The sequence below is a fragment of the Enterococcus salsurae genome (assembly GCF_054784955.1).
Map to the genome: position 1 here is coordinate 1 of NZ_BAAHWY010000007.1, position 57671 is coordinate 57671.

The following is a 57671-nucleotide window of genomic DNA, read 5'->3' on the forward strand; positions in this document are numbered from 1 at the left end:
CAATTGAATAGTGTGGTGGCGATAGCAAGAAGGATACACCTGTAACCATGCCGAACACAGAAGTTAAGCTTCTTAGCGCCGATTGTAGTGAAGGGTTTCCCTTTGTGAGAGTAGGACGTCGCCACGCTGTATCATTCCGGCATAGCTCAGTTGGTAGTAGCGCATGACTGTTAATCATGATGTCGTAGGTTCGAGTCCTACTGCCGGAGTTCTCTAATAGAGAAACAAACAAGGGTATTGAGCTTCTTTACGCCTGGAGAGTTGTCCGAGTGGCCGAAGGAGCATGATTGGAAATCATGTAGATGGCTAACGCTGTCTCAAGGGTTCGAATCCCTTACTCTCCGTTTAAACATTGGTCCGTTGGTCAAGTGGTTAAGACACCGCCCTTTCACGGCGGTAACACGGGTTCGAGTCCCGTACGGATCATTACAATTTAATGAACAACCCTGGGGGTTTAGCTCAGCTGGGAGAGCATCTGCCTTACAAGCAGAGGGTCAGCGGTTCGAACCCGTTAACCCCCATTACGGTTTGGTAGTTCAGTTGGTTAGAATGCCTGCCTGTCACGCAGGAGGTCGCGGGTTCGAGTCCCGTCCAGACCGTTTTTCATTATTTTTGTAAAGCTTATCTTATATATATACTATATGGCTCGGTAGCTCAGTTGGTAGAGCAATGGATTGAAGCTCCATGTGTCGGCAGTTCGATTCTGTCCCGCGCCACCATGGAGGAGTAGCGAAGTGGCTAAACGCGACGGACTGTAAATCCGTTCCTTAGGGTTCAGTGGTTCGAATCCACTCTCCTCCATTCTTAGGGGCATAGTTTAAAGGTAGAACAGCGGTCTCCAAAACCGTTAGTGTGGGTTCAATTCCTGCTGCCCCTGCCATTATATATTTTTAAGCAGATTTCACATCATGGCGGGTGTGGCGAAGTGGTTAACGCACCGGATTGTGGCTCCGGCATTCGTGGGTTCGATTCCCATCATTCGCCCTTTTCATTATTGGGGTATAGCCAAGCGGTAAGGCAACGGACTTTGACTCCGTCATGCGTTGGTTCGAATCCAGCTACCCCAGTTACAATCTTTACTTGATTGTATAACGCAACAATAGTATAATGGCGGTATAGCCAAGTGGTAAGGCAGAGGTCTGCAAAACCTTCATCACCGGTTCAAATCCGGTTACCGCCTTCGTACTAAATTATACACTTTCAACATGCCGGCGTGGCGGAATTGGCAGACGCGCTGGACTCAAAATCCAGTGCCCGTTGAGGGCGTGCCGGTTCGACCCCGGCCGCCGGTATCGATGATGTATCAGTCTTCTTAGAAGATTTGATACATCTTTTTTTTTGCATTCATTGGTATTTTAAAAAACAAAAAACCAAATTGGACAATGGTTTTTTGTCCAATTTGGCTATAATAAAATGACTGGTAAGCATGTATTATTCATGATCCGATGTATAAGAAAATTTGATGATTTGTACATTTTTTGCATCTACCTCGAATTCAGTAACATTTGTTTCATCGAGAATAGAATAACCCTTTTTCTTAAGAACGATTTGGTGAGGAGAATCTGTGTGATTGAGTAAGAAAAGCAGTGAATAGTCCTTTCCTTTGCGACAGGTCACAGATACAGGTGTCGTTCCTTCAATGAATTCTTCTGTGGCTTTGTGTAAATCATTGTCTTGAATGATCTTAGTCAAAACAATAGCTAAGTCAGCGGGGGCTAATTCTGTGCCAATGTAGTAAGCATAGCCGTCACCATAATGATTACTTGTAATCGCTGGAACACCAGGCAAGTGATCATTGTTGAAATGGGCAAGAGCTGTGGCATGATCCAAATGGATGACTTCTTCCCATAAGTGAGTGGTGAACGTTTGCCCATCATAACTGATTTGCCCATTCATAGGATCTTTTAATGGATAGAATTCTTCTACGGTGAGACCTAATACGTCTTTGAATAAACCGGGATAACCGCCTAAATACACTTGATCATGTTCATTGACGATGCCGCTAAAGAAATTGGTTAAGAAGATACCTCCACTTGTAACGTATTCTTCGATTTTTTCACCAAATTTTGATGAGGCGGAATATAGGTTTGGCGCAAGGACAAATGAATAGCTGCTGATGTCTTCATCTGGGTGTACGAAGTCGACCGTTAGATTTAAACCGCTCAAAGCTTCATATAAGCGGCTCAATTGATGAATATATTTTAACTTGCGTGGTTTTGCGTCTAATTCCAGCGCCCACCAATTCTCCCAGTCGAAAACAATCGCTGCATCAGCAATGAATGTTGTGCCAACAACGGCTTGTAATTTCTTTAGCTCATTGCCAAATTGACAACTTTCTTTGAAGACGCGGCTTTCTTTTGGCTCACCGTGTGGGACAACAGCACTATGAAATTTCTCCGCGCCACCTTTGGATTGCCGCCATTGAAAGAACATGATGCCATCAGAACCATGGGCAATGGCTTCATAGCTCCACAAACGCATTTGACCTGCTTTTTTTGCCCCGTTGACGGCCCGCCAGTTCACGGCACTAGGCGCTTGCTCCATGATCAAAAACGGTTTTTTCTTCAAACTGCGTGTCAAATCGTTGGCTAAAAATTGTGGATAGGGCATCTCATTAAACGGATTGGGATAACTGTTCCAACTAACGACATCCATTTCGGATGCCCATTTAAACCCATCGACATATTTATGCAGCCCCATTAGATTTGTCATAAACGGAATCTCTTTTGAGTAAGCAGCAATCGCTGCTTTTTCGATTTGATAGATCTCAAGATTCATTGCCGAAATAAAACGGGCATAATCTAGCTGCTGCGCTAGATTTTTGAAGGTAGGCATTTCTTCAGGTAAATAGATTTCGTGCCAGTCACCATAACTTTGACTCCAAAATGTTGTCGACCAAGCACTATTGAGGGTAGCGATGGTTTGGTATTTTTCTTTCAGCCATTGTTGAAATCTTGAACGGCAACGATCACAATAGCATTCATGGATGTGGCAAGTATATTCATTGTTGATATGCCACATGACAATGCCGGGATGATCATGGTATCTTTTGGCCACTTCACTTGATAAAGCAGCAGCGTATTGTCGATAGACATCTGAAGTCGGACAATAGTGTTGTCTTGAACCATGAACCAGACGATTGCCATGAACAGTCATTGGCATCATGTCCGGGTATTTGTGGACCAGCCAGGCTGGGGGAGACGCAGTACCGTTGGCTAGATCAATCATGATATCGTTCTTGTACAGCAAATCAATCAGCCAATCCAAAAAGTCAAAATCAAAAGTGGTTTCATTCGGCTGAATCGAGACCCAGCCAAAGATATTGATACTAACGTAGTTGACACCGGCTTCTTTCATCAATACCATATCTTCTAATATGACTTCTTTTGACCATTGCTCGGGATTATAATCGGCACCATAATACATCTGGGTTTGCTTTTTCATTTTTTGTTCACCTCATAGGAAAGATAGTTGATAAGTTCATGATAGCAAAACAAACCATTTGTTGTTAGCGCTAACAAAGCAATGCTTTAAATTTTGCAAAAATACGAAAATTGTTCAAAAAAAATTGAAGTGAAGCGCCGTGAAAAGGCGAAACAGACGCCTTATAACTCTTTTGGTTTGCTGTTTTTTTATTTGCAAGTTAAAATGGTTTATAATAGATTATTTAAAGTTATTTATCGTTTTAGTTTTTTTGCTATCGTTATTTTAATTCGATCATCACCTATGTAGGATCTATTTTTATTCAAGCTGGTCTATCCATACTTGTTTTATGCGCTTTTACATGAATATGTATGAACTAAAACTGATGATGACACAGAATCACCCAGTTATTCTATCAAAGGAGCTTACAAAATGAACAAACCTATCCAATTATTTTCAGAAATCGGACGTTTGCAAACGGTCATGCTGCATCGACCGGGGGCTGAATTAGAAAACTTGATGCCGGATTATTTAGATCGGTTGCTGTTTGACGATATTCCTTTTTTGCAGCAAGCGCAAATTGAACATGATTTTTTTACTGAAACATTGAAGAAGAATAAGGTTGAGGTCTTATACCTTGAAGATCTGGCGGCAGAGACTTTACAGAGTGCGGAAGACAAAGAAGTTTTTTTAAATAGTTATTTAGATGAAACGATGATCCATGATGATTTTATGCGCAATGAAGTGTTCGACTTCTTTATGTCGATCAAAGACCCTAGGGCATTTATTGATCATACGATGGCTGGACTGAAAAAAAATGAGTTGGCGCTCCCACAACGTTTGAACTTAACGTCGCTTGTCGCAGAAAATTATCCATTTCTGATTGATCCGATGCCCAACCTTTATTTTACCCGTGATCCTTTTGCGACGATAGGCAACAGCGTGTCAATGAACCGCATGTATGCGCCCACACGCCGTCGAGAAACATTGTATGGCAATCAAATTTTTTATCATCATCCAATGTTTACTCAGAATAAAATCAATTTTCTATATCATAGAGACGATACGACCCGTATCGAAGGGGGCGATCAATTGGTTTTATCTGATAAGTTGGTTGCGATCGGCATTTCTCAGCGGACAGAAGTGGCATCAATTGAGAAAATCGCACAAACGATTTTTGATACAGAACCAAGTTTCGAACATATTCTGGCTTTCAATATTGGTGAAGAACGGAAATTCATGCATTTAGATACGGTATTCACGATGGTGGATGTTGATAAGTTTACGATCCATCCTGAAATAGAAGGCGAACTGTCAGTTTATTCCATTAGCAAGTATCAAGGGGGCGTCCAAATTTTTGAGGAACGAGATACTTTGGCAAATATTCTATGCCGATACTTAGACTTGCCAGAGGTAGCTTTGATCCGATGCGGTGGTAACGACTTGACAGCTGCTGCTCGGGAACAATGGAACGATGGCTCAAATACCTTGGCGATTGCCCCTGGAGAGGTGATTGTGTATGATCGAAATGTCGTGACGAATCGCCTACTAAAAGAAGCGGGCGTCCAATTGAACGAAATACCTGGCAGTGAGCTGGTCAGAGGGCGAGGCGGTCCACGGTGTATGAGCATGCCTTTTATCCGTGAAAAACAATAGACAACGTTATTTTAAAAGTGAGATGACTATTGTTAAGCAAACTAGACTAAAAATAAAATAGAATTTACTAAAAGAAAGATTTGAATTGCATTTGCTTTTCTCATCTTTCTTTTTTGATATTAAAATACCTACCTATTTTAAGAAAAGGGTTTCTTTGAGTGGAATTATGTATTTTTTATGACTTTTATATGTAAAGACTATAAAAAAACAGAGTAAACCTTGTTCTGATAAGAAATCTATGTTACGGTTATATTAGAAAACATGAATAGGTGAAGGTATTTGCCACTTATTAATTTTGAACAGCTTACGCACAGCGAATGCCACATGCATGATTTGTAGTGGTTTTTTTTTGCGGGAAAAAAGAGAAAGCAGGTGAGAAAATGGCAGTCGATGCAATTCGTTTATTACAAGAAGCCGAGCAATTTGCGGAAACAAAAAATAAAGAAGCAGAAGCGGATAAAAAACAATTATCAGAAGAAAGATCGCTTCGCTTAAAATCGTTTCAAGAGGAATTGGCCCAACAAGAAGTACAACAAAAAGCGTTGATCAAAGAGAAGATCGCCGCTGAACTGATCCAATCAAAGGAACCTTTATTGGAAAAAACACAAGCGGAGGTAAAAACACTGCGAACAATTCCTGATTCATTGAAAGAAGAAGCTTTAGCAATAATAATAAATAAGGTTGTGACATAAATGGCAATTGCAAAAATGCAAAAGTTCAGTCTGCTAACCTTTTACGAGCAGAAAGAAGCTGTTTTGTCACAGCTGCAAGACTTTCAAGGTGTAGAATTGCTCGCTTCAGAGAAATATTATGCAACTGAAGAAACGACAGGTGTATTGGCACCTGTACGCGAGGAACAGGCGGAGGAACTTGAAAACCAGTTTGGTCAAGTCAACTGGAGTTTAAATTTTATCGAAGAATATGTACCTAAACAAAGCATGCTGGCGAAATTGCGTCAGCCAATCAAACAATACACCATTCAAGAATTGGCGCACGTCGCCCACACCTATCCATGGCAAGATCTTTGCCAAACCCTTCGTAAACACGACAAACGTCTTCGACTGATCGATCAAGAAAAACGAGATATACTGGCACAAGAAGCAGAGTTATCGATTTGGCAGTATTTTAAAGAACGACCTAGCGTACTCAATGAGTTGAAGAAGGCGGGCGGACAACTAGGGATGATCCCTAATACAGAAATCGATGCTTTCCTCCAAGAAAGTGAAAAAATGCCGCTCCTCTATGTCGAAACGATTTATCAATCTCAATCAACAGCTTATGTATTGGTTCTGTTTCATAAAGACATCAAAAACAAAGCCAACACCCTTTTGAAAAAAGCAGCTTTCGAGCAATATATCTATCCTTATGACGGAATGCCAGAGGAAGACTTAGCGGCTTTAAAAAATAAATCCCAGATCTTATTAGATGAAGAAAACGCAATCAAAGCAACTTTAGAAGCGATGGTGTCAGAACAAGAACAGTTGAACATCGTTGCTGAATATTTAGATGGCGCGATCAAACGGGCGAAAAGCAATGGCTTGTTATTGCGTTCAGCTCATGCAGTATCGATTTCAGGATGGATTCCTGTCGATGCGGCCAAATCACTGGAAGCGCGTATCCAAAAAGGCACTGCTGGAAACTATTACCTTGAATACCAAGAAGTGATGGAAAAAGAAATCGCAGATGTACCGATATTACTCGAGAATACCCGCTGGATCAAACCATTTGAAGGGCTCGTTCGGATGTACAGCTTACCGCAATACGATGAGCTGGACCCGACACCATTTATGGCGCCTTTTTATATGGTAGCTTTCGGTATGATGGTGGCTGACTTCGGTTATGGCCTGCTCTTGTTCCTGGCAACATTGATTGGAAAAAAAGTCTTTCATTTGAGCAAAGGACTTGCTGAGAATTTGACATTGTTCCAATTGTGCTCGATTCCGACGATTATTTGGGGATTGATCTATGGCAATTTCTTTGGTTTTGAATTTTCATTCCAGTTACTATCTGCCCAAGATGATGTCAATCAAATTTTAGTCCTTTCCGTGATCTTTGGTTACATCCAAATCATGTTCGGATTGGCCTTGAAATTTTATGTACTCTGGAAGAAGAAAGATCAAAAGCTGCAAGCCTTGTTCCAAGCTGGCTCATGGATGGTCTTCCTTGTTAGTGTCGTTTTCGTTGCTTTAGGCATGTTGCTCTTCCCAGATACACCAATGCAAACAATCGGCTTGTTCTTATTGGCAGCAAGTTTATTGGCGGTCGTAGTGGGTGGAAGTTTTGAAGGCAATACATTGGTAGGCAAAATCGGCTCAGGGTTATATGGGTTGATGGATGTCACCAATTATGTAGGCGACCTGATCAGTTATACACGTCTGATGGCTTTGGGTGTAGCTGGCGGTAGTATTGCTTCGGCTTTTAACTTGATCATCAGCTATTTACCAGTACCCGCTCGATTTACAGTCGGTATTTTGCTCTTCGTGGCCTTGCATGGCTTGAACATCTTTTTAAGTTATCTGAGTGCCTATGTGCACGGGATCCGTTTACAGTATTTAGAGTATTTTGGTAAGTTTTTCACCGGAGGCGGACGTGCCTTCGACCCATTTAAATCAAACGAAAAATATGTAGAAGTTATCTCAGAGCATGAGATACAGGAGGAATAGAATGGAAAATTGGATTAGTTTCTTTTATGAATATGGTGGTATTGTTTTTGCAGCTTTAGGTGTGGCAACAGCCACGATCTGCGGTGGGATCGGTTCAACGATCGGTGTCGGTATGACCAGTGAATCGGCAGCCGGATTGATTGCAGAACAACCAGAAAAATTTGGACAAGCGTTGATCTTAGAATTGCTGTCAAGTACCCAAGGATTGTATGGATTCGTTATTTCGTTTATGATCTTCGGACAAATCAGCGGAAGTATCTCACTGGACCGTGGATTGTATCTATTTATCGCTTCTTTACCGATTGCTTTGACAGCGATCGTTGCCGGAAAGTGGCAAGGGCGTGCGGCGAGTGCAGCGATGCAGATCTTGGCTAAGAAACCAGAACATGTGACCAAAGGGATTATCTTTGTGGCGATGATGGAAACGTATTGTATTTTAGGGTTCGTTATTTCCTTCTTGCTTGTCTTGAATTAAGAGGAGGAAAAAATACATGTCTGATATTACAAAATTGACGGATAAAATTAAGGCTGACGCCGAGAAGAAGTACCAGCTTCAAATCAATGAAGCGAAAAAAGAAAATGAAAATCAAGAACGGATTCGTCGCAGCCAGCTAGAAGAAGAATTGGCTGAAAGAATGGCTTTTTATGAAAAAGAAAAACGAGCAGCGATGTTCTTAGAAATTTCTGATGTGCATATCCAATCACGTAACAAAGTTTTGGCAGCCAAACAAGCTGTGTTGGATGAACTGTTTGCAGAAGCGTTGGTACGTTTGAATCAAATGGATACACCAGCGTTTGTTCGTTTTGTGGAAAATGGCATGCAGCAAGCCAATCTTTCCGGCGACATCGACCTAATCTTAGGTGAAAAAACGGCTAATCTTCTAGATGATGCCGCATTGGCAAAATTGCAAGCATCCGTTACCAATGGACAATTACATGTCGCAGCAAAAAAATTGCCCCACAAAGGCGGCTTTTTACTGCGTCAAGAGGCGATCGAATTGAATTTTACATTCGATGCATTGCTTGATGCCAACAAAGAAGAATTGAGCAATACATTACTGCAAATGATTTTTGAACAGTAAGTAGGTGGAATAAGATGAATGACATCAAATACAACACCCTCAATACACGGATCCGCACCTATGAGTCGCAACTATTTGATCGAACCCGCTATGAGCGCATGCTGAATGCGCAATCTGCAGAGGAGATTTATGGGATGCTCCAAGAAACTGTATACGGTGATTTTATCAATGAGGATGACCGTGTCCACGATTTTGAACAAGTATTGACGGCAGAACTGAAGCGTGTTTATGAAAACATGTATCGTTTAGCGCCAGATCGCAGGATCATTGATTATTTTGCTTTAGAATACGATTACCAAAATTTGAAAGTACTGGTCAAGGCCAGTTATATGCAAGCTGATTTTTCTTCATTTTTGGTACCCATCGGGACGCAACCGTTAGCCGTCTTGAAAGAGTTGGTGGCGACAAGAAAAAGCAATCAAGTCGCTTCAGAAATGGTGGCGTGTATTGAAGAGGTCTATTCCTATATCGAAAATTATCATGAAGTACAATCGATCGATATTATTTTCGACAATCATTATTGGGCGCATTTATGGGCATTAGGCAAGGATTATGAAGATGAAGTTTTGCAAAAGCTGATCAAGAGACAAATCGATATCTTCAATATTTCAACGGTCTTGCGCAGTTATGCCATGAAGCGAAAACGCGGGTTTATCAGTGCCGTCCTCGCAGACAATGGCAGCTTGCCAGCGGAGGAGCTGTTGACGGAGATCACGACTTCATTAGAAGCATTTGTTGCCTATTTGCAAAATACACCGTATAAAGTATTGATCAACGCGAGTTACGAAGAGTTGATTGAAAAGAAAACCTTGAATACATTTGATTTACGCAAAGACAATTTCTTGATGGGAAAGTTAAAAGAACAAAAAATCGTCCCCTTTGGCCCAGCGGCATTGATTGGCTATTTGTATGCAAAAGAAATCGAAAGCAAAAATTTGCGGATTCTCTTGATTGGCAAAATCAATAAAGTACCAGAGGAGATTTTAAGAAGTCGGGTGCGTGATAGTTATGAATAAAAAAATTGCAATGATGGGTGGGAAAAACTCGATTCTACCGTTCAAGGGACTAGGAATCGATATCTATCCAGTGGACGATCTGGAACAAGCAGCCCAGCAATTAGAAGAAATGGCTGAAGCGTATGGTGTGATTTTTCTCACGGAGCGTTTGATCGAGCAATTAGAATCAATCGTTCGCCGTTTTGAAGAAATGCCGACACCCGCGATCATTCCGATCCCCAGCAGTACTGGCAGCTTAGGAATCGGTATGGCAAGGATTCAGCAAAATGTAGAAAAGGCTGTAGGAATGAATATTTTAGATTCCTAACAGACCAGCTAGCCAGCTAGGAGGAATGAATGTGGCATTTGGCACTATTGAAAAAGTTTCGGGACCATTGGTCACCGCCTCAGGATTAAGCGGAGCAAAAATCCACGAAATATGCAAAGTCAGCGAAAAAGGTCTGATCGGAGAGATCATTGAAATCAAAAAAGGTCTGGTTTCGATCCAGGTCTATGAAGAAACGGCCGGGATTGGTCCAGGAGAACCGGTAGAAACGACTGGGGCACCCTTATCAGTCGAATTGGCACCAGGGTTATTGGCACAGATGTTTGATGGGATTCAACGTCCATTAGATACGTTTATGAGTCAAACAGAAAGTGATTTTTTGGAACGTGGCGTGACGATCGATCCATTGAATCGACAAAAGAAATGGACTTTTGTGCCGCAAGTCCAAGTTGGTGATGACGTACAAGCAGGAGATATCATCGGCTTGGTGCAAGAAACATCGGTCATTGAGCACAAAATCATGGTTCCACCCGGAAAAAGCGGCAAGGTGACAGAAGTCATGGTAGGAAACTTTGCCATAACCGAAGTGATCTGCCGGTTGGATACAGCTGAAGGTGAAACAGCATTAACTATGGTCCAAAAATGGCCTGTACGAAAACCGCGTCCGGTGTCCACGAAATTAAATCCTGGAGAGCCGCTAGTTACAGGACAACGAGTCATCGATACGTTCTTCCCTGTTGCAAAAGGTGGATCTGCGGCAGTACCAGGCCCATTTGGCGCGGGAAAAACTGTGGTACAACATCAAATCGCCAAATGGTCTGATGTGGATATCGTGGTCTATGTAGGTTGTGGCGAGCGTGGCAATGAGATGCGTGATGTCATGAATGAATTTCCTGAGTTGATCGATCCCAATACCGGAGAGTCGATCATGGAACGGACAGTTTTGATTGCAAACACCTCGAATATGCCTGTAGCTGCGCGAGAAGCGTCGATCTATACAGGGATCACGATCGCGGAATACTACCGGGACATGGGTTATAGCGTGGCGATCATGGCTGATTCAACTTCACGTTGGGCAGAAGCTTTGCGGGAGATGAGCGGACGTCTGCAAGAGATTCCTGGGGATGAAGGCTATCCAGCGTACTTAGGCAGCAGAATCGCAGAGTATTATGAGCGCGCAGGGCGTTTCCAAACATTAGGCACGCAACCTAGAGAAGGCAGTATCACCGCAATCGGTGCAGTTTCGCCGGCTGGGGGAGATATTTCTGAACCTGTCACGCAAAATACATTGCGTATTGTTAAAGTGTTCTGGGCGCTAGACAGTACATTGGCCCAAAAACGTCATTTTCCATCCATCAATTGGATGAACTCCTACTCTTTGTATGAGGATCAAATCAATACCTATCTGAATCAATTGTTGAGCAGTCGCTGGTCTGAGTTGGTCAATGAGGCGATGTCTATCTTACAAGAGGAAAGTCGTTTAGATGAGATCGTTCAGTTGGTAGGGATGGACTCTCTTTCGCAAAAAGACCGATTGACGATGATGACAGCACGTTCTTTACGGCAGGACTATTTACAGCAAAATGCGTTTGATGATGTCGATACATATACTTCTCGAACCAAACAATTCAAGATGTTAGACAATATTTTGCTGTTTGATGCGCAAGCCAAGCGGGCCTTGCAATTAGGGGCTTATCTTGATGAGATCATCAAAGGAACTGTTGATTTGCGTGAGCGAATCGCCCGCAGCAAATACGTGCCTGAAGAAGAATTGGACCGAATAGACAAAGTCAAAGAAGACATCAAAGAAATCATGCAAAAAATCATTGAAACTGGAGGTGTTCATTGATGTTAAAAGAATATCGTTCAGTTTCCGAAATTGCTGGACCGTTGATGGTGGTTGAAAACGTCAAGGGCGTCAAATTTGACGAACTAGTAGAAGTTCGGATGGATTCTGGCGAAATCCGTCAGGGTCAAGTATTGGAAGTTAGTGATGACAAAGCGGTTGTTCAGATTTTCGAAGGAACCAGTAATTTGAGTGCGGAAGAGAGTAAAGTGCGTTTCTTAGGCAATGGATTGACATTAGGTGTTTCCCTAGATATGCTCGGCCGGGTATTTGACGGTATCGGAAAACCCAAAGACAATGGACCGAGGATTTTACCTGAAAAACGCTTGGATGTGAATGGAGAAGCCATCAATCCAATGGCACGGGACTTTCCAGATGAGTTTATTCAGACGGGCATCTCTACCATTGATCATTTAAATACATTGGTGCGTGGCCAAAAACTGCCGATTTTTTCTGCTTCTGGCTTACCCCATAAAGAAATCGCAGCCCAAATTGCACGCCAAGCAACGGTACCAAGTCAAGAAGGCAACTTTGCGATCGTTTTTGCTGCTATTGGTATTCCATTCGAAGAAGCTGAGTTTTTTGTTGATGAATTCCGTAAAACAGGGGCCTTAGATCGCTCGGTCCTATTTATGAATTTGGCCAATGATCCAGCCATTGAACGGATCGCAACGCCTAAAATGGCGCTGACAGCAGCTGAATATTTGGCATTTGAAAAAGGCATGCATGTGTTAGTGATCATGACAGATATGACCAATTACTGTGAGGCCCTAAGAGAAATCTCTGCTGCCCGTAGAGAAGTACCTGGACGCCGAGGATATCCCGGCTATCTGTACACTAATTTGGCGACCTTATATGAGCGGGCTGGACGTTTGACAGGGAAAGAGGGATCTGTCACCCAGATTCCGATTTTGACCATGCCAGATGGAGATAAAACCCATCCTATCCCTGATTTGACTGGTTATATCACAGAAGGGCAAATCATTTTATCTCGTGATCTTTATAAGCGCAATATCAACCCGCCAGTGGATATACTGCCGAGCTTATCACGGTTGAAAGACAAGGGGACTGGTGAGGGCAAGACCCGTGGGGACCATGCAGCAACAATGAACCAAATCTATGCAGCCTATTCTGATGGAAAAGCCGCGAAGGAATTATCGATCGTTTTAGGAGAATCTGCATTGTCTGATATGGACAAAAAATATGCCCGCTTTGCAGATCTTTTTGAAAAAGAATATGTCAATCAAGGATTTGAAACCAATCGAACGATTGAAGAGACATTAGATTTAGGCTGGAAACTTTTGGCCACATTACCGAAACAAGAATTGAGCCGTATCAAGGAAGAATATATCGACGCCTACTATCCCAGCACTGAGGATGTGAATGCTTAATGGCGATTTTGAATGTCAATCCTACGCGTATGGAGTTGAGTCGTTTAAGAAAGCGGCTGACCACAGCAACGCGAGGACACAAATTATTAAAGGACAAACAAGATGAACTGGTCCGCCAATTCATTCAGCTAGTTAAGAAGAATCAGGCGCTGCGCCAAAAGATGGAGGCAGCCTTGCAAGCGGGAATGGCCGAATATGTTTTGGCCTCCAGCAGTATTCCAGATGTCGTGCTGCAAGAAGCCTTTATGATTCCTTTAAACAAGGTGACATTAGATATACAAAGCCGTACGATCATGAATATGGATGTACCGGTGCTGAATCCAGTCTATGAAGATGAAACAACTGATGATGATTTTTCTTACGGATTTGTCAGCACTACGAGTGAATTGGATCTTTCTTTGTCCCATTTGGATCAAATGCTGCCAGTAATGTTGCAATTGGCTGAGATCGAGAAAACGTGCCAATTGATGGCCAATGAGATTGAACGGACGCGACGTCGTGTGAATGCGTTGGAATATATGACGATTCCTAAATTAACGGAAACGATCCAATATATTGAAAGCAATCTGGCTGAAGATGAGCGGGCGACATTGACACGCTTGATGAAAGTCACAGATATCATTGCTGAGAATGAAGCCGATCAACACTATTAAAAAAAAGACGTTTTACCAACCATTGATTTGGCTGGTAAAGCGTCTTTTCTATTAGGCGTTCAATAATAGTTGATCATCCTTCAATTCAGCGCCGCTATTTTGATGGAACATCTCCATCAATTCTGGTACCGTTAAGTGTTGCTTTTGTTCGCCGGCAATATCCACAACGATTTTCCCTTGATGCAGCATGACTAAGCGGTTGCCATAGCGAATGGCATCTTCCATATCATGGGTGACCATGAAAGCCGTCAATTGCTGAGTCCGAATCAATTGATCCGTCAACGCCATAACTGTCAAAGATGTTTGCGGGTCCAATGCCGCAGTATGTTCGTCTAGTAAAATCAATTTAGGTTGCTGCAAGGTCGCCATTAACAGCGTGATCGCTTGCCGTTGACCACCAGATAGCAGACCAATCTCAGTTGTCAGCCGATTTTCCAAACCGAGATTGAGGCTAGCCAATTTTTCTTGGAAGAACGCGCGGTTCTTGCTTTTCACGCCAGTTGAAAAACCGCGTGCCTGACCTCGTTTGTAAGCCAGAGCCAAATTCTCCTCAACAGTCAAACGAACCGCGGTACCCATACGAGGATCTTGAAAAACACGGCTGATTGCTTTCGACCGTTTCGTTACTGATAACCGCGTGATATCTTTACCGTCTAATGTAATTCGACCTTGATTGGTTGGGATCGTCCCTGCGATGCTGTTCAACAGGGTCGATTTTCCGGCACCGTTGCCCCCGATAATCGTAATGAAATCACCATGGTTCATGGTAAGATCGATTCCTTTTAGCACATGATTTTCATTGATTGTTCCTTTTTCAAAGGTTTGGTGTAATTGATCAATCGTTAAAACAGGCTGTGTCATGATTGACCTCCTTTTGGTTTGGGTCCTATTTTTTGCAAGCCGAGTTTTGTACGCAGTTGAGGCAATGACAGACAAATGACCAAAACGATCGCTGAAGCCAATTTGATATCATTCGCTTCGACATTAAACTCAAAGACAACGGCCAAAATGAAGCGATAGATGATCGCACCGATCACGATGGTGATCAAGCGAATAAGTAATGATTTGTTTGCAAAAAGCACTTCAGCGATAATGATCGAAGCAAGACCGATCACGATCGTTCCGATGCCGGAGTTCAAATCGGCAAAGCCGTTGTTTTGCGCCAGTAAAGCACCGGATAGTGCAATACAGCCATTAGAGATCATATACCCGATGATCTTCATATTATCGGTGTTGATACCGTTGGCTTCACTCATAGCCAAGTTATCGCCGGTCGCGCGCAGTGCCAATCCTATTTCTGTTCTAAAGAAAAGAAATAGGAGAAGAATCACGATGGTAGCAAATAGAAATCCTGCGATGATCACCGCATTGTTCTTAGCAAATCCCATGTCTTGAAAAGTAGTAAAGACTGTTTTTTGTCCCAATAGGGCAATATTTGGTGCCCCCATTACACGGTTCGTGATCGAATAAAGACCAGTCATCGTGATGATCCCAGCTAAAAGGGCAGGAATCTTTAGTTTTGTGTGCAGCAGTCCGGAAACCAGACCCGCCAAAAGTCCGCCGCAAAAACCGAACAAACTTGCAATAATTGGCGAGTACCCATTTGTGATACTGATCGCGGCGATTCCTGCCCCCAAAGGAAAACTCCCTTCAGCAGTCAAATCAGCGATATCTAAAATTCGGAAGGTGAGGTAGACACCAATCGCCAACAATGCCCAAAGGACACCTTGAGAAGTTGCGGATTGGAGCAAGACCAAGAACGTGTTTAACAAATTCATATTGTTTCCTCAAATCTATGGTTTAATTTTTATTCTGGAGCCACGATACTGGCAGGATCGATGCCTAGCGCTTCAGCCATTTCATCGTTGACCACCAATTCTAAGTTTTCAGCTGTTTCGACAGGTGTTGTTGCAGGTTCAGCATCACCATCTAAAATTTTGGCAGCGAGTTTACCCGTTTGGATACCTAGTGATTTGTAATCAATGCCATAAGTTGCAAGGGCACCATCATTGACTTGATCAACAGAACCCGCAACGATTGGTGTTTTGGTTTCTTTGGCTACTTCTCCAACAATAGCTGCAGCAGATGCAAAGGTATTGTCAGTTGGTACATAGATGCCATCGACATCTTTGGCTAAACTTGTGGTAACTTGTTGGACATCATTTGTTGTGTTGGCCGTTAATACCTTAACCTCAAGGCCTGCTTCTTTCAGGGCCGCTTCCGCAAGATCGGCTTGGATTTTAGAGTTGGCTTCACCAGCGTTATACATAACACCAATCGTTTTGGCGTCAGGAACGATGCTTAATAGAAGTGCGATTTGTTGTTCGATTGGCACCATATCAGAAGTACCTGTGATGTTGCGTCCGGGTGCGTCATTTGAATCTGCCAATTTTGCTTCAACGAGATCTGTGACAGCTGTTACGATGATTGGGACGTCTGTTGTTTCATTTGCCAATGAAACGGCAGCAGGTGTTGCAATCCCTAACAATAGATCTGGATCACCTTTCAACAATTTTTCGCTCATACTTTTTAGATTGTCTTGACTGTTTTGGGCATTTTGATAGTCAAATGTCACATTTTCACCTTCAGTATAACCAGCCTCAGCCAAACCTTCTTTAAATCCTTCGTACGAAGCATCTAGTGAGCCATGCTCGACTAATTGCAAGACACCGACGGTCTTCATATTGTCATCTCCAGATGATTCGTTGCTTCCGTCTCCGCAGGCAGCCAATGCAAGTACGCTCGCTGCTAAAATTCCTGATGTGATCCACTTTTTCATGTTCATGATGATTCCTCCTAAAATGTTCTTTTTTAGCATGACCTGAACAAAAAAATCCATTCAGACAATCGTCTAAATGGATGTGAACATACCAATAAGAATGACATTCATGGCAACCATTTAGAAGAATTTCTACATGGCTGCAAGTTCAAGTTAAAATGCTTTAGCCATCATAGATACAAACAAAAATCGTTTTTTGGTTTGCATCCATAATGAATATGAATACAAACTATCTAAAGTAGCTAAAGTAAAAACTATTCAGTTGTGGGGTACGGGTTGATAATAACATCGATTGTTCCTCCAAACTTGAATTGTTTATAGTATAGTCAAAAAAAAGAGGACTGTCAACGGGAAATAGCAATTTTCTGAAAATTTTGGAATAACAGTTTGTTTCGCTCCTTTTTTTGTTAGCGGTTTAGAAGGATAGGTATACATAAAAAAAACCTTGATCCAACAAGTGTTTATGCTTGTTGGAAATCAAAGGTTTATCAATAATTATTCATTCGATTCCTTATAATAACGAATTGTATCTCTGATTTCTTGGATGCTGTACAGTAAATCATCATTGAACGTCTTATTCACATCCACATCTATTTTTTCATCAAATAATTGTTCATATTCCTCAATGGATAATTTTTGACGGGCATCGAGCAATGCTTCGTGGCCTTGTTTATTCAATTGTTGTTGATAACCTTTGACCAAGCGGCCGCTAAAAAATTCAGCGACGGCACCAGAGCCATAACTGAAAAGACCGATCCGATCATTTTCATTGAGGATCGTTGCGTTTTCGATCAATGAAATCAAGCCCAGATATAAAGAGCCGGTATAGAGATTGCCAACGCGACGGCTATATGTGATTGATTCCTCGTAGCGAGCCAACAACCGGTCTTGTTGTGCTTGCTCCTCAGATTCGAAGCCAGCCAATAAGGCTTTTTTGCCCATTTTTGTGTATGGAATATGGAAACAGATTGCTGCATAATCAGCAGCTGTTCGTTTGTTTCTGCGGCAGTTTTCTTGCCAAACTTGTTTGAAGGAATTGATATAGACTTCATTTGACAGATGACCATCTACCATTGGATATTGGTGGCCGACTGGCCGCCAAAAATCATAAATATCTTGTGTCAGCATGACATTGTCATCCTCGAAGGTCAGGATCCGCGGATCCGCAGTGATCAAGAGCGCAACGGCGCCTGCACCTTGCGTTGGTTCACCGCCTGAGGCTAAGCCATATCGCGCAATGTCTGAAGCAACGACTAAAACTTTACTTTCTGGATTGGCCTGAATATGATTTTTTGCAAACTGTATACCCGCAGTTGCACCATAACAAGCTTCTTTGATTTCAAATGAACGGGCGAAAGGTTGGACACCTAACAATCGATGCAAGATGACAGCAGATGCTTTTGACTCATCAATGCCAGTTTCAGTCCCTACGACAACCATATCGATCGCAGCTAGATCTTCTGCAGTCAATAAAGGCTGTGCTGCATGCATCGCAAATGTAACGATATCTTGCGTCATTTTGCTGACAGCCATTTGGTCTTGCCCAATACCGATTGTGAATTTGTTTGGATCCACGTCTCTGGCATGAGCCAAATCAACCATATCTATATACTGAGGTGGAACAAAAAAATTAAGTTTATCTATACCAACGTTCATCTTGACGCTCCTTTATGTTCTTCGCGTTATTTTCTCACTCTCTTTAAGTTATCACATTTTGTGAAAAAATAAAAAAAGATTTGATTAGAATTTAAACTTTATTAAAGAATCGAAAAAAGCCGACAGGATGGCGGCTGAGGTATTCTTTTTTCGCGCATTTAATGATATATTGCAAGAGGAGGTGACGTACGTGGAAGAAGTTGTCATAATCGACGCAATTAGAACGCCAATTGGCAAATACCATGGGTCATTAAAAGAATATTCAGCAGTTGCTTTAGGTACTTTTGCTGCCAAAGCAATCCTAGCGCGTAACCAAGGAATGCAAGATCAAATTGATCAAGTAGTCATTGGCAATGTGTTGCAAGCTGGGAATGGACAAAATCCTGGCAGACAAGTCGCACTAAAAAGCGGTTTATCTGCGGAGATCCCGGCCTCAACGATCAATGAAGTATGTGGTTCAGGCATGAAGGCAATGTTGATGGGGATGGAACAAATTCAACTCAACAAAGCTTCGGTCGTTTTGACCGGCGGGATCGAAAGCATGACCAATGCGCCGTTATTTAGTTTCTATGATAAAGCAGAAAATCAGTATTCAAAACCGGTATCAACCATGATGCATGATGGGTTAACGGATGCCTTCAGCAGTCAACCGATGGGACTGACCGCTGAAAATGTAGCTCAGAGATACAGCGTCTCTCGTGAAGAACAAGATGCATATGCGTATGCTTCACAAATGAAAGCAGTTGCTGCCCAAAAAGCCAACAAATTTATCAAAGAAATCGTGCCTTTACCGAAGGAAGATGGGCTTGTTACGCAAGATGAAGGCATTCGGCCTGGAACGACCATCGATAAACTGGCTGAATTAAAAACCGTCTTCAAAGAAAATGGCACGGTGACTGCGGGCAACGCCTCAACAATCAATGATGGAGCGGCGATGGTGTTGTTGGCCTCTAAATCCTATTGTGAAGCCCATCAAATTCCTTATCTAGCGATCGTCAAAGGCATCGTAGAAGTGGGCTTTGATCCAGAGATCATGGGCATTTCACCAATCAAGGCAATCAGCAGATTATTAGAAGAACAGAAAGTCTCAATGCAAGACATTGCTATTTTTGAGATCAACGAAGCTTTTGCAGCCTCTTCGATCGTTGTTGAAAGAGAGCTTGGGTTAGATCCAAATAAAGTCAATCGCTACGGCGGGGGTATTTCGTTGGGGCATGCGATAGGGGCCACAGGTGCACGAATTGCGACAACATTGGCCTATCAATTGCAAGATACCCAACAAAAATGGGGTGTTGCATCTTTATGTGTCGGCGGTGGGCTTGGATTGGCGATGTTGTTAGAAAACCCAGCCGCAGATCGTCAGCCAGCACATGATTCGTCAAAAAAAAAAGCCAAGTTTTACACCTTAAGTCCTGAGCAGCGTCTTGAACAACTGGTTGATGACCAACGGATCACATCGGAAGAACAAGCGATTTTCAAGTCAATGGCATTAAGCACTGATCTTGCCAATAACTTGATCGAAAATCAAATCAGTGAAGTCGAAATCCCATTGGGCGTAGGCATAAATCTGAAAGTAGACGGGAAAACTTACACAGTGCCGTTGGCAACAGAGGAACCATCGGTGATTGCTGCGATGAGCAATGGTGCAAGGATGGCAGGCGAGATTGTCACTACGGCAGAAGAACGGTTATTGCGGGGACAAATCGTTTTGATGGATGTCCAGGATATTGCAAAGGTTGCCGCCCAAATCGAACAAGCCGAAGCAGCCATCTTCAAAACTGCGGAAGAAAGCTATCCATCGATCGTCAAACGAGGCGGCGGGCTGCGGCGAATAGTGCACCGGGCTTTTCTGGCTGCTGACTCAGGGTTAGATACCAATTATATCTCCCTTGATTTGCTGGTGGATGTCAAAGATGCCATGGGTGCCAACATCATCAATACGATTTTAGAAGGTGTGACGTCCAATCTACGCACTTGGTTTCCCGATGTGGAGATTTTGTTTAGTATTCTGACAAATTATGCGACCGAATCATTGGTAACAGCGACGTGTGTCGTGCCATTTTCTGTTTTGTCTAAAATAGGCGATGGCGCCGCGATTGCAACGAAAATTTGTCATGCTTCAGACTTCGCCCAACTGGATCCTTACCGAGCTGCGACCCACAACAAAGGAATCATGAATGGGGTAGAGGCGCTGATTTTGGCTACTGGAAATGACACAAGAGCTGTATCTGCTGCTTGTCATACCTATGCAGCAAGAAGCGGGCAAACCCGTGGACTGGCCACTTGGCATATCGAAGACGGGCAGCTGGTAGGAGAAATCACTTTGCCATTGGCTATTGCAACAGTTGGGGGAGCGACCCGCATTTTGCCTAAAGCAACTGCTGCCTTGGCTTTGAGTGGCGTGAAGTCAGCTGCTGAACTCGCATCAGTAGCAGCAGCCATTGGCTTGGCGCAAAATTTGGCTGCCTTGCGGGCACTTGTCGCTGAAGGAATCCAACAAGGGCATATGCGTATGCAAGCAAGAGCCTTAGCAATCGCTGTAGGGGCTGCTGGGACAGAGATCGATACTGTGGCGCAGGCCTTGGCAGGAGAAAAGATGGATCAAGCCAAAGCATTGTCGCTTCTTGAACAGCTGCGAGGACAATCAATCACATAAAAAATACCCGAACCAATTTTGGTTCGGGTGTTTTTGTATCGCGTGATTAACGTTGATCGAGTGAAGTAGCTGCGTATGCTTCAATCAAAGGAATCACATCTAATTTGATTTTATATTTGCGTTCCAAAGCAGGCAGGATCTCAAATTGACCTGGTGCGTCTTCGGAAATCGTGGCTAAAATTCGTTGTTCTTTAGGGGTTGCTTCCACAACGGTGGCTTCACCATTGGTTTTTTCCACACTGAATTTAGGAAAGGCAGCAATTTTTTCTGAAAAATCAGCAAATGTCAGGCCGGCGGATGCAGGTTGTTGCGGGTCTAACCCTTGACTTGCTGTGGAGGACGCATCAATGAATGGTTCAGTTGTTTTCGCTTCTGATGCGTGCTTTTCTTGTGTCGTGTCAGTGTCATCAGCAGGTTGCGCAGCAGCTGGCACCCAGTAAGCGGCAATTTCGTCAACTAAGTTATCACTAAAACGATCCAATAGACCAGCTTCTTGGCGTTGGATCCGTTTGACTACGATTTTGAAATTTTCATCTAAAGGTACAGCGATTTTTTGCTCTTTCGTGGTGTCTTTCAACAACTCAATCAATAATTCGTCTTGATTTTTTGGATTGATATAAACAGTTGTTGGCAAGTCATGATTGGCAGCCGTTTTGCTTTCGATAGCAGCAAATAGCTGCTGACGCGCCGTTTCATAAGAAGGGCGGAATTGTTGTTTCAATTTAGCTAATTGTTTCTTTTTCATAATCTTCTCCTCTCGATCACTATCGATTATAAGGAAAATTGATGCAAATGAACAGAGATTATCATGAAAAAATCAAAAAACTTTACTTTATCTGTGAAAAAACACCTCGTCAGTCAAGCTGATGAGGTGTTTTGCTGAAAGTGTCGGTATGCTGATATTTGGGCATCAACACCAATAAATCTGTTGTGCCTTGAGCCACCAACATCCCTTGCCAAACAAAGTAAGAAGGATTGGCACCCAATTGTTCTTGCAGCATGTGCTGATACTCCTTTTCAGTCCATTGCCGCGCAGGAAAATGCTGCAGCTTGTCTGGATAGATCAAGAAAACAAAATCTGGATGAAAGGCTTGTTTCACAGCTTGCGGTAATGTATCTAAATCGCGTCTCGCCATAAGTGCTCCTTCTCTTTCTTTTTAGAACCCTGTGGTATCTGGATTAGATGCTTTGCCGACAACGCCATCGAGTTGATCGATGGTCTGCAGATCTTCTGGAGATAGTTCAAAATCAAAAACAGCTAAGTTTTCTTCGATCCGACTAGGTGTGACTGATTTTGGTAAAGGCAAGAAACCGTGCTGCAAAGACCAGCGTAAAGCGATTTGGGCAATTGTTTTGTTATATTTTGCCGCTAGTTCTTTCATTTCCGGTACATCAAAAATTTTTCCAGTACCTAGTGGGCTGTAAGCTTCCAATAAAATATCATGCGCTTGGCAGTATTGGACAACCTCCGGCTGTAATTCACCTGGTGCTAAGAAAATTTGGTTGACCATTGGGAAAACAGTGGCGGTTTTTTTCAATTCTTCTAAATGGTGGGGCAAGAAATTGCTGACACCGATCGCTTTGATTTTGCCGGCTTCGTATAACTCTTCAAAAGCACGCCATGATTCAGCATTGGCTGTTTGCCAGTTTTCGCGAAAGGCAACTGGGTTTGGCCAATGGATCAAGAATAGATCAACATAGTCTGTTTGCAGTTTTTCCAACGATTCCGCAAAGGAAGACATCACCAAATCATAGGAATGATTGCCATTCCACAATTTGGTTGTCAAAAAAATCTCTTCTCGAGGAATGCCGCTTTCTTTGATGGCTTGACCAACGCTGGCTTCATTTTTGTAGCCTTGTGCGGTGTCAATATGACGATACCCCGCTGCAAGGGCTTTTTTGACAGAATCGACGGCTACCTCGCCATTAGGTGTCTGCCAAGTGCCAAATCCTAGTTCCGGAATAGTGACATTGTTTGATAATGTGTAATTGTTCATCTTTTCTCCTCCTATTTGTTGGTATCTTAAGTGTAGCAGAGGTATCGTCATTTTCCAACGGAAGCAACCTTGATTTCCAAGCAGCTCTTGATTTATTTTACAGATTTACTTGTCAGTGCCGCACTTTTTTTTGTACACTAGACAAATGGATAAGGAGCGATAACAATGGATATATACTTAAAGCATGCAATTTTACATATTGTCGATCGGCAAACAGGTGATCCGGTTTTTTCTCAAGTCGAGTTAGATTTGACCACTGAATACGTACGAGATTATTTGACCAAAAAAATTCAGAAATTAGCTAACCCGCAAACAAAGACAGGAAAATTGGTTGAAACATCAGCAATCGCTGAGTTGGTCAAATCAGCAGAAGCCAATTTCGCTGCTGCTAGTGAAGGAATCGTGCAACGCTGGTATGACGCATACAAAGAAAGCGAAGATGCGCCGAGTTGCGATGCATTCGTGGTGCTGTATGAATTAGATACCCAGATGCAAGTTGCATTTTTGAAAGTCAATTACCAAGATGGCTATACCCATTTTATCGACAATGGAGAAGCGGGGATCGAAAATACATTGATTCTTCATCGGGCAATTTTGGCAGGGAAAACCCAAAAAGCCGATGAGGGGATCACGATCGATGTCCATAACTTGACCTTTGAGTTGATTGAGAAAAAATATAGTTTTTCTGGGGAAAAGCAATTGTATTTTTCAACAAAAGTCATTGAAGCAGAACCCTTGCCGTCTTTAGAAGAAAATGTCAAAGTCATCAAAAAAGTTGCTGAAAAGATTGGTCAAAAATTTGAGACCCCGTCTTACCATGTCGTCGCTGATTTGAAAGAAGCAGTCTATGATACGATTGAAGAATCAGGCCATATCGATGTGCAAGAAATCGCTGAGAAAGTGTTTAAAGATAATATTACGGCCCAAATGAGCTTTAAGGAAGAAGTCACAGAAAAAGGATTTGTCGATCAAGCACCGATGTTAAGAGATGTCCGTGAGATTTCTGAGAAAAAGTTCGGCAAACAAAAATTGAAATTATCCAATGGAATTGAATTGATCGTACCGTTAGATGTATACCGTGATCCCAATTTGATTGAATTTATCAACAATCCAGATGGGACGATCTCGGTCACCATCAAAAATGTCGAAGAAGTGATTAACCGTATGTAAAAAAAACTGCGTTTAGGCCATTCAATAGATGATCTAAACGCAGTTTTTGTCTTACTCTGTGATGTTCGTCAAGGCTTTTTGCGGTACTTCCTCAGCTGTCACTTCTTCCCAGCGCATAACACCTTTATTGGGATTAACGATCAGTTTTAAATAGGCGCCTTCTTTCAAAGAGGTGGACCGATACTCCGCCATCTCAACGACTTTCTTTTCACCATCATCATTATAAGCCGTTTGTTCATAGCGATAGATGTCATTGACAACACCGTCATCAGAGATATCCGTATCGTGCTCTCCACTTGATATGATCTGCGTATAGTAGGCGGTGCCGCCATAATAATAGTGGTACGTGAATAGAGAGCCGCCAATGAAGATGGCAACGACCAATATGCTGGCTAATATTTTTTTCAACGAAATTCACCTCATTATTTATTATTCATTAGGAGGATCAATACGTCCAATCTTTAAGAAAAACAAAAGAAAAACTTAGGGTTTAGCCTGTGATGCGTCTTTCTTGACTTTGACTAATTTTGACCTATAATAGAGATAGCTTCAAACTTACAAAAGATAAGTAAACGGCTTTTGATGAAGCACAATCATTTGAATCGAGTCAATGGGACTCATTTCTCTAGGAGGGGAAATTATGGCAAAACAACATTATGATCGGTCCAAACCACATGTTAATATCGGCACGATTGGCCACGTCGATCACGGAAAAACGACATTGACAGCTGCAATCACTACGGTGCTGGGGAACAAAGGACTTGCCAATCCGCAAGATTATGCAAGTATCGATGCGGCCCCAGAGGAACGAGAACGTGGCATTACGATTAACACGGCGCACGTAGAGTATGAAACGGAAAAACGGCACTATGCCCATATCGATGCGCCAGGACATGCGGATTATGTCAAAAATATGATCACGGGTGCTGCGCAAATGGACGGTGCAATCTTGGTAGTCTCCGCGACAGACGGGCCTATGCCGCAAACGAGAGAACATATTTTGTTGTCACGACAAGTGGGTGTCAAACATTTGATCGTTTTCTTAAATAAAATCGACTTGGTCGATGACGACGAATTGATTGATCTTGTGGAAATGGAAGTTCGAGAATTACTGAATGAATATGATTTTCCAGGTGACGATATACCAGTGATCAAAGGCTCGGCTTTAAAGGCGCTGCAAGGAGATGCCGAAGCAGAACAAGCGATTCTTACGTTGATGGATACAGTTGATGACTATATTCCAACACCTGAACGGGATACAGACAAACCGTTGCTTTTACCAATCGAAGATGTCTTTTCGATTACCGGTCGTGGGACCGTGGCTTCTGGACGTATTGATCGAGGTATGGTCAAAGTTGGCGATGAAGTTGAAATCGTTGGGATTAAACCAGAAACCCATAAAGCAATTGTGACTGGTGTGGAAATGTTCCGTAAAACAATGGATTTTGGAGAAGCTGGGGACAATGTAGGTGTATTGTTGCGGGGGATCACGCGGGATGAGATCGAACGAGGACAAGTCTTGGCAAAACCAGGATCGATCACGCCTCATACGACATTCCAAGCAGAAGTCTATGTATTGACGAAAGAAGAAGGTGGCCGTCATACGCCGTTCTTCAATAATTACCGCCCACAATTTTATTTCCGTACGACTGATGTGACTGGCAATATTACGTTGCCTGAAGGAACAGAAATGGTGATGCCGGGAGATAACGTGACGATCGATGTGGCATTGATCCATCCGATTGCTGTTGAAAACGGCACGACCTTTTCGATTCGCGAAGGTGGCCGAACAGTCGGTTCTGGTATCGTAACTGCGATCGAAAAATAAGTTTTTTTATCAGTGTTTCCGGAATTTCGGGAGCACTGTTTTTGATTGCAGCAGTTTTCTCAAACGAATATAGACAAACACTGTCTTGTTTTTTTCTAAATAATCTTGTGATTTTATTAAGTATTTTTGGCAGATTAAAAAGTGCTAGTCACTTATAAAAATTCATAGTACGATAGATGCTGAATCACAAAAAGATAGGATGTATTTGATGAAAAAAATTCGACGTTTCCTTAAAGTGATGCTGGCAGGGATCTTACTTTTAGTGGTATGTGCTGCCTTGTTTTGGGGCTATCGCAACTACACAGCATTAAAGCAGGTCTATACGTATGAAGCACTGATTACACAAGAAGCAGCTGACAATGACATATCTGAATACAGTTCTTTGGCATTGGCGATCATGTTGACTGAATCAAAAGGACAAGGCGATGATCCCATGCAAAGCTCGGAGAGTGTGTATGGGCAGCAAAATCAATTTGATTCACCTGAAGAAAGTATTGCGCAAGGTGTTGCCTACTTGGCAGAGTTGATAGATAAAGCAGAGCAGCAAGGCTGTGATTTGTGGACAGCTGTCCAAGCGTACAATTTTGGCACAGATTATATCGATTATGTTGCTGAAAATGGTGGTCAAAATACATTGCAGTTAGCTGAGTCCTATTCGAAAGAAGTGTTGTCGCCGCTGTTAGGCAACGATGACCAAGAAATGTATCGCTACTGGGGGATTCAGTCTTTCTTTTATAATGGCGGTTATTTGTACCATAATGGCGGGAATTTATTTTATGCCGATCTAGTCAAGATGAATCAATGGAAAGTCACAGCAACTGCGCGTTTCTTTGATTGAGTAGACTGAATGAAAATAAAGTGAAAATACTTGAAATTTAAACTGGATATGGTACACTCATTATGAGTGATTCCGTCTAATTATTTATCGCACTAATGTCAATTGGTGCGATTTTTTACCTAGTGATATATGGATGCTTACCAATTTGGAGGTGAGTGGATGGCAAGAATTCCTCAAACTGTGATCGATGATATTCGTGAACGCAGCAACATCGTTGATGTCGTTGGTCAGTATGTACAATTAAAAAAATCAGGCAAAAACTACTTCGGCTTGTGTCCTTTTCATAATGAAAAATCGCCTTCGTTTTCTGTTGCAGAAGACAAACAGATTTTTCATTGTTTTGGTTGCGGACGTGGTGGGAATATCTTTGGTTTTTTGCAAGAATTAGAAGGGATCAGTTTTCCGGAAGCAGTCGTGAAGACGGCTGCCCTCAATGATATCCCTCTGGACCCATCTTATGTACAAGCAGAAGTGGTGGATGGCAACAGCTCGCAAACAAGCCAATTGATTGCTTTGCACGAGAAAGCTGTTGAAGTCTATCATCACATGCTCGTCAACACAGCTGCAGGCCAAGAAGCGTTGGATTATTTGTTAAATCGAGGCTTGACGATGGAGCTGATCGACACCTTTGAGATCGGTTTTGCACCAAATGAGCGGGCTTTTCTAGAAAAAGTCTTTTTAAACGAAAAAGCCAATGCTGAATTTTTTCCTGATACTGGATTGTTCGTCCAGCGAAATGATGGTTCGCTAGCGGATCGTTTTTATCAAAGGATCATGTTTCCGATTCGCAACCCGCAAGGAAAGACCATTGGTTTTTCCGGGCGGTGGTTAGCCAGCGAAGCGGTAGGAGAGCAAGATCAACCCAAGTATTTGAATAGTCCGGAAACGCCGCTTTTCAATAAGCGAGAGGTTTTATTCAACTTTGATAAGGCGCGACGCGTGATGAGAAAAGACGGGCAAGTCTTTCTATTTGAAGGATTCATGGACGTGATCGCCGCATGGCAGGCAGGGATCGAAAATGGGATTGCTTCAATGGGTACCAGCTTGACAAATCAGCAGATCGCAGCGATCGAACGGGCAGCTGAAGAAGTTGTCTTGTGTTACGACGGAGATCAAGCAGGTATCGAAGCCACCAACCGAGGCATTGACCTGTTGCAAAGCAATAGCCGTTTGCGGATGTCGATCGTTCGTGTACCGGAGCGATTAGATCCTGATGAGTATCTGAGAAAATACGGTCCTGAAGCATTCTTTAAATTGGCGAACCATGGCAAGGAAACGGTTTTTGCCTTTAAAATGGATTATCATCGGATCAACCGGAATTTAGCGAATGAAAAAGAACAATTGGACTATGTACAGGTCGTGCTGCAAGAGTTGCAGAAAGTCGATTCATTATTAGAACAAGATCGGTACTTGACGCAATTGTCGACAGAATTTCATATTAGTCGTGAAACGCTGCAGCAACAATTGCGGCAATCCCGCAAATCACAGCCGGTCCAACAAGTCCAACCGCCGCCTACGGATACAATGGTCTTTCAACCACCCGTACGGCAACAAGTCAAAACACAAGTGGAAAAAGCACAAGAATTGCTGCTTTATCGTTTGTTTCACGATGAAACCTTGAACCACCGGTTTCGCAGGACGGGTATTTCCTTTATCCATGATCGATACCAACAATTGTATCTATTATATGATGCATTTATGGAAACAGAAGAACAATTTGTCTTGGCAAAGTTCTTAGATTTTTTACAAGAAACAACAATGAAAAACATGGTGATCGAGATTGCCGATATGAAAGTTTCTGATGAAGGCACTGAACAGGAATTTCAGGACATTCTGCAGGTCTTCCAAAAATCGGGTATTGCTGAAGAAATCAACCAAAAAAGAATCCAGCAGCAAGAGGCCCGGCAAAAAGGAAACCAGCAATTGGAACTTGAACTTGCAATTGAGATCATCGAATTGACCAAACGATTGAAACAAGCTAAATAGCGAACTGAAAGGGGCTTTCTTTCATGGCAGAAGAAACAAAAAAAACGTACGACAAAGCAGTTGCCGATTACATCCGAGAAAACAAAACCAAAGGACAAGTGGTATATGACGATATTTCTAATCGTTTGGCGACACCTTATACCTTAGATGCCGAGTCAATGGACAAATTGATCCAAAAGCTAGAAGATTCTGGTATCAGTGTGGTTGATGAAAATGGCGAACCGTCTGTTCATAGCTTAAAGAGCAATGAAAAAAGACAAGATACCCAACCTCAAGAAGATTTATCTGCGCCAACAGGTGTCAAAATCAATGATCCAGTCCGGATGTACCTGAAAGAAATTGGCCGTGTGCCGTTACTGACTGCGGAAGAGGAAGTTGCTTTAGCGCTTAAAATCGAAGAAGGCGACCAAGAAGCCAAACAACGCTTAGCAGAAGCGAACTTGCGTTTGGTTGTCAGTATTGCCAAACGTTATGTTGGTCGGGGCATGCAATTTCTAGATTTGATCCAAGAAGGCAATATGGGCTTGATGAAAGCTGTAGAAAAATTTGATTACCGCAAAGGATTCAAATTTTCGACCTATGCCACTTGGTGGATCCGTCAAGCAATCACTCGCGCGATCGCTGACCAAGCGCGGACGATTCGTATTCCAGTTCATATGGTAGAAACCATCAATAAATTGATTCGGATCCAACGTCAATTGCTGCAAGATCTAGGCAGAGAACCTACACCAGAAGAAATTGGTGCTGAAATGGATCTTCCAACTGAAAAAGTCCGGGAAATCCTTAAAATCGCACAAGAGCCGGTTTCACTGGAAACACCGATCGGTGAAGAAGATGATTCACATCTAGGCGATTTTATTGAAGACCAAGATGCGACAAGTCCAGCTGAACATGCGGCTTATGAATTGTTGAAAGAACAATTAGAAGACGTTCTTGACACCTTGACTGACCGTGAAGAAAACGTACTGCGTTTACGTTTCGGGATCGATGATGGCCGTACACGGACATTGGAAGAAGTAGGTAAAGTCTTTGGGGTAACTAGAGAGCGGATCCGACAAATCGAAGCAAAAGCGTTGCGGAAATTACGCCACCCTTCTCGTTCAAAACAATTGAAAGATTTCTTGGAATAATCCAAGAATGATCGGGCTTTTCAAAGCGATGCTTTGGAAAGTCCGATTTTATTTGTTATAAAAAAACCGATCATTTGTAAGATAACTTAATAAAAACGTAACTAAGCAAGTGTTGGCTAATGGACCAGAATATGATAAATTTAAATTTGTGAATTCAATTTTTCGTCTTATTCAGATGTAAAAAGGAGCAAATGCAGCCATATGGAAAAGATATGTCCTAATTGTGGATTTAAAGCAAGTGAAATAACCCCAGTTTGTCCTAATTGTGGTTTTAAATGGGCAGAAAAAGAAGATCCGTCCACTGGTGCACCCATCGGGGATGAGCAACTTGGTCGTGAAAATGATGATATTCGCTGGTCAGATTATAAACACGTGTCGATCGGTGAAATGGAAGAACACTTTGGTGAAGCGCACCGTGACCCAGAAGAAAAAAATAAAACGACCTCCCGTGTGACTGGTTTTCAGCCAAAAGATGAAGCTGTCGATGAAGACCCTGAGGACACGTCGGTATTTTCCCATAAACAAACAGCAGACCCAGTGACGAGCGAAACAACTGACGAGCAAACAGCAGAGATGTTGGCCGCGCATGATGCCGAAATTTTGTCTGCTTATATCCGTCGTCACAAAGGGGAATTGGACGAATCGGCGGAAGCAGAGGATGCGGATCAAGTTGCGCCCGCTAATACGAAGGATACAACCGCACAACAGCTTACGCCCCCTGATGCCGAAGCAGAAATAGAGAAACAAAACGAAGCAAAAGTGCAAGATCCAACTAGTCCGATTGCGGAAACCCAGAGAATAGATACAGAGGAAACAGTTCCTCAGCAATCAGTTCCTGCAGTAGAAGCAACGAATGACAGCAACTCGGCGAAAGGATCACCAGCCCCAAAGAAAAAATCAAAGAGAATCGTTTATCTAGCCGCTGCTGTTTGTTTGATCGCTGCTGGCGGTGGCTGGCTGTATTATCAGCAACAACAAACCGCAGCCCAAGAAGCCCAAGAAGCCCAAGAAGCTAAAGCGGCACAAGATACAGCTGAGTTGGATCAAATTGAGTCAGCTCTGAACGATATGTATACAAGCCAAGCACACGTTTACTTGAACAGCGATGTGACGGCAGATTCTGTGGAAGCATTGCAGGAACAATTAGACGCGTTCAAGGAAAGTGATCGTTACCAAGATTTGTCGGCAGAAGCTGCGGCACTCTCAGATAAAATAGCTGCATTGGATGAGATCAATGCTTACTTTACAGACCCAGCAGTTGTCGAGGACCAATTGAATCAAGTGTCACTCAAAGAAGCTACAGCTGTTTCAATGAGCAAGAGAGCAGAAAATGATGATTTTGATACATTGATCAATCAAGCAATCACCATGGGACAATCTCAGTACCAAGAAATACAAGAAGTTCAAAATGCTGTCAAAAGCATGACTGCATTGATCAAAGACGGTGAGGTACCAGACAGTGTGACCCGATCGAACTACAATGATTTGGTGAAGAAAGTCCAAGCACTGCCAATCGATTCAGAGGTAACGGCTTTGACTGAAGCGCTCAAGACAGTCGATACCAGTTTGACCAAAAGAGAAACTGCCGAGAAGGCCGCTGCAGAAAAAGCTGCTGCTGAACAAGCCGCTGCCACTGAAGCTGCCCAAAGTGCAAGCAACAGCACTGCGCAAAGTTCTTCTGAAGAAGACTATATTTTATCGCCGAACACACCAACAAATACCAATAACCAGCCGATCATTCCTGCACGCCAAAGTGATTTGGCAGACACCAACAATAGTGCATGGAACTGGGGAGATGGCGTGAAGGAAAAAATCATTGCAACAGCCATCGCCCGAGGCTATGTCGTTGAAGGCGGGTATACGTTTGAGCGCGTGCGCATCGTTGATGGCGAAGGGTATTATAATTTCTATGCTACCAACGCCCAAGGCAGTTTATTAAAAGGAACAGGCGACGCTGCATTGCCAATGTACTTGTTTACCGTGAATGCCAAAACAGGGTACTTTAGAGGCAATGGGAACGACCATACCGTTCGCTAACGCCTAATGATCGGCAACAGACAATCTAGAGCTACCATAGAGATGTGAAAAACACTTGTTTCTCCTCCTTGATTTCGATATGATGGAAGATAATCGTTCGAACAAGGAGGTTTTTGTGTGCAGAAAATAGAAAGGTATGATCGTTTTGAAGACGGCGTGATCGCGTGTATTCCAACTATTCTAGGCTATTTAGGTATTGGATTTGCGATGGGTGTCGTAGGAAAAGGCATTGGGTTATCGGTTACAGAAATTATTATCATGTCCATTATTGTTTATGCTGGCAGCGCGCAGTTTATTATTTGTGCTCTTCTGGCCATCCATGCCCCGATGACCACGATCGTGGCAACTGTCTTTTTGGTCAATTTGCGCCATTTCTTGATGAGTCTATCGGTTGCCCCTTATTTTAAGCAAACACCCTTTTTGTCAGCAATCGGGATCGGCTCATTATTGACAGACGAATCTTATGGTGTGTTGACGACTGCGCTGCAACAAAATAAACCAGTGACAGCCAAATGGACCCATGGGCTGAATGTCATGGCATATTTGAGTTGGATCGTGGCAACTTTCCTAGGAGGATTGCTGGGTTCATTTATTCCAGATCCAGAATTACTAGGGTTGGACTTCGCCCTCGTGGCTATGTTTATCGGTTTATTTTTATTTCAAGTCGAGCGGCCGCTGAAGAAAAAAACAAAACAAACCCTCATGATCCTGGCGACCGTCATAGGGACACTTATGGTCTGTATGGCTTGGACTACGGCCGAGGTAGCAGTGATCATTGCCACACTTGCCGGTTGTTTGGTTGGGACGGTGACACATCATGGGTGAATTTGTTATACTGATGATAGCTTGCGGCATCGTCACTTGGATACCTAGGGTAGTGCCGTTTATGTTTTCTAAAAAAATGGCGTTTCCTGAAACTTTTACGGTATTTTTGAGCTACTTGCCTTTGTGTATTTTGGCCGCGCTGCTTGTGCAGAATCTATTGGTTTTTCGAGAAGGACAATTGCCGTTGTTGAAAATCAAAGAAACGATTGCTTGTTTGCCAGCACTTGTCGTTGGCTATTATACGAAAGATCTGATGAAAATCGTTGTGACAGGCATCGTGACCATGGCATTGATTCGGTTGGTCTTTCCTTGACCAACGTTGTATTTAATTGAAGGAGGAACACATGATAGATTTATTAGCGTCCGTTTTTAGCGGACTGATCATCGATGAAAATGATCAAAATTATTTTGTTCAAAAAAGCGGTGTGACATTTCGCTTAGCAAAAGAAGAAGGCGAACATCATTTAGGGGAAGCGGTGGAAGGCTTTGGTTATCAAAACCAAAAACAGGAAAATGTACTGACGACAATTATCCCGAAGAGCCGTAAAGGGCATTATGCTTTTGGCACAGTGACGGGCAGTCGTCGGGATTTAGGTGTTTTCGTTGATATCGGATTGAAAGACAAAGATATGGTGGTTTCTTTAGATGAATTGCCAACGATTCGGGAATTGTGGCCCAAAAAAGGCGATCGTTTGATGGTCAGCCTTCGAGTAGATGAGAAAGAACGGATCTGGGCAACAGTAGCAGACGAGAAAATCTTTAAAGCATTAAGCAAAAATGGCAATGAAGCCATGAAAAATCAAGATATCACTGGCACGGTCTATCGTTTGAAATTGGCGGGCAGTTATCTATTGACGGATGACTTTCATGTTGGCTTTGTGCATCCATCAGAACGGTATCAAGAGCCTCGCTTAGGGGAAGTGGTCAAAGGACGTGTGATTGGTGTGCGACCAGATGGTGTGCTGAATGTATCCTTGAAACCTCGGGCATATGAAGCTATATCAGATGATGCAGCCATGATTTTGACTTTCCTAGAACGAGCGGCAGATCATCAAATCCCATATACAGATAAATCGACACCAGAAGAAATCTTACAAACCTTTGGTATCAGTAAAGGTCAGTTTAAACGTGCGATAGGCAATCTCTTCAAACAACGTTTGATCGAACAAAAAGATGGGGTTACAAAGTTGATCAAAAAACCTAATTGAGAATGCTTGTATCTTTTTGCGTTCTAATTTATAATGATTACAATAAACATCGAGGTGGTTTCTGCCTAGATTGTAATAATTATAAATTAGTTTCGTGTGGAGGCAGCCATGAATACAACAGCAGCTTTAAAAAAGACCAAAAAACAATTGCATGAATCAGGATTTAAATTGACCCCGCAGCGTGAAGCGACACTGCAGGTTTTGTTAGAAAATGAGAAAGACCATTTATCCGCTGAAGAGATTTTCTTTTTTGTTCGGAAAAAAAATGCTGAGATTGGCTTAGCGACAGTCTATCGAACATTGGAAATTTTGACCGATTTGCGGATTGTTGATAAAGTCAGTTTCAATGATGGCGTGGCACGCTATGATCTGCGTAAAGAAGGCGCCAAACATTTTCATCACCACTTGCTGTGCTTAGAGTGCGGCAATATTGAAGAGGTCGAAGAAGATCTTTTAGGCAGTGTAGAAGAAATCGTTGAACAGAAGTATCATTTTTTGGTCAAAGACCATCGTTTGACTTTTCATGGTGTCTGCCAAAATTGTCAGAACAAACAGTAATTCCCTTAGGGGCATCACGGCAGTTAGTGACCGGAACATAGGTGGATCTTTGCAGCATGATCATTTGCTGCAAGCACGATTCTCCCTGTGTTTCTGGTTTTTTTGTTTTTCACTTGGGATTGCCTCAATCACCTAGCATAACGGGCAAGAATTTGATATGATAAGAAAGTTGAACGAAGGGGTGCGAGATGGAAGAACAAATCACAGATTATCTGCATTATTTAACGATCGAACGCGGCTTATCTCAAAACACTCGCGTCAGCTATCAACGGGATCTTATGCAGTACGCTGCATTTTTGAAGACACAACAGGTGACTGATTGGCAGCAAGTGGATCGAGTCGTTGTCTTAACATTCTTACAAAGTTTGCAAGTTGCTGGAAAGTCATCCGCGACAATCATTCGCATGGTGTCGAGTTTAAGACGGTTTCATCAATACTTGCGACAAGAAAGGGTGACGGACCATGATCCGATGCAGCATATTGATTCACCAAAAAAACAACAAAAATTACCAGATACATTAAGTTTGAACGAAGTAGAACGTTTGATCGAATCGCCAGATACACGGGAAGTTTTGGGCATTCGGGATCGTGCGATTTTGGAAGTCATGTATGCCACCGGCTTGCGGGTCAGTGAATTGATTGGATTGAAATTGAATGATCTGCACCTCAGTATGGGCTTGTTGCAAACAACTGGTAAAGGCGATAAAGAACGGATCGTGCCATTGGGAGATTTGGCGATCCAATGGATCGAAACCTATTTGAGCGAAGCTAGGCCTTACTTGACTCGGAAAAATACCGATGAGCCGCACTTGTTTGTCAATAATCACGGCCGTCACTTGTCACGGCAAGGTATTTGGAAAAATCTCAAAAGTCTTGTTCGTCAAGCCGGGATCAACAAAAATGTCACACCACACACGTTGCGGCATAGTTTTGCCACCCACTTGTTGGAAAATGGGGCCGATCTGCGGACAGTTCAAGAATTATTGGGCCATGCAGATATTTCAACGACCCAAATTTATACCCATATCACAAAGAAACGAATGACAGAAGTTTACAAACAGCATTTTCCCCGTGCATAGAAAAAGAGGACAAAGATGGAAGAAATCAATATTAAGTTGGCTGTCTTTGAAGGACCGCTGGATTTGCTGCTGCACTTGATCAAACAATTAGAGATCGATGTCTATGATATTCCCATTGCAGCGATCACCGAACAGTATATGGCTTATATCCATACCATGAAATTTTTGGCGTTAGAAGTGGCAGGCGAGTATTTAGTCATGGCCGCTACTTTGATGGCAATCAAAAGTCAAATGCTGTTGCCGAAGCAAGAACTAGCTGTTGAGATCGAAGAATATGAAGAAGATCCCCGCGATGTTCTGGTGGCCCAATTATTGGAGTATCGAAAGTATAAATATGCTGCGGAACAACTGTCAGAAAAAGCAGAAGAGCGCAGTCTGTATTATACAAAGGACCCAATGGATGTCGATGCATACAAAGCACAAGACGACCATTTGACAGCCAATCAATTCAATACGATCGATTTGTTCATGGCTTTTCAAAAAATGATCGCCAAAAAGAAAAACCGGCAAGTATTGGAAACAAAGATCACGCCGGATGAAAATACGATTGATGAGAAAATGGCTGCAATCCAAATGGAAATGCAGCATATTAGTGCCAAAAAAGGCCGTCCGTTTGATTCATTTTTTGATTCCTACATCAAAAGTGAAGTCGTTGTGACCTTTATGGCATTGTTGGAATTAATGAAAAAAGGAACGATACGTGTAGAACAAGACGACAATTTTTCGTCGATCATGCTCTACCCAACAGGTACAGTGAATGAATAAATTAAGTGAGATCGAAGCCATATTATTTGTTGTTGGGGACGAAGGCATCGGACTTGAAGAGCTAAGCTATCTCGTCAAGGACAATACGGCCAATGTCTATCAACAACTGCAAGAATTGAATCAACGATATGAAGAAAATGAGCTGACAGCACTGCATATTTTAGAAGTCGGCAATCATTTTATCCTATCTACCAAAAAGGTGTTTGCCCCATTACTCAAAAAATATGCGGAATCGCCAATAGGCAGTTCGCTGTCGCAAGCAGCGCTGGAAACACTGTCGATCATTGCCTATAAGCAGCCGATTACGCGAATGGAAGTCGAAGAGATTCGCGGGGTCCAATCCAGCGGTTCTGTGCAAAAATTGACTGCCAAACGTTTGATTGAAGAAAAAGGCCGTGTCGATGGTCCAGGACGTGCGATTTTATATGGGACCACCGATTATTTTATGGATTATTTTGGTTTGAAAAGTTTGGCCGAGTTGCCAGATATCCAATCAATGGAAGATGAACTAGAAGAAGATGCGCCTTTTGATCTTTTTTATGACCGCTACAAGCAAGTAGAAGGAGAATGATGATGGAACGTTTGCAAAAAGTGATTGCACATGCAGGAATCACCTCGAGAAGAAAAGCAGAAGAATTGATCACCGCCGGCCGTGTTCGGGTCAATGGTCAGGTAGTCAAAGAATTAGGGGTGCAAGTCAGCAGCAAAGATACTGTAGAAGTTGACGGTGTACCAATTGAACAAGAACAACATGTATATTATGTCTTTTACAAACCGCGGGGAGTCATTTCCGCTGTCAGTGATGATAAAAAACGAAAAGTGGTCCTAGATTATTTTGAAGGTGTGACTGCCCGTATTTATCCAGTAGGGCGTTTGGATTATGATACGTCTGGTCTACTATTGTTGACCAATGATGGTGAATTGTCCCAGACATTGATGCACCCCAAACATGAAGTGGATAAAGTCTATGTGGCTAAAGTGAAAGGCGTTGCAGATAAAAAACAATTGCTGCCGTTAACAAAAGGTATCCGTATCGAAGGGCGCAAAACGGCGCCAGCACGCTTTGATATTCTCTCGACAGATATGACTGCACAAACCAGCATTGTGCAATTGACGATCCATGAAGGGCGCAATCATCAAGTCAAGAATATGTTGAAAGCTGTTGGATTGCCAGTGCAAAAATTGAAACGTGAACTATATGGACCATTGACTTTAGAAGGTTTAAGACCTGGCGAGTTTCGTGAATTGTCAAAAAAAGAAGTGAGCCAGCTGAAAAATAGTATCAAATGACCTTTTTTTGGAAACAAAAGAATTTGTCAAATGATATTTTTTGTGTATAATGATTGGTGTAACATAAAATAAAGGTTCGTCTTCAGGGGCAGGGTGTAATTCCCGACCGGTGGTTAAAGTCCACGACCTATTTCCTAGAAATAGCTGAATCGGTGAAATTCCGATACCGACAGTATAGTCTGGATAAAGAAGATAGAGCGTATTTGATTTGCCTATGGTTATTTCGAATGCCCTCTTTTTTCCCTGTGGAAAAAAGAGGGCATTTTTTGTCAGGCGCCGACAAGAAATGCCAGTGGAAATTTAATAGGTTCGTTTGAAGAGGAATCCTGAACTTAGGAGGATTTTGTATTGATGAACAATAAGACAAGAAGAATGGTAACAATCGCTATGTGTGCGGCAATGGGGACGATATTGCAATTTATTGCTTTTCCGATCTTTCCAGCGTTTAGTTTTTTAAAAATCGATTTTAGTGACATCCCAGTGATGATCATTATGTTCCTTTTTGGTCCATTTAGTGGTGTTTTAACAGCGCTATTGCGCTCAGTTTTGCATTTGTTTTTATCTGGATTCTCACCAACTGATTTAGTAGGAGATACAGCCAGTTTCTTTGCTACTTGTGCCTTTACCTTACCGATGTATTATTTTTTCCGTAAAGGGATCCATCGTAGAAATAAAACAGTAGGTGTCATAAGCGGGATCCTGTCATTGGCTGTCTTTATGAGTATCGCTAATTTATTTGTGATCACCCCTTTATATTTGCACTTCTTTGGGATGAATGCGGATCAGTTCTTAGGGATGTCTTTGGCACGTTATGTTGCGATCGGTATTTTTCCTTTCAATATCATCAAAGGTGCGATCGTCAGCGGGGTCTTTTTGGTCCTTCATGCCAAGCTCTTGCCTTGGTTGGCTCGAAAACAGCCCAATCATGCAACTGTTCGAAAATAATATTGATCCAATGAAACAAAGCAACCCGCAAAATGTCGCTGACAGCGATGTTTTGCGGGTTTTTATGGCTTATTTTTCTAAAAGAATCGCCCGTGTGGGACATTTGCGGTAGGCGGTTTGGACTTTTGCTTGTTCAGCATCTATGATAAACTGTTGACGAGCGTTGGGTTCTTGGATAAATAAGACGATTCCGTCTTCATCATAATCAAAGGTGTTTGGTGCATAGAGGGCACATAGCCCGCAAGCAATACACCGTTCTGGGATGATTTTACAACGTTGTGACATCAGACTTTCCTTTCTGGAGGCAAACATGGATGTATTTATTTTAGCGCTATTTGCGCATACTGACAAGTTGCGCCCGTCTACACTTTATCAGTTGTTGGCAGGCAAACGAACGAGTTCAGTGTTGAGTTATGGCTGTTTTTATGACCGTCTGGGTCTTTTTCAAGCTTTGCCTGATTTAACAGAAGAAGCATTTCAGCAGCAAATCGATCAGATGCTGCGGCAAGGTGCTTTAGTAGCGGATCCAACAGGGTTGATCCAGACCGTTGATCAAGCAGAGGATACACGCGCTGGTTATACAGACATATTGGCAGCTGCGTCTTTTTATCGTTATGGACGAACGTGGCAATCTGTTTGGCGCTTGCTGCGCCTGTTAATCCAAGCCACCAGCTATCAAGGGGTCACCAATCAATACATACCGGTCGAGAACACACCGATGTATACAGAGCCAGTGAGACAGATTTTGCGACAAGTGCCAAATGCAAAAGATAAACTATTTCAAGAATTATGGCAAATCTTTGAACAAATGCCGGCAGAAAAGGCCGACTTTTTAGCGGGTGCCTTGACAGGACCACATGTTTTAGGGAAGACATTCTTTCAGCTAGTACCAGAAGACTATCAGGAGAAACCGTGGCAGCACCTTTATACAGCTGCTGCGATCCAACACTTTATTGCATTGGTCGAGGCGCAGCAAGAATCGGTTCTCTATCGTAGTATAGCACCGTTTTTGCAGCAAAATGCCAATCAAAGTATGCTAGAAACACAGCGGTTGTTCCAAGAGGGATTATCCGTTAAAGAGATCATGCACCAAAGGAATTTAAAAGAAGGCACAGTCAATGACCATTTGATTGAGTGGGCCTTATTAGATCAAAACTTCCCTTATGCACGTTTTGATCGTCAGATATATCGGCTATTGCCCGCATCCTCCTGGCAGTATCGCTATCAAGACCTGCAACAACTGCTGGGTGCAGATTTTCTGCCGATCCGCCTCTTTCAAATTGCACAAAAACGAGGGATTATATGTTAGAAAACGACTTAATGCGGTATTTCGGTTTTGCGACGTTTCGTCCTGGCCAAAAAGAAGTGATCGACAGTGTGCTGCATCAGCAGAATACATTAGCGATCATGCCTACAGGTAACGGGAAAAGCCTGTGTTATCAGTTGCCTGGCTATTTACTAGAGGGATTGGTCGTGATCGTTTCACCGTTGGTTTCTTTAATGGAGGATCAAGTATTTGGCTTACAAAAGCAAGGAGAAAAGCGCGGCATTGCCTTTAATAGTCAGCTGACAGGTACTGATCGTCAGTATGTACTGCACCACTTGCATGCCTATAAGTTTTTATTTTTAAGTCCAGAAATGCTGTTGCAAGAGGCAGTGCTCAATCGCCTGAGCCAAGTACCGATTGCTTTATTTGTAGTCGATGAAGCCCATTGTGTTTCTCAGTGGGGGATCGATTTTCGTCCGGAGTACCTTGATTTAGCCTATGCAAGACAACAACTACATCGTCCGACCACATTGGCTTTGACGGCCACAGCAACGAAAGAAGTAGAAGCAGATATTCGCCGCTATTTGTTGCCAGGCGAAGCTGCTGTTTTCCGCTACTCGATGAATCGCAGCAATATAGGTTTGATCGTAGAAAAGACGACAGATAAAATGGCGACACTGCGGTCTTACGTGGCACGATTGAATGGGGCGGGCATTATCTATTGTGCCACACGAAATCAAGTAGAGGAAGTCTACCAATCGTTGAAGAGCAGTTATGCCATCGGCTTTTATCACGGCGGACTTGCGAGTGACCAACGGAAAATGCTCCAGCAGCAGTTCTCCCAAAATCAATTGACGTTGCTGGTAGCAACCAATGCATTTGGGATGGGGATCAATAAAAGTGATATTCGTTTTGTCATCCATTACGATTTACCTGACTCTTTAGAAAATTATAGTCAAGAGATTGGCCGAGCGGGTCGGGATGGATTGGCGAGTCAGGCGATATTACTCTATCAAACACATGACGAACAAATCCATTATTTTTTTCAGCGGGAAACCCAAGAACAAATCAATCAGCTTATTGAGCGGTCTGAGGTCGACCAGGGTGTCCCATGGACCCCTTTGCAAGAAAAATGGCTGCAAAAATCTCGCAAGATCGGTGCCGACCAATGGCAGCAAACCGTCGAGCAAAATGAGCAAAACAAACGCGCAAAACTGAGAGAAATGCTGCGTTATATCAATCTGACAACCTGTCGCCGTACTTTTTTGTTGCAGTATTTTGGCGAAAATAGTCAAACAATCGATCCGTGTTGTGATAACGATGGATTGGTGATCGACCAAGAAAAAGAAAGCCACGTTTCTGGTCAGCAGGATGCCTGGCAAACTCTTTTACTAAAAATGTTTAAAGATGTAAATTGATTTTGATTTTGCAGGACAGTTTTCATTGTCCTATGGTATAATACATCGGAACGATACTAGGAGGGAATACGAGTGAGTAAGAAAGACAACAACTACAATTCAGACAATCAAGAACCGTGGGAACAACCAATTTATGATACAGAGTCTGAAGATTCTGCATCAAGATCACAACATCGACAACAAAAACGTGGGAATTCACTCTTTTTGACGATCGTGTTAGTTTTGCTTTTCTTGATCGTTGCGATTCCAGTAGGCGCAGGAATCTGGGTCTTGAATCATAACAATGATTCTGCAGCAGTCGCTGATAGCAGTTCTTCTGAAAGTACGACTGCATCTTCAACAACAGAGTCATCGACGGCAGAATCATCCACGACTGAGTCTACCAGTTCATCGACAAGTGAATCTTCAAGTTCGTCGAGCTCGTCTAGTGCATCAAGCAGCACATCATCAAGCAGCAGTGTAGCGACAACACCATCAAGCAGTGCATCTTCTGAAGCACAAAACAATGACGCCGCTGGTGATAATACACAGACGGATCAAGGGACGACCGAACAATATACGACGGTTCAATCTGGTGAAGGTCCAGAGCAAGTAGCTGCCCGTAACGGCATCTCAGTGGAAACGTTGTATGAATTAAATGGCATCGATCCGAATAACTTTATGCTGTATCCAGGAGACACGTTACGAATTAAATAAAAAACCGCTTTGGCGGTTTTTTTTCTTGAAAGAATCTAGTAACGCAAAGTGCATGACATGATGGATGTTCTTTGCAAGGAAACGAGGCGCGATCAACGAATGAAAAAAATCAATATTGCGATTGATGGACCGGCTTCATCAGGCAAAAGTACCGTGGCGAAAATCATTGCCAACGATTTAGGCTTTATTTATACCGATACAGGAGCGATGTACCGAAGCATTACTTATATGGCACTAAAAACCGGCTGTGCACTGAACGATGAACTGGCTATTGCCACTTTGGTCGACCAATATCCCATCACCTTTAAACTGGGAACGAATGGCCAATCAGTCTTCGTTGGTTCTGAAGAAGTGACAGAGGCGATACGTCAACCCGCCGTTACAAATGCTGTGTCTGAGGTTTCAGCCCATGCGGCTGTAAGAAAGAAGCTCGTTGAACAACAACAAGCGATTGCTGTAAATGGCGGCGTCGTGATGGACGGTCGCGATATCGGCACCGCAGTCCTACCGCAAGCAGAAGTCAAGATTTTCTTAGTTGCCAGTGTGGAAGAACGAGCAGCCCGTCGATTCAAAGAGAATCAGCAAAAAGGAATCGATACGACCTTTGAGGTATTGAAAGAAGAAATCCAGCAACGAGATTACGTAGACTCTCATCGGGCTGTTTCACCTTTGAAACAAGCAGCCGATGCCGTACGCATCGATACGTCAGGCATGTCAATCGAAGCGGTTGTCTCAGCCATCAAACAGACAATAGCAAAAAAAGGATATTAAAAAAACAAGTGGGTGTTCCCCGCTGTTTTTTTATTTTCAGAAAGAAAAATGGTGTAAATCTTGCGAAAACTGATTTGAATAGATTTTTAAGGGGAAAAGATAAGAGTTTTTTATGAAAATAAGCGAAATCGCTTTATTTTTTTTACATTCTAATTTAAACTAAAAGATGTAGTGCAATTATGCAGAATTGTTGGTTAGGAGGACACGAGTGATGACAGATTTTGAAAATAAACAGGTTGATAACGGAAATGAGTCAATGGAAGCTGCTTTAGATAATTTCCAAGAAGTAAATGTAGGGGATATCGTAAAGGGCGAGGTATTGGCCATTGAAGATCGCCAAGCTATCGTTGGTATCGAAGGTGCCGGCGTTGAAGGTGTTGTTCCAGCGAAAGAACTATCTACTGCACCTGTAGAAGACATCAACGAAGTAGTCAAAGTGGGGGATGTCTTGGAATTGGTTGTGATCTCAGCCATCGGTAAAGACAAAGAAAACGGCAGCTACCTATTGTCTAAACGCCGCTTAGATGCCAAGAAAGTATGGGAAGATATCGAAAAAGACTTCCAAGAAGGCAAAATCATCGAAGCACCTGTGACGAATGTTGTCAAAGGCGGTTTAGTCGTCGATGTGGGTGTGCGTGGATTTGTGCCAGCTTCAATGGTGGAAGATCATTTTGTAGCTGACTTTGAAGAATATAAAGGCAAAACATTGACCTTTAAAATCGTAGAGATCGAACCTTCAGAAAACCGATTGATCCTTTCTCATAAGGCGGTTGTTGAAGCAGAGAAATCAAAACAAAAAGAAGCCATTTTGGCTGATTTATATGAAGGCCAAGAAATCGAAGGCAAAGTTGCTCGTTTGACTGATTTTGGTGCATTTGTTGATTTAGGCGGTATTGATGGTTTAGTCCATGTATCAGAAATTTCTCATGGCCATGTAGGCAAACCTTCTGATGTATTGTCAGTTGGCGACAGTGTCAAAGTCCGTGTACTATCTGTTGATGCAGACAAAGAACGTGTATCTTTATCTATCAAAGACACATTGCCTGGACCTTGGAACGACATTGAAGAACAAGCAGCAGTCGGCAGCGTATTGACTGGAATCGTGAAACGGTTGACTAGCTTCGGGGCTTTTGTCGAAGTCTTCCCAGGTGTTGAAGGATTGATCCATATTTCCCAAATTTCCCACAAACACATTGCAACACCGCATGAGGTCTTGCAAGAAGGGGAAGAAGTGCAAGTCAAAGTGCTTGAAGTCAACCCTGCAGAACATCGGATCGCGTTGAGTATCAAAGCCCTTGAAAAAAATGACAAGGCAGATGCCCAAGAAGAAGCAACTGATGACACATATGAATTACCTGAAGAGTCAACTGGATTCACTATGGGTGATATTTTAGGTGATGCTTTAAAGGATAGCGACGAAGAGTAAGAATAGCCAACTAGCTTATAACGATTCGATAGTTGAATTTGTTATAAGCTGGTTTTTTGTTTTCTTAGAAAGCTTGCAACTTTTCGCAGCATTAGGTAAACTAAGTAAGATTGAATACAAAACTGCAAGCAAGTACAGATGCAGTTTTTTAATGGAGGGTAAAAAATGTCAAATCCAACAATAGCGATCGTTGGACGTCCGAACGTGGGTAAATCGACCATTTTCAACCGGATAGCTGGAGAGCGAATTTCGATCGTTGAGGATACTCCAGGAGTGACCAGAGATCGTATCTATGCAACTGGCGAATGGTTAGGCAGAGAATTTAGTGTGATCGATACTGGCGGGATCGATTTAGGCGATGAGCCATTTATGGATCAGATCAAGCATCAAGCAGAGATTGCCATTGACGAAGCAGACGTCATTGTTTTGATTACGAGTGCCAGAGAAGGTGTGACAGATGCCGATGAAATGGTGGCTCGTATGTTATTTAAGAGCAACAAACCAGTGATTTTAGCTGTCAATAAAGTCGATAATCCAGAAATGCGGGCCGATATCTATGAGTTTTATACTTTAGGATTGGGTGATCCATATCCGATTTCCGGGAGCCATGGATTGGGTATTGGGGATGTTCTTGATGAAGCTGTCAAACATTTTACCAATGAAGCAGAAGAAGAAGATGACTCAATCATCAAGTTTAGCTTGATCGGTCGTCCGAATGTAGGGAAATCTTCCTTGATCAACGCGATTCTAGGTGAAGAACGGGTGATCGTTTCTGAGATTGAAGGGACGACCCGTGATGCGATCGATACCCATTTTACCAGCGATTCAGGACAAGAATTCACCATGATCGACACCGCAGGTATGCGTAAAAAAGGGAAAGTATATGAGTCAACCGAAAAATACAGCGTAATGCGTGCGATGCGTGCCATAGAACGTTCAGACGTCGTCTTGATGGTCTTGAACGCAGAAGAAGGCATTCGTGAACAAGACAAGCGCATCGCCGGGTATGCCCATGAAGCTGGTCGAGGGATCATCATTGTGGTCAATAAATGGGATACATTGAAGAAGGAAACCAATACACTACGAGATTTTGAAGAAGAAATCAGAGAAGAATTCCAGTATCTGGATTATGCACCAATCATCTTTGTGTCTGCGGTAACCAAACAACGATTGAATAAACTACCAGCATTGATCGAGGAAGTCAGCATGAACCAAAACTTGCGCATTCCTTCGGCATTGTTGAATGATGTCATCATGGATGCCGTTGCAATCAACCCAACACCAACAGACAAAGGCAAACGCCTTAAGATTTTTTATGCAACACAAGTGGCGGTCAAACCACCTACTTTTGTTATTTTTGTCAATGAAGAAGAGTTGATGCATTTCTCTTATAATCGTTTCTTGGAAAACCAAATTCGCAAAGCGTTCACCTTTGAAGGGACACCGATCCGAATTATTCCACGCAAAAGAAAGTAAGGATTCTAACACACTTTGTTTCTTTTTACAAAGAAATCTATTCTTTTCTAGAAAAAAGCAAAAAAACCAAAAAAAAGCAGCTCAAAAACGTTAAAATCCTTGATATTACAAGGTTCTTATGATAACGTTATATCAGAATATTGATGGTAATCAATATTTGACAAAAACCTTGGACCACTCAAGATTTTTGTTGATGTATGACATCAAAAAAAATATCAGGAGGTGAAACCATCCATGGCAAATAAAGCAGAATTAATCGAAAAAGTTGCATCAGCTACTGATTTAACTAAAAAAGACGCAACTGCAGCAGTTGATGCTGTATTCTCTACAATTCAAGAGGCTTTAGCTAACGGTGAAAAAGTTCAACTAATCGGCTTTGGTAACTTTGAAGTTCGTTCTCGTGCGGAACGCAAAGGACGCAACCCACAAACTGGTGAAGAAATCAAGATCCCTGCTAGCAAAGTACCTGCATTCAAACCAGGTAAAGCTCTTAAAGACGCAGTGAAATAATTTCGTCTGATGAAACCCTTGAGAAATCAAGGGTTTTTTTGCTGTTCTTTTCCTTTGAATAGTCAGAAAATTCACATTTATGCACTGTTTTTTTTGTTATTATAAAATAACTATTTAACTAGATAGTTTTGAATGCAAGTACATAGGAACAGTTTATGTTGTAGGGTTTTAACCGTATATTCCTATCATCTTAAATGACGAAACCGCCGAAAAATAACCGTCTGGTTCTGTAATCATTGAAAAATAATTCTGAAAATTTGTTGACTTTGGTTTTTCTAAGCGGTATATTGGTAAACAATTACAACAACAACATATTTTCTCATGAAGGAGCCATTTTACATGCGCAATTACACTCAATATTTATTAGTCATTATTATTGATACCAGGACTTAGAACACGGAAGCAAAATTTATCCGTTTGTTTTAGTCCTATTTGCGTAAGTAAAATGGGATTCTGACAAAGCATCCCAGGTTTTATAACCGGGGTGCTTTTTTTTATACGAGAATGCAGGAGATGGTAAAGGTGAGAAGTGATCAGATCAAAAAAGGCATTGATGCCGCACCAGCGAGAAGTTTGCTGTATGCCACAGGGCAGGTAAAAAATATCCACGATATGAATAAGCCGTTTATTGCTATTTGCAACTCGTATATTGATATCGTTCCTGGACATGTTCATTTAAGAGAATTAGCCGATGTGGCCAAAGAAGCGATCAGAGAAGCGGGAGGTATTCCCTTTGAATTCAATACGATAGGGGTAGATGATGGGATCGCCATGGGGCATATCGGCATGCGGTATTCACTGCCTAGTCGCGAACTCATTGCTGATTCGGCCGAGACGGTCATCAATGCCCATTGGTTTGATGGTGTTTTCTATATACCAAATTGCGACAAAATCACACCAGGAATGATCTTGGCTGCGATGCGTACCAACGTACCAGCGATCTTTTGTTCAGGGGGACCGATGAAAGCAGGAATCGATCCACGAGGCCATCAAACCACCTTGTCTTCTATGTTTGAAGCTGTGGGTGCATACAAAGATGGTCAAATGTCAAAGGCTGATTTTGAGTTTATGGAACAAAATGCCTGCCCTACTTGTGGGTCTTGTGCAGGGATGTTCACTGCCAACTCTATGAACTGTCTGTTGGAAGTTCTCGGATTGGCTTTACCAGGTAATGGGACGGTCTTAGCTGTTTCCCAAGAACGGCGAGAACTTGTGCGTCAAGCAGCGTTTCATCTGATGGATTTGGTCAAAGCACAAATCAAGCCTCGTGACATCGTCACGAAAGAGGCCATTGATGACGCCTTTGCGTTAGATATGGCAATGGGCGGGTCCACCAATACCGTCTTGCATACATTGGCCATCGCAAGTGAAGCAGAGATCGATTACGACTTGCAGCGTGTCAATGATATTGCGGAACGGGTCCCTTATTTATCAAAAATCGCACCGTCCTCCGCATACTCAATGCATGATGTCCATGAAGCTGGCGGTGTATCTGCTATCATTCGGCAACTGATCGATATCGAGGGGGCCATCCATCCTGACCGAATGACAGTCACTGGAAAAACACTGCGAGAGAACGTTGCAGATGCGATCATCCACAATGAAGAAGTGATCCACCCAAAAGAAAATCCGTATAGTCCGGTAGGTGGTCTATCGATCCTTTATGGCAATATCGCGCCACAAGGGAGTGTGATCAAAGTTGGCGGAGTCGATCCAAGTGTGCAAGTCTTTAAAGGTAAAGCCATTTGTTTTGACGCTCATGATGACGCCGTTGCTGCCATTGATAATCATACTGTTCAAAAAGGGCATGTAGTGGTGATTCGCTATGAAGGACCGAAAGGTGGACCAGGCATGCCTGAAATGTTGGCGCCTACCTCAAGTATCGTCGGTAGAGGATTAGGCAAAGATGTTGCCTTGATCACAGATGGCCGCTTCTCTGGTGCAACACGGGGGATTGCGGTCGGGCATATCTCGCCGGAAGCAGCTGCTGGCGGACCGTTAGCCCTCGTAGAAGACGGTGACACGATCGTGATCGATCTGCAGCAACGTTCTATTCACTTAGACGTATCAGAAGCAATTTTGCAACAACGTGCTTTAGTTAGACCAAAGTTTCGTGCCAAAGTCAAAAATGGATGGCTGGGACGATACACAGCACTTGTCACATCAGCAAATACCGGCGGCGTGATGCGCGTGCCAGAGGAGGAATAGCAATGGAAAATATCGAATATCAACCCAATCTTTTGAGGACAGGTGCCAAAGTCTTAGTCGATAGTCTGCAAGACCAAGGTGTGGAAATGATCTTCGGTTACCCTGGCGGTGCTGTATTGCCTTTATATGATCAACTTTACGATGCGGCTATTCCGAATATATTGACGCGACATGAACAAGGCGCGATCCATGCAGCTGAAGGATATGCCAAAGCCACTGGCAAAGTGGGGGTTGTGCTAGTGACAAGCGGTCCTGGTGCAACCAATGTTGTGACTGGCATCGCTGATGCCATGAGTGATTCAGTGCCTTTAGTCGTGATCACAGGACAAGTCGCCACTGCAGGTATCGGTAAGGATGCATTTCAAGAGGCTGATATTTTGGGGATCACATTGCCCATCACAAAACACAATTACCAAGTACGCTGCGTGGATGACTTGCCCAAAGTGATCGCGGAAGCTTTTCATATTGCAGATACTGGCCGTAAGGGGCCAGTAGTGATTGATCTGCCTAAAGACATCACGCTGCAAGAAACAGCCGCCCGTTTTTCATTGCCGGTGCAGCGAAAGAGTTATCAACCGACCATTGATCCTTCGATCCTGCAAATAGAGAAACTGATGCAAGTCCTCAGTAAGGCCAAACGCCCTGTTGTCTTAGCTGGTGCCGGTGTGATCGCGGCAGAAGCGGCAGCAGAGTTGCACAGTTTTGTCGGCAAATACCAAATACCGACGGTCACAACGCTGTTAGGATTAGGTTTATTGCCAGTGGCGCATCCTTTGTTTTTAGGGATGGGGGGCATGCATGGCACCTATGCAGCAAATATGGCTTTATCAGAAGCTGATTTGATCATCAATATCGGTTCACGTTTTGACGATCGTTTGGCAACGGCGGGCAGTCGTTTCGGTAAGCAAGCCATTGTGGCGCATATCGATATCGATCCTGTTGAAATCGGTAAAATCGTTGCAACAAAGATTCCTATCGTAGGGGATGCCAAAGCCGCGCTGCAGCAAATGCTGCGCTACAAACCAAGTCCGAATCAATGGCATGACTGGGTCGACTGCTGCCAAACCCGAAAAGCGGAAAAGCCTTATCGCTATGACCGCACACAACAAGAAGAAATCAAACCGCAACGGGTCATTGAAGAAGTGGGCCGTATCACAAAAGGAGAAGCTTACGTTGTGACGGATGTGGGCCAGCATCAAATGTGGGTCGCACAATACTATCCATTCCAATTTCCCAAACAATTGATTACTAGTGGAGGACTGGGAACGATGGGTTACGGCATTCCTGCTGGTATTGGTGCTCAATTTGCTTATCCAGATAAAACAATCGTGGTGTTCGTAGGAGATGGCGGTTTTCAAATGACCAATCAAGAATTTGCGATCCTCAATGAATACGGTTTGAACGTGAAATTCGTGCTGCTGAATAATCAATCCCTAGGTATGGTCCGTCAGTGGCAAGAAACGTTCCATGGTGAACGGCGATCTGCTTCGGTGTTCAGCCAACAACCAGACTTTATCAAATTAGCTGAGGCTTATGGCGTCCAAGGCATACGGATCACGGACAACGACAAGCTTACATCGGATCTAGAAGCAGCATTTGCCGAAAAAGGACCACAACTGATTGAAGTGATGGTCTCAACTTCTGAGCATGTCTTGCCAATGATCCCGCCAGGCAAAGAGAATCATGAAATGATGGGGGTTTGAGTATGAGACGTACATTGGTCGCAATCGTTCACAATGAAGCTGGCGTATTGAGTCGTATTACTAGCGTATTGAATCGGCGACAAGTCAATATTGAAAGTATCTCAGTTGGTGTCACAGAACAGCCAGACTTTTCCCGCATGACAATCATTGTCCATGTGGATCAGTTGGCAGAAACCGAACAAGTCATCAAACAATTGAACAAACAAGTCGATGTGATGAAAGTATCGGATATCACAGAAGAGCCCCACATCGAACGGGAATTGGTACTGATCAAAGTCAATGCGCCAACGACTACCCGTTCTGAGATCCAAGCCGTGATCGATCCCTTTCGTGCCCATATCGTAGATGTAGCATTGAAAACGATCGTGGTCCAAGTAGCAGGCGATACGAAGAAGGTCGAAGCCTGCATCGATGTGTTACGGCCTTACGGCATCAAACAGCTGGCACGGACAGGTGTGACTGGCTTTACAAGAGGTTAAACGCAATCTTATTGCTTTAATAAAGAAAGAATTCGGAGGGAAACAGCTATGGTAAAAGTATATTATAACGAGGAAGTCACAGACAATCTAGGAGAAAAAAAAATCGCTATTATCGGGTACGGATCACAAGGTCATGCCCATGCACAGAACTTGCGAGATACCGGACATGAAGTCTTTATCGGGATTCGAGAAGGAAAATCAGCCGATGCGGCGAAAAATGATGGCTTTGCTGTGTACCCTGTTTCGGAAGCTGTGCAACAAGCAGATGTGGTGATGATCCTTGCACCAGACGAAATCCAAGGTGACTTGTACAAAAACGAAATCGAACCGAATCTTTCTGCAGGCAATGCCTTAGCTTTTGCTCATGGCTTCAATATTCATTTCGATGTGATCACACCACCAAAAGATGTAGATGTTTTCCTCGTTGCACCTAAAGGACCGGGACATTTGGTGCGCCGGACATTTACTGAAGGCTTTGCTGTACCGGCATTATTTGCTGTCTATCAAGATGCCACTGGTCAAGCGCAAGATACGGCATTGTCCTATGCAAAGGGTATCGGTGCTACCCGCGTGGGTGTCTTAGAAACCACCTTTAAAGAAGAAACAGAAACCGATCTATTTGGGGAACAAGCGGTGTTATGCGGTGGATTGACGAGTATGATCGAAGCTGGTTTTGAAACACTCGTTGAAGCAGGTTATCAACCAGAATTGGCTTATTTTGAAGTTTGCCACGAAATGAAATTGATCGTCGACTTGATATACGAAGGCGGCTTCAAAAAAATGCGTCATTCCATTTCTAACACAGCAGAATATGGCGATTATGTTTCCGGTGCCCGCGTGATCACCGATCAGGCCAAAGCCAACATGAAAGCTGTACTAACAGATATTCAGAATGGACAATTCGCGAAAGGCTTTATCGCCGACAATCAAAATGGTTTCCCTGAATTCCATAAAATGCGGGAAGAAAATGGCAACCATCAAATTGAGAGAGTAGGCAGTGAATTAAGAAAAATGATGCCTTTCGTGTCAAAAGACTAGAGGTGGAGTAATTTGTTTGTGACTGTCAGTGAGATTGAAAAAGCCTATCAAGAATTGGCACCTGTCGTGAGTCATACCCCCCTGCAATATGATCGTTTCTTGTCTGAAAAATACCAAGCAACGATTCTGCTGAAACGAGAAGACTTGCAAATAGTCCGCTCTTTCAAACTCAGAGGAGCCTATTATGCGATTGCTGCAAATCAGGAAAAGGTCGCCCGTGGCGTTGTTTGTGCCAGTGCGGGCAACCATGCGCAAGGGGTTGCCTATACTTGTCAAGAACGGCAATTGTCAGCAGTGATCTTTATGCCGACGACGACCCCGCAACAAAAAATCAACCAGGTGAAATTTTTCGGGGGGGATTTCGTTAAAATCGAATTGGTTGGCGATACTTTTGACGCTGCGGCTGAAGCAGCCCAGCGGTATGCTGCGGACAATCAGATGGCTTTCATCGCGCCATTCGATGACCCAGCCATCATTGCAGGACAAGGAACCGCAGCAGTTGAAATATTGGCAGATGCAGACAAAGAAAATCATGATATCGACATCGTGGTGGCAGCTATCGGCGGCGGTGGCTTGATCAGCGGTACCGCGGCTTACCTAAAAGGAAAACGACCCAATATTCAAATCATTGGTGCGGAACCAATCGGTGCCGCCTCAATGCAAGCAGCCTTTGATCAGGGGGAACCAGTTGCGCTGTCGCAGATCGAAAAATTCGTTGATGGTGCGGCTGTCAAGAAAGTCGGTCAGCTTACGTATCAACATACCAAAGAATATGTGGATCACCTACTAGCCGTCGAAGAAGGGGCGATTTGCCAAACGATTCTCGAACTTTATACGAAACAAGCAATCGTTGCTGAACCTGCGGGGGCTTTAAGTGTAGCGGCTCTTGAGTTGATCAAAGAGCAAATTAAAGGAAAAACCGTTGTCTGTATGATCAGCGGGGGCAACAATGACAGCTCTAGAATGGCGGAAATCGAAGAGAAGTCTTTGATTTACCAAGGGTTGAAGCATTACTTTATTATCAATTTTCCGCAGCGCCCAGGCGCGCTCAAAGAATTTGTCAGTCATGTATTAGGTCCAGATGATGATATCACACGCTTCGAGTACACCAAAAAAATCAATCGTGGGACAGGACCGGTCATGCTGGGCATCTTGTTAAAACGGACATCTGATCTAGATGCCTTGTTGGCACGGATTGCCGCGTTTGATGCGCAATATATCAATCTGCAGAACAACCAATCATTATACTCGTTGCTTGTCTAAACATGTTATCAGAAGTGTCTTGTGCTGCTTGTCAGTCATGAGGCACTTTTTTTGTCTAGGCAGTATGATTTCGCATAGGTTTGCGATTTAGTAGGTGATTAAGCGCCTTCTTGGTATAATAGATGCATACGAAAGGAGGCCAATCTATGGAGTTTCTATTTTCTAGGGCGCAACAGGAAACAGTGATTTTATACGGTGAAACGTTGGCCTCTGTTTTACGAGAACAGAAAGTAGTTGCTGAGCAAGTGATCATCTTTACGAATCAGCGTTACTATGATCGCTTTTATGAAAAGCTGACGCGCTTATTCTTGCCTAAAGCCGTTAGCTGGTATATTTGTACCAATCAAGTGTATTGCAATAATTTTACTGAATTTACGCATGGAATGGATTTTTTAGGGCATTATCCTAAACAAAGCCGCGTGCTGATCGTAGGCTTTGGCAATGAAGGCATCATGGCATTGAGCAGTTTTATTCATGCAACAGCTGTATTGAACACAGCGCTATGGTTGATTCCTGTCTCGCTGCGGGGGTTGGCTAAGAGTGTCAAAGAGCGGGCAATCGTGGTCAGAAAACCGGATATTCCTATGTTGGAAAATCCGAATGCGCCGGGTTATGTGATCTATGATCAAACGATTGCCGACAAGCAGCAGGAGGGGAAAATCGTTGATTTCTTACTCTTGATCCGCTGTGGCATCGTCAGCGATCCGCAGTTCATAAAAGCGTTATATCGAAGTTATCCTGATCAATCGAGCATGATGAAACAATCCTTCGCAGCATATACAGATAAAGTCATTGAACTTTATCAGCAGCAAGGCGCGTATTTGGAAGAATTTGGGCAACTGTTTACGGAGGCCTTGTATCAAACCGAAAATGGCCACTTGTTATCTGATACGATGAAAATATTTTATGGTTTTTTGTTTCATTTTATTTGGACAGTCAATCAGCAGCAGTTGACTGTTGATCTCGTGCAGTTTGGGCAGTGGCTTTATCGTTTGGGTTATCCTGTTGCCTTGCCGGAAAGTTTTTCAATCAGCGATTACTTGACCCACGTGTTGGATTTGCAAAAGAAAGAAAAAAAACTGTTATTCTTGTCAAAAGTTGGTACAATAGGGGGCAGAGTTGCTGTCAATGAAGAAGACTTAGTTCAAACACTTACGTCTTATGAGCAATTAATCAAGCAGATTAGAGGGAATTAAATGGATACATATAGCGAAAAAATGTTAAAAGCTTTGGCTGCTGAAGACTTAGCAGAAGCACAGTTGAACTTTACGGAAGCCTTGCAAAACGATGAGGATGAAACATTAGATGCCCTTGGGGGAGAGTTACTTGAAATCGGCTTTTTAGAAGAGGCAAAAACACTCTATCAAACATTGCAGCAAAGATACCCTGACAACGAGGCACTGTTGTTACCGCTAGCAGAAATTGCGATGGAAAACGATGATATCGAAACAGCCTTCACCTATCTGGATCAAATTCCGGCAACCAGCGATGCGTATGTACAAGCGTTGCTGTTGAGTGCGGATCTTTACCAAATGATTGGCATTCCGGAAGTCAGTGAAGCAAAATTGAAAGAAGCGCAAGCGTTGCTGCCTGAAGAAGCGCTGATTCGCTTTGCGTTGGCAGAGTTGGCGATGACCACCGACCGTTACCAAGAGGCTGTAGATCTTTACCAAGGGCTCTTAACGGATGATGTGTCAGATGTATCTGGTATTTCTGTGGTGGAACGGATGGGTACATCCTTGAGCATGGCAGGACGATTTGAAGAAGCTGTGGAGTATTTTGAAGCGAGTTTGGCGGACAATCAGACAGATGAACGATTGTTCCAAACCGCATTGGTATACTTGCAATTGAAAGAAAATGAACAGGCGATTCGCTATTTGCAGCAATTGCGGGTGATGAATCCTCAATATCGTGCAGTCTATCTCTACTTAGCGGAAGCCTTACAAGAAGAAGAACAATTAGAAGAAGCACAGCGGGTCATTGAAGAGGGCATCAATGAAGATCCGTTTCAAGTCGATTTTTATCATTTTGCTTCTGAGAATGCGTATCGCCTGCATGATAGCGATAGTGCAGAGCAGTATTTATTAAAAGCTTTGGAAACAGGTGAAAAGGAAGATGAAACCTTATTGACCCTCAGCAATCTGTATCTAAATGAAGAACGCTGGCAAGAAGCTGTTTTGACCATTGAAAAAATGGAAGACAATGAACAACCCCATGCATTGTGGAATCTGGCGCAAGCTTATCATGCAATGGAAGACTTTGATTTGGCTGCCAAATATTACGAGGAAGCCAATGAGTCCCTGCATCATGAACCAGCCTTTATGAAAGAATATGGTCTTTTCTTGAGAGAAGAAGGACGATTGCAAGAAGCAAAACAGGTATTGCAGCATTATTTGGCCCACGAACCCAGTGATTTAGAAGTACAATCCATTCTGGAGGACCTTCTGGAAAGATAGGTGAGAGAAATGAACATCAATGTACAGGAAAAGAAAAAATTTCTGAATTGGCTTGTTTCGACTGTGTCTTTTAGCCGGCGCGAAGTGTCATGGGTATTGAACTATTTAGCAAATCACGAGGCGATCTTGAACAATGTTCATTTTGTTGAAGGGGCTGCGTTGACCGACCGCGGTTTGAGTGTCCGCAGCACTGAAATCGGTGGGGAACCTTTTGTATTGACGATTGCTGAGCAGACGTTTTTTGATATCGATCAGATATTTCATGAGATACGGATGAATTGGAAAAAACCTCTATATTTGGAATGTCTGTTTCCCGATGCGTGGAGCCATGCTTTTTATCTAGCGGTTTTAGAAGATAACCCCAATGATCGCTGGAATGATCACTTAGATCAGGAAATGGCCGAAAATGTACAGCGTTTCCTTTCGGAAGAAGAAACACAAACCAAGATCGATACCTTATATCGGCAAATCGATATGGCGCTAGAAGATGGCGATCGAGATGCTTTTTTGGCTTTATCAGACGAAGTCAATCGCTACTTGCTGCAACAAAAAGAAGGAAGTCATTAAAAGCAAAAAGGATTGAAGAATCAGCAATGATTCTTCAATCCTTTTATTTTGTTTTAGGTGTATTTGTTTTGCGTTGCAAAAAGCGTGATTTAGGTCGTAAATAAGTAAACCCTTCACCTTCCACCTCGTGGACATTGATGACTGAAACAAATGCTTGGGCATCAAAGTCATGGACGATTCGTTTGACCTCTGAGATTTCTCTACCGCTGACGACCATATAAATGATTTGTTTATCTACGCGAGAGTAGCCGCCTTCTCCGTGCAAGAAGGTCACCCCCCGTTCCAGTTCATCCATGAGTACGGGTGTCATCTCTTCTGTATGATTGCTGATGACCAAGATCCCTTTGGCTGAATAACCGCCGTCAAGGATCGAATCAATCACGCGAGAAAAGACATAGGAGAAAATCAACGTATACATCATCCGTTTCAAATCGATATAAGATAAGGAAAGCAGTAAGACAAAGACATCAAAAATCAGTAAGGAGCGGCCAATCGTGATCCCGAAGTTTTTTTCTAAAATCCGTGCTAAAACATCGACACCGCCCGTGGTACCACCAACTTTATAGACAATACCGCTACCAATACCGGCGACTAAGCCGGCAAGCAAGGCAACGATCAGCAAGTCATGCTGCAAATCGATAGCAAAAGGGATCGTTTGCCAAAAAGCCAACCAAAAAGATAGACCAAAGGTGCCTAATATGGTGTAGATCAACGAGCGTCGACCTAAAATCTTGCCGCCAATCAAAATGATGGGAATATTCAAAATCAATGTACTAATGGCTGGATTGATTCCCCATAATGCCCGCATGATCAAGGTGATCCCCGTCACGCCGCCTTCAGCTAAGTCATTTGGGATATTTAAATAAACAAGACCAAAGGCATAAATACTCGTGCCAAATAAAATCAAGACAATATCACGAACTGTTCGCCATGAAAATAAAGTACGCAAATTGTTATCCTCCGTTTTTTATAAATTCACAAGTATCAATGTAGCACGAAATGGAGGATTGTACAATAACAGACCCAAAGACGGGTGTCTAGTCAGGGGCAGAATCTTTTGGTAAGATAACAGAGAAAGGGTGAAGACAATGACAGACAAACAATCCTTGTCGTCGATGCAAGCAGAAGTCGACGCATATATCCAACAATTCAAAGCTGGTTACTTTAGCCCCCTCGCGCAAATGGCACGGCTCACAGAAGAAGTAGGTGAGCTTGCGCGAGAAGTGAATCATTATTATGGAGAGAAAAGCAAGAAACAGGATGAAGCTGAAAAAACGGTTGCCGAAGAATTGGGCGATGTACTCTTTGTGACCATGATCATGGCGAATTCTTTAAATATTGATTTAACAGAAGTATTCCATGCGAATATGCAAAAGTTCAATCAACGGGACAGCTATCGCTTTGAAAGAAAAGATGGGCAAGCATATGAAGCTGAATAATCTACCTGAGGCCTTTGTTCAGGCAGCCCCGTTATTACGAAAAATCGAAGAAGCAGGTTTTGAAGCCTATTTTGTCGGCGGCAGCGTGCGGGACACGATTTTGAACCAGCCGATCCATGATGTGGATATTGCTACCAGCGCTTTTCCAGCAGAAGTCAAAGCGTTATTTCCTCGCACGATCGATATTGGGATCGAGCATGGCACCGTTCTTG

Annotated in this window: 54 protein-coding genes, 12 tRNA genes, 1 rRNA gene and 1 riboswitch (1 of these 68 running past the window's edge); of the genes, 56 read left to right on the plus strand and 11 right to left on the minus strand. The window is 43.0% G+C overall.

Translation table 11 applies throughout. The features are described from left to right. The first annotated feature begins 11 nt into the window (after window positions 1-11). The 13 genes from rrf to ACYVRS_RS14390 all read left to right on the plus strand — a co-directional run bounded on the left by rrf (window position 12) and on the right by ACYVRS_RS14390 (window position 1292). Window positions 12-127: ribosomal RNA gene (gene rrf, locus ACYVRS_RS14330) — 5S ribosomal RNA — on the plus strand. 8 nt (window positions 128-135) lie between these two features. After that, window positions 136-209, plus strand: a tRNA-Asn gene (locus tag ACYVRS_RS14335). A 46-nt stretch (window positions 210-255) separates the two neighbouring features. Then, window positions 256-344, plus strand: a tRNA-Ser gene (locus tag ACYVRS_RS14340). A gap of 10 nt (window positions 345-354) precedes the next feature. Then, window positions 355-426: transfer RNA gene (locus ACYVRS_RS14345), tRNA-Glu, on the plus strand. A 22-nt stretch (window positions 427-448) separates the two neighbouring features. Then, window positions 449-521 (plus strand) — tRNA-Val (locus tag ACYVRS_RS14350). Between the two features lie 4 nt (window positions 522-525). Further along, window positions 526-599 (plus strand) — tRNA-Asp (locus ACYVRS_RS14355). Window positions 600-643: 44 nt separating this feature from the next. Continuing rightward, window positions 644-719 (plus strand) — tRNA-Phe (locus ACYVRS_RS14360). Window position 720: 1 nt separating this feature from the next. Beyond that, window positions 721-801, plus strand: a tRNA-Tyr gene (locus ACYVRS_RS14365). 5 nt (window positions 802-806) lie between these two features. Beyond that, window positions 807-880: transfer RNA gene (locus tag ACYVRS_RS14370), tRNA-Trp, on the plus strand. A 31-nt stretch (window positions 881-911) separates the two neighbouring features. Next, a tRNA-His gene (locus ACYVRS_RS14375) sits at window positions 912-984 on the plus strand. A gap of 11 nt (window positions 985-995) precedes the next feature. Continuing rightward, window positions 996-1067 (plus strand) — tRNA-Gln (locus ACYVRS_RS14380). A 42-nt stretch (window positions 1068-1109) separates the two neighbouring features. Beyond that, a tRNA-Cys gene (locus tag ACYVRS_RS14385) sits at window positions 1110-1180 on the plus strand. Window positions 1181-1207: 27 nt separating this feature from the next. Further along, window positions 1208-1292, plus strand: a tRNA-Leu gene (locus ACYVRS_RS14390). Window positions 1293-1431: 139 nt separating this feature from the next. Here ACYVRS_RS14390 and ACYVRS_RS14395 read toward each other — a convergent pair. Next, window positions 1432-3444, minus strand: a complete 2013-nt coding sequence (locus tag ACYVRS_RS14395) for a beta-galactosidase (RefSeq protein ID WP_461203605.1) — start codon at window positions 3442-3444, stop codon at window positions 1432-1434. A 411-nt stretch (window positions 3445-3855) separates the two neighbouring features. Between ACYVRS_RS14395 and arcA the strand changes: the two genes are divergently transcribed. The 10 genes from arcA (at window position 3856) to ACYVRS_RS14445 (ending at window position 13995) form a co-directional block, all read left to right on the plus strand. Then, window positions 3856-5079, plus strand: a complete 1224-nt coding sequence (gene arcA, locus ACYVRS_RS14400; RefSeq protein WP_461203606.1) for an arginine deiminase — start codon at window positions 3856-3858, stop codon at window positions 5077-5079. Between the two features lie 380 nt (window positions 5080-5459). Next, window positions 5460-5771, plus strand: coding sequence for a hypothetical protein (locus ACYVRS_RS14405; protein ID WP_054116424.1), 312 nt, complete (start codon window positions 5460-5462; stop codon window positions 5769-5771). Further along, complete coding sequence (locus tag ACYVRS_RS14410) at window positions 5772-7742, plus strand: V-type ATP synthase subunit I (RefSeq protein WP_461203607.1); 1971 nt, start codon at window positions 5772-5774, stop codon at window positions 7740-7742. 1 nt (window position 7743) lies between these two features. Continuing rightward, window positions 7744-8217 carry a V-type ATP synthase subunit K gene (locus ACYVRS_RS14415; protein ID WP_054116426.1) on the plus strand — a complete coding sequence of 158 codons (474 nt, stop codon included), beginning with the start codon at window positions 7744-7746 and terminating at the stop codon, window positions 8215-8217. 16 nt (window positions 8218-8233) lie between these two features. Further along, entirely contained in the window at window positions 8234-8824 is a 591-nt protein-coding gene (locus ACYVRS_RS14420) for a V-type ATP synthase subunit E (RefSeq protein ID WP_054116427.1), read from the plus strand. Window positions 8825-8838: 14 nt separating this feature from the next. Then, on the plus strand, window positions 8839-9840 hold the full coding sequence (locus ACYVRS_RS14425; protein ID WP_461203608.1) for a V-type ATP synthase subunit C: 1002 nt from the start codon (window positions 8839-8841) through the stop codon (window positions 9838-9840). Continuing rightward, window positions 9833-10147 (plus strand): V-type ATP synthase subunit F, encoded by a 315-nt coding sequence (locus tag ACYVRS_RS14430; protein WP_054116429.1) that lies wholly within the window; start codon window positions 9833-9835, stop codon window positions 10145-10147. The genes ACYVRS_RS14425 and ACYVRS_RS14430 overlap by 8 nt, the downstream gene beginning before the upstream one ends. Before the next feature lie 31 nt (window positions 10148-10178). Then, window positions 10179-11954, plus strand: coding sequence for a V-type ATP synthase subunit A (locus ACYVRS_RS14435; protein ID WP_461198262.1), 1776 nt, complete (start codon window positions 10179-10181; stop codon window positions 11952-11954). Beyond that, window positions 11954-13342 carry a V-type ATP synthase subunit B gene (locus tag ACYVRS_RS14440; RefSeq protein ID WP_054116431.1) on the plus strand — a complete coding sequence of 463 codons (1389 nt, stop codon included), beginning with the start codon at window positions 11954-11956 and terminating at the stop codon, window positions 13340-13342. Before ACYVRS_RS14435 ends, ACYVRS_RS14440 begins: the two co-directional genes overlap by 1 nt. Beyond that, the gene (locus tag ACYVRS_RS14445; RefSeq protein WP_461203609.1) at window positions 13342-13995 is read left to right on the plus strand and encodes a V-type ATP synthase subunit D; all 654 of its coding nucleotides are present in this window, start codon (window positions 13342-13344) and stop codon (window positions 13993-13995) included. The genes ACYVRS_RS14440 and ACYVRS_RS14445 overlap by 1 nt, the downstream gene beginning before the upstream one ends. Before the next feature lie 51 nt (window positions 13996-14046). On the opposite strand, the gene ACYVRS_RS14450 is transcribed toward ACYVRS_RS14445, so the two are convergent. The 4 genes from ACYVRS_RS14450 to ACYVRS_RS14465 form a co-directional block, all read right to left on the minus strand. After that, window positions 14047-14856 (minus strand): ABC transporter ATP-binding protein, encoded by an 810-nt coding sequence (locus ACYVRS_RS14450; RefSeq protein WP_312499353.1) that lies wholly within the window; start codon window positions 14854-14856, stop codon window positions 14047-14049. Continuing rightward, window positions 14853-15773 (minus strand): ABC transporter permease, encoded by a 921-nt coding sequence (locus ACYVRS_RS14455; protein ID WP_461203610.1) that lies wholly within the window; start codon window positions 15771-15773, stop codon window positions 14853-14855. The genes ACYVRS_RS14450 and ACYVRS_RS14455 overlap by 4 nt, the downstream gene beginning before the upstream one ends. A 29-nt stretch (window positions 15774-15802) precedes the next feature. Next, entirely contained in the window at window positions 15803-16780 is a 978-nt protein-coding gene (locus tag ACYVRS_RS14460; protein ID WP_461203611.1) for an ABC transporter substrate binding protein, read from the minus strand. A gap of 489 nt (window positions 16781-17269) precedes the next feature. Beyond that, on the minus strand, window positions 17270-18430 hold the full coding sequence (locus ACYVRS_RS14465) for a hydroxymethylglutaryl-CoA synthase (RefSeq protein ID WP_461203612.1): 1161 nt from the start codon (window positions 18428-18430) through the stop codon (window positions 17270-17272). Window positions 18431-18620: 190 nt separating this feature from the next. Between ACYVRS_RS14465 and ACYVRS_RS14470 the strand changes: the two genes are divergently transcribed. Next, window positions 18621-21086, plus strand: coding sequence for a hydroxymethylglutaryl-CoA reductase, degradative (locus ACYVRS_RS14470; protein ID WP_461203613.1), 2466 nt, complete (start codon window positions 18621-18623; stop codon window positions 21084-21086). 46 nt (window positions 21087-21132) lie between these two features. Here ACYVRS_RS14470 and ACYVRS_RS14475 read toward each other — a convergent pair whose 3' ends face one another. The 3 genes from ACYVRS_RS14475 to ACYVRS_RS14485 all read right to left on the minus strand — a co-directional run bounded on the left by ACYVRS_RS14475 (window position 21133) and on the right by ACYVRS_RS14485 (window position 23083). Next, a complete protein-coding gene (locus ACYVRS_RS14475) occupies window positions 21133-21831 on the minus strand; it encodes a hypothetical protein (protein WP_461203614.1) in 699 nt (232 codons plus the stop codon). A gap of 109 nt (window positions 21832-21940) precedes the next feature. Next, window positions 21941-22222, minus strand: a complete 282-nt coding sequence (locus ACYVRS_RS14480; protein ID WP_054116438.1) for a hypothetical protein — start codon at window positions 22220-22222, stop codon at window positions 21941-21943. Between the two features lie 21 nt (window positions 22223-22243). Then, window positions 22244-23083, minus strand: a complete 840-nt coding sequence (locus tag ACYVRS_RS14485) for an aldo/keto reductase (RefSeq protein ID WP_054116439.1) — start codon at window positions 23081-23083, stop codon at window positions 22244-22246. A gap of 165 nt (window positions 23084-23248) precedes the next feature. Here ACYVRS_RS14485 and ACYVRS_RS14490 point away from each other — a divergent pair, with 165 nt between their 5' ends. Further along, entirely contained in the window at window positions 23249-24253 is a 1005-nt protein-coding gene (locus tag ACYVRS_RS14490; RefSeq protein ID WP_461203615.1) for a nucleoid-associated protein, read from the plus strand. A gap of 51 nt (window positions 24254-24304) precedes the next feature. On the opposite strand, the gene ACYVRS_RS14495 is transcribed toward ACYVRS_RS14490, so the two are convergent. Then, entirely contained in the window at window positions 24305-24661 is a 357-nt protein-coding gene (locus tag ACYVRS_RS14495) for a YxeA family protein (RefSeq protein ID WP_461203616.1), read from the minus strand. Between the two features lie 232 nt (window positions 24662-24893). On the opposite strand from ACYVRS_RS14495, the gene tuf reads away from it, so the two are divergent. From tuf to ACYVRS_RS14565, 14 genes are all read left to right on the plus strand, one after another. After that, on the plus strand, window positions 24894-26081 hold the full coding sequence (gene tuf, locus ACYVRS_RS14500) for an elongation factor Tu (RefSeq protein WP_461198267.1): 1188 nt from the start codon (window positions 24894-24896) through the stop codon (window positions 26079-26081). 208 nt (window positions 26082-26289) lie between these two features. Further along, window positions 26290-26919 carry a lysozyme family protein gene (locus ACYVRS_RS14505; protein WP_312498505.1) on the plus strand — a complete coding sequence of 210 codons (630 nt, stop codon included), beginning with the start codon at window positions 26290-26292 and terminating at the stop codon, window positions 26917-26919. Window positions 26920-27078: 159 nt separating this feature from the next. Then, complete coding sequence (gene dnaG / locus ACYVRS_RS14510; RefSeq protein ID WP_313538224.1) at window positions 27079-28905, plus strand: DNA primase; 1827 nt, start codon at window positions 27079-27081, stop codon at window positions 28903-28905. Between the two features lie 23 nt (window positions 28906-28928). Beyond that, a complete protein-coding gene (gene rpoD / locus ACYVRS_RS14515; RefSeq protein ID WP_461203617.1) occupies window positions 28929-30035 on the plus strand; it encodes an RNA polymerase sigma factor RpoD in 1107 nt (368 codons plus the stop codon). Window positions 30036-30236: 201 nt separating this feature from the next. Continuing rightward, a complete protein-coding gene (locus ACYVRS_RS14520) occupies window positions 30237-32072 on the plus strand; it encodes a cell division site-positioning protein MapZ family protein (protein WP_461203618.1) in 1836 nt (611 codons plus the stop codon). 117 nt (window positions 32073-32189) lie between these two features. Then, window positions 32190-32897, plus strand: coding sequence for an AzlC family ABC transporter permease (locus ACYVRS_RS14525; RefSeq protein WP_461203619.1), 708 nt, complete (start codon window positions 32190-32192; stop codon window positions 32895-32897). Beyond that, a complete protein-coding gene (locus tag ACYVRS_RS14530; protein ID WP_054116448.1) occupies window positions 32890-33210 on the plus strand; it encodes an AzlD domain-containing protein in 321 nt (106 codons plus the stop codon). The genes ACYVRS_RS14525 and ACYVRS_RS14530 overlap by 8 nt, the downstream gene beginning before the upstream one ends. Window positions 33211-33241: 31 nt before the next feature. After that, window positions 33242-34105, plus strand: coding sequence for a CvfB family protein (locus ACYVRS_RS14535; protein ID WP_313538219.1), 864 nt, complete (start codon window positions 33242-33244; stop codon window positions 34103-34105). A 108-nt stretch (window positions 34106-34213) separates the two neighbouring features. Further along, window positions 34214-34663 carry a ferric iron uptake transcriptional regulator gene (gene fur, locus ACYVRS_RS14540; protein ID WP_054116450.1) on the plus strand — a complete coding sequence of 150 codons (450 nt, stop codon included), beginning with the start codon at window positions 34214-34216 and terminating at the stop codon, window positions 34661-34663. Between the two features lie 188 nt (window positions 34664-34851). Further along, a complete protein-coding gene (xerD, locus tag ACYVRS_RS14545; protein WP_313538218.1) occupies window positions 34852-35742 on the plus strand; it encodes a site-specific tyrosine recombinase XerD in 891 nt (296 codons plus the stop codon). A gap of 15 nt (window positions 35743-35757) precedes the next feature. Further along, the gene (locus ACYVRS_RS14550; RefSeq protein ID WP_312498515.1) at window positions 35758-36507 is read left to right on the plus strand and encodes a segregation/condensation protein A; all 750 of its coding nucleotides are present in this window, start codon (window positions 35758-35760) and stop codon (window positions 36505-36507) included. Continuing rightward, a complete protein-coding gene (scpB, locus tag ACYVRS_RS14555) occupies window positions 36500-37078 on the plus strand; it encodes an SMC-Scp complex subunit ScpB (RefSeq protein ID WP_054116453.1) in 579 nt (192 codons plus the stop codon). Before ACYVRS_RS14550 ends, scpB begins: the two co-directional genes overlap by 8 nt. A gap of 2 nt (window positions 37079-37080) precedes the next feature. After that, window positions 37081-37797, plus strand: a complete 717-nt coding sequence (locus tag ACYVRS_RS14560; protein WP_313538216.1) for a pseudouridine synthase — start codon at window positions 37081-37083, stop codon at window positions 37795-37797. 74 nt (window positions 37798-37871) lie between these two features. After that, a riboswitch (FMN riboswitch) is annotated at window positions 37872-37995 on the plus strand. A gap of 153 nt (window positions 37996-38148) precedes the next feature. Beyond that, window positions 38149-38742 carry an ECF transporter S component gene (locus tag ACYVRS_RS14565; RefSeq protein WP_312498519.1) on the plus strand — a complete coding sequence of 198 codons (594 nt, stop codon included), beginning with the start codon at window positions 38149-38151 and terminating at the stop codon, window positions 38740-38742. Window positions 38743-38811: 69 nt separating this feature from the next. Here the strand turns inward: ACYVRS_RS14565 and ACYVRS_RS14570 are convergent, their stop codons facing one another. Next, window positions 38812-39027 carry a ferredoxin gene (locus ACYVRS_RS14570; RefSeq protein ID WP_054116456.1) on the minus strand — a complete coding sequence of 72 codons (216 nt, stop codon included), beginning with the start codon at window positions 39025-39027 and terminating at the stop codon, window positions 38812-38814. A gap of 25 nt (window positions 39028-39052) precedes the next feature. Between ACYVRS_RS14570 and ACYVRS_RS14575 the strand changes: the two genes are divergently transcribed. From ACYVRS_RS14575 to ACYVRS_RS14645, 15 genes are all read left to right on the plus strand, one after another. Beyond that, the gene (locus tag ACYVRS_RS14575; protein WP_313538214.1) at window positions 39053-40051 is read left to right on the plus strand and encodes a helix-turn-helix domain-containing protein; all 999 of its coding nucleotides are present in this window, start codon (window positions 39053-39055) and stop codon (window positions 40049-40051) included. Next, a complete protein-coding gene (locus ACYVRS_RS14580) occupies window positions 40045-41427 on the plus strand; it encodes a RecQ family ATP-dependent DNA helicase (protein ID WP_461198272.1) in 1383 nt (460 codons plus the stop codon). The genes ACYVRS_RS14575 and ACYVRS_RS14580 overlap by 7 nt, the downstream gene beginning before the upstream one ends. A gap of 72 nt (window positions 41428-41499) precedes the next feature. Then, entirely contained in the window at window positions 41500-42123 is a 624-nt protein-coding gene (locus ACYVRS_RS14585; protein ID WP_461198273.1) for an SAG1386/EF1546 family surface-associated protein, read from the plus strand. A 99-nt stretch (window positions 42124-42222) separates the two neighbouring features. Beyond that, window positions 42223-42894 (plus strand): (d)CMP kinase, encoded by a 672-nt coding sequence (gene cmk, locus ACYVRS_RS14590; protein WP_054116460.1) that lies wholly within the window; start codon window positions 42223-42225, stop codon window positions 42892-42894. A 211-nt stretch (window positions 42895-43105) separates the two neighbouring features. Then, a complete protein-coding gene (gene rpsA, locus ACYVRS_RS14595) occupies window positions 43106-44320 on the plus strand; it encodes a 30S ribosomal protein S1 (protein WP_461203620.1) in 1215 nt (404 codons plus the stop codon). 165 nt (window positions 44321-44485) lie between these two features. After that, window positions 44486-45796, plus strand: coding sequence for a ribosome biogenesis GTPase Der (gene der, locus ACYVRS_RS14600; protein ID WP_312499183.1), 1311 nt, complete (start codon window positions 44486-44488; stop codon window positions 45794-45796). A gap of 234 nt (window positions 45797-46030) precedes the next feature. Next, a complete protein-coding gene (locus tag ACYVRS_RS14605; RefSeq protein ID WP_054116463.1) occupies window positions 46031-46306 on the plus strand; it encodes an HU family DNA-binding protein in 276 nt (91 codons plus the stop codon). Between the two features lie 522 nt (window positions 46307-46828). Then, a complete protein-coding gene (gene ilvD / locus ACYVRS_RS14610) occupies window positions 46829-48514 on the plus strand; it encodes a dihydroxy-acid dehydratase (protein ID WP_312499184.1) in 1686 nt (561 codons plus the stop codon). A gap of 2 nt (window positions 48515-48516) precedes the next feature. Further along, window positions 48517-50217, plus strand: a complete 1701-nt coding sequence (gene ilvB, locus ACYVRS_RS14615) for a biosynthetic-type acetolactate synthase large subunit (protein WP_313539570.1) — start codon at window positions 48517-48519, stop codon at window positions 50215-50217. A 2-nt stretch (window positions 50218-50219) separates the two neighbouring features. Beyond that, the gene (gene ilvN / locus ACYVRS_RS14620; protein ID WP_313539567.1) at window positions 50220-50696 is read left to right on the plus strand and encodes an acetolactate synthase small subunit; all 477 of its coding nucleotides are present in this window, start codon (window positions 50220-50222) and stop codon (window positions 50694-50696) included. A 48-nt stretch (window positions 50697-50744) separates the two neighbouring features. After that, window positions 50745-51734, plus strand: coding sequence for a ketol-acid reductoisomerase (gene ilvC / locus ACYVRS_RS14625; RefSeq protein ID WP_313539564.1), 990 nt, complete (start codon window positions 50745-50747; stop codon window positions 51732-51734). A gap of 12 nt (window positions 51735-51746) precedes the next feature. Next, a complete protein-coding gene (gene ilvA / locus ACYVRS_RS14630) occupies window positions 51747-52997 on the plus strand; it encodes a threonine ammonia-lyase IlvA (RefSeq protein WP_461198275.1) in 1251 nt (416 codons plus the stop codon). 146 nt (window positions 52998-53143) lie between these two features. Next, window positions 53144-54193, plus strand: coding sequence for a hypothetical protein (locus ACYVRS_RS14635; protein ID WP_313539559.1), 1050 nt, complete (start codon window positions 53144-53146; stop codon window positions 54191-54193). Next, window positions 54194-55453 (plus strand): tetratricopeptide repeat protein, encoded by a 1260-nt coding sequence (locus ACYVRS_RS14640; RefSeq protein WP_461203621.1) that lies wholly within the window; start codon window positions 54194-54196, stop codon window positions 55451-55453. 9 nt (window positions 55454-55462) lie between these two features. Then, entirely contained in the window at window positions 55463-56020 is a 558-nt protein-coding gene (locus ACYVRS_RS14645) for a YpiB family protein (RefSeq protein ID WP_054116471.1), read from the plus strand. A gap of 43 nt (window positions 56021-56063) precedes the next feature. Here ACYVRS_RS14645 and ACYVRS_RS14650 read toward each other — a convergent pair whose 3' ends face one another. Continuing rightward, window positions 56064-56969, minus strand: a complete 906-nt coding sequence (locus tag ACYVRS_RS14650; RefSeq protein ID WP_312499191.1) for a YitT family protein — start codon at window positions 56967-56969, stop codon at window positions 56064-56066. 139 nt (window positions 56970-57108) lie between these two features. Here ACYVRS_RS14650 and ACYVRS_RS14655 point away from each other — a divergent pair, with 139 nt between their 5' ends. Together ACYVRS_RS14655 and ACYVRS_RS14660 are read left to right on the plus strand one after the other, a co-directional pair. Next, window positions 57109-57459, plus strand: coding sequence for a nucleotide pyrophosphohydrolase (locus ACYVRS_RS14655; RefSeq protein ID WP_313539553.1), 351 nt, complete (start codon window positions 57109-57111; stop codon window positions 57457-57459). Then, window positions 57446-57671, plus strand: partial view of a CCA tRNA nucleotidyltransferase gene (locus tag ACYVRS_RS14660; RefSeq protein WP_461203622.1) — the start only. The gene runs 1010 nt beyond the window's last position; 226 of the gene's 1236 nt are visible here — the first part of the coding sequence; the start codon lies at window positions 57446-57448; its stop codon lies off the right edge, out of view. Before ACYVRS_RS14655 ends, ACYVRS_RS14660 begins: the two co-directional genes overlap by 14 nt.

Excerpts from the sequence above, each read along its gene's own strand:
- ACYVRS_RS14520 (WP_461203618.1), top strand. The coding sequence starts at position 30,237 with ATGGAAAAGATATGTCCTAATTGTGGATTTAAAGCAAGTGAAATAACC.
- ACYVRS_RS14550 (WP_312498515.1), top strand. The coding sequence starts at position 35,758 with ATGGAAGAAATCAATATTAAGTTGGCTGTCTTTGAAGGACCGCTGGAT.
- dnaG (WP_313538224.1), top strand. The coding sequence starts at position 27,079 with ATGGCAAGAATTCCTCAAACTGTGATCGATGATATTCGTGAACGCAGC.
- der (WP_312499183.1), top strand. The coding sequence starts at position 44,486 with ATGTCAAATCCAACAATAGCGATCGTTGGACGTCCGAACGTGGGTAAA.
- ACYVRS_RS14405 (WP_054116424.1), top strand. The coding sequence starts at position 5,460 with ATGGCAGTCGATGCAATTCGTTTATTACAAGAAGCCGAGCAATTTGCG.
- ACYVRS_RS14535 (WP_313538219.1), top strand. The coding sequence starts at position 33,242 with ATGATAGATTTATTAGCGTCCGTTTTTAGCGGACTGATCATCGATGAA.
- ACYVRS_RS14445 (WP_461203609.1), top strand. The coding sequence starts at position 13,342 with ATGGCGATTTTGAATGTCAATCCTACGCGTATGGAGTTGAGTCGTTTA.
- cmk (WP_054116460.1), top strand. The coding sequence starts at position 42,223 with ATGAAAAAAATCAATATTGCGATTGATGGACCGGCTTCATCAGGCAAA.
- rpoD (WP_461203617.1), top strand. The coding sequence starts at position 28,929 with ATGGCAGAAGAAACAAAAAAAACGTACGACAAAGCAGTTGCCGATTAC.
- rpsA (WP_461203620.1), top strand. The coding sequence starts at position 43,106 with ATGACAGATTTTGAAAATAAACAGGTTGATAACGGAAATGAGTCAATG.
- scpB (WP_054116453.1), top strand. The coding sequence starts at position 36,500 with ATGAATAAATTAAGTGAGATCGAAGCCATATTATTTGTTGTTGGGGAC.
- ACYVRS_RS14455 (WP_461203610.1), bottom strand. The coding sequence starts at position 15,773 with ATGAATTTGTTAAACACGTTCTTGGTCTTGCTCCAATCCGCAACTTCT.
- ACYVRS_RS14565 (WP_312498519.1), top strand. The coding sequence starts at position 38,149 with ATGAACAATAAGACAAGAAGAATGGTAACAATCGCTATGTGTGCGGCA.
- ilvC (WP_313539564.1), top strand. The coding sequence starts at position 50,745 with ATGGTAAAAGTATATTATAACGAGGAAGTCACAGACAATCTAGGAGAA.
- tuf (WP_461198267.1), top strand. The coding sequence starts at position 24,894 with ATGGCAAAACAACATTATGATCGGTCCAAACCACATGTTAATATCGGC.
- ilvB (WP_313539570.1), top strand. The coding sequence starts at position 48,517 with ATGGAAAATATCGAATATCAACCCAATCTTTTGAGGACAGGTGCCAAA.
- ACYVRS_RS14485 (WP_054116439.1), bottom strand. The coding sequence starts at position 23,083 with ATGAACAATTACACATTATCAAACAATGTCACTATTCCGGAACTAGGA.
- ACYVRS_RS14440 (WP_054116431.1), top strand. The coding sequence starts at position 11,954 with ATGTTAAAAGAATATCGTTCAGTTTCCGAAATTGCTGGACCGTTGATG.
- ACYVRS_RS14420 (WP_054116427.1), top strand. The coding sequence starts at position 8,234 with ATGTCTGATATTACAAAATTGACGGATAAAATTAAGGCTGACGCCGAG.
- fur (WP_054116450.1), top strand. The coding sequence starts at position 34,214 with ATGAATACAACAGCAGCTTTAAAAAAGACCAAAAAACAATTGCATGAA.
- ACYVRS_RS14430 (WP_054116429.1), top strand. The coding sequence starts at position 9,833 with ATGAATAAAAAAATTGCAATGATGGGTGGGAAAAACTCGATTCTACCG.
- ACYVRS_RS14505 (WP_312498505.1), top strand. The coding sequence starts at position 26,290 with ATGAAAAAAATTCGACGTTTCCTTAAAGTGATGCTGGCAGGGATCTTA.
- ACYVRS_RS14645 (WP_054116471.1), top strand. The coding sequence starts at position 55,463 with ATGAACATCAATGTACAGGAAAAGAAAAAATTTCTGAATTGGCTTGTT.
- ACYVRS_RS14475 (WP_461203614.1), bottom strand. The coding sequence starts at position 21,831 with ATGAAAAAGAAACAATTAGCTAAATTGAAACAACAATTCCGCCCTTCT.
- ACYVRS_RS14460 (WP_461203611.1), bottom strand. The coding sequence starts at position 16,780 with ATGAACATGAAAAAGTGGATCACATCAGGAATTTTAGCAGCGAGCGTA.
- ACYVRS_RS14480 (WP_054116438.1), bottom strand. The coding sequence starts at position 22,222 with ATGGCGAGACGCGATTTAGATACATTACCGCAAGCTGTGAAACAAGCC.
- ACYVRS_RS14465 (WP_461203612.1), bottom strand. The coding sequence starts at position 18,430 with ATGAACGTTGGTATAGATAAACTTAATTTTTTTGTTCCACCTCAGTAT.
- ilvN (WP_313539567.1), top strand. The coding sequence starts at position 50,220 with ATGAGACGTACATTGGTCGCAATCGTTCACAATGAAGCTGGCGTATTG.
- ACYVRS_RS14640 (WP_461203621.1), top strand. The coding sequence starts at position 54,194 with ATGGATACATATAGCGAAAAAATGTTAAAAGCTTTGGCTGCTGAAGAC.
- ACYVRS_RS14490 (WP_461203615.1), top strand. The coding sequence starts at position 23,249 with ATGGATATATACTTAAAGCATGCAATTTTACATATTGTCGATCGGCAA.
- ACYVRS_RS14395 (WP_461203605.1), bottom strand. The coding sequence starts at position 3,444 with ATGAAAAAGCAAACCCAGATGTATTATGGTGCCGATTATAATCCCGAG.
- xerD (WP_313538218.1), top strand. The coding sequence starts at position 34,852 with ATGGAAGAACAAATCACAGATTATCTGCATTATTTAACGATCGAACGC.
- ACYVRS_RS14575 (WP_313538214.1), top strand. The coding sequence starts at position 39,053 with ATGGATGTATTTATTTTAGCGCTATTTGCGCATACTGACAAGTTGCGC.
- ACYVRS_RS14560 (WP_313538216.1), top strand. The coding sequence starts at position 37,081 with ATGGAACGTTTGCAAAAAGTGATTGCACATGCAGGAATCACCTCGAGA.
- ACYVRS_RS14580 (WP_461198272.1), top strand. The coding sequence starts at position 40,045 with ATGTTAGAAAACGACTTAATGCGGTATTTCGGTTTTGCGACGTTTCGT.
- ACYVRS_RS14655 (WP_313539553.1), top strand. The coding sequence starts at position 57,109 with ATGACAGACAAACAATCCTTGTCGTCGATGCAAGCAGAAGTCGACGCA.
- ACYVRS_RS14410 (WP_461203607.1), top strand. The coding sequence starts at position 5,772 with ATGGCAATTGCAAAAATGCAAAAGTTCAGTCTGCTAACCTTTTACGAG.
- ACYVRS_RS14570 (WP_054116456.1), bottom strand. The coding sequence starts at position 39,027 with ATGTCACAACGTTGTAAAATCATCCCAGAACGGTGTATTGCTTGCGGG.
- ACYVRS_RS14425 (WP_461203608.1), top strand. The coding sequence starts at position 8,839 with ATGAATGACATCAAATACAACACCCTCAATACACGGATCCGCACCTAT.
- arcA (WP_461203606.1), top strand. The coding sequence starts at position 3,856 with ATGAACAAACCTATCCAATTATTTTCAGAAATCGGACGTTTGCAAACG.
- ACYVRS_RS14605 (WP_054116463.1), top strand. The coding sequence starts at position 46,031 with ATGGCAAATAAAGCAGAATTAATCGAAAAAGTTGCATCAGCTACTGAT.
- ACYVRS_RS14450 (WP_312499353.1), bottom strand. The coding sequence starts at position 14,856 with ATGACACAGCCTGTTTTAACGATTGATCAATTACACCAAACCTTTGAA.
- ACYVRS_RS14530 (WP_054116448.1), top strand. The coding sequence starts at position 32,890 with ATGGGTGAATTTGTTATACTGATGATAGCTTGCGGCATCGTCACTTGG.
- ACYVRS_RS14415 (WP_054116426.1), top strand. The coding sequence starts at position 7,744 with ATGGAAAATTGGATTAGTTTCTTTTATGAATATGGTGGTATTGTTTTT.
- ACYVRS_RS14635 (WP_313539559.1), top strand. The coding sequence starts at position 53,144 with ATGGAGTTTCTATTTTCTAGGGCGCAACAGGAAACAGTGATTTTATAC.